This window comes from Salinicoccus kekensis (assembly GCF_900220995.1).
In the GTDB taxonomy this organism is placed as follows: domain Bacteria; phylum Bacillota; class Bacilli; order Staphylococcales; family Salinicoccaceae; genus Lacicoccus; species Lacicoccus kekensis.
Genome location: NZ_OBQF01000005.1, coordinates 115,344 through 173,014 on the forward strand (window position 1 = coordinate 115,344; position 57,671 = coordinate 173,014).

49 protein-coding genes and 2 riboswitches (2 of these 51 cut by a window edge) are annotated in these 57,671 nt (G+C 44.6%); of the genes, 16 read left to right on the top strand and 33 right to left on the bottom strand.

Annotation, left to right across the window (positions count from 1 at the left end; genetic code table 11):
- Both istA and istB read left to right on the top strand, forming a co-directional pair.
- Positions 1 to 55, top strand: the 3' portion of a protein-coding gene (istA, locus tag CRN96_RS10160) for an IS21 family transposase (protein ID WP_097041781.1). The gene continues 1,181 nt to the left of window position 1, outside the view; only the last 55 of its 1,236 coding nucleotides appear in the window; its start codon lies off the left edge, out of view; its stop codon occupies positions 53 to 55.
- On the top strand, positions 48 to 779 hold the full coding sequence (istB, locus tag CRN96_RS10165) for an IS21-like element helper ATPase IstB (protein WP_097041783.1): 732 nt from the start codon (positions 48 to 50) through the stop codon (positions 777 to 779). The genes istA and istB overlap by 8 nt, the downstream gene beginning before the upstream one ends.
- Before the next feature lie 55 nt (positions 780 to 834).
- Here istB and CRN96_RS10170 read toward each other — a convergent pair whose 3' ends face one another.
- From CRN96_RS10170 to CRN96_RS10180, 3 genes are all read right to left on the bottom strand, one after another.
- Complete coding sequence (locus CRN96_RS10170; RefSeq protein WP_143544312.1) at positions 835 to 1,092, bottom strand: helix-turn-helix transcriptional regulator; 258 nt, start codon at positions 1,090 to 1,092, stop codon at positions 835 to 837.
- A gap of 107 nt (positions 1,093 to 1,199) precedes the next feature.
- Positions 1,200 to 1,412: a hypothetical protein gene (locus tag CRN96_RS10175; protein WP_097041787.1), complete on the bottom strand. Its 213-nt coding sequence runs from the start codon at positions 1,410 to 1,412 to the stop codon at positions 1,200 to 1,202.
- Positions 1,412 to 1,954, bottom strand: coding sequence for an ADP-ribosyltransferase (locus CRN96_RS10180; protein WP_097041789.1), 543 nt, complete (start codon positions 1,952 to 1,954; stop codon positions 1,412 to 1,414). The genes CRN96_RS10175 and CRN96_RS10180 overlap by 1 nt, the downstream gene beginning before the upstream one ends.
- Before the next feature lie 126 nt (positions 1,955 to 2,080).
- On the opposite strand from CRN96_RS10180, the gene CRN96_RS10185 reads away from it, so the two are divergent.
- Positions 2,081 to 2,848: an SDR family NAD(P)-dependent oxidoreductase gene (locus CRN96_RS10185; RefSeq protein ID WP_097041791.1), complete on the top strand. Its 768-nt coding sequence runs from the start codon at positions 2,081 to 2,083 to the stop codon at positions 2,846 to 2,848.
- A gap of 85 nt (positions 2,849 to 2,933) precedes the next feature.
- Here the strand turns inward: CRN96_RS10185 and CRN96_RS10190 are convergent, their stop codons facing one another.
- The 7 genes from CRN96_RS10190 to CRN96_RS10220 form a co-directional block, all read right to left on the bottom strand.
- A complete protein-coding gene (locus CRN96_RS10190; protein ID WP_097041793.1) occupies positions 2,934 to 4,403 on the bottom strand; it encodes a CoA-acylating methylmalonate-semialdehyde dehydrogenase in 1,470 nt (489 codons plus the stop codon).
- Positions 4,404 to 4,426: 23 nt separating this feature from the next.
- A complete protein-coding gene (locus CRN96_RS10195; protein ID WP_097041795.1) occupies positions 4,427 to 5,635 on the bottom strand; it encodes a saccharopine dehydrogenase family protein in 1,209 nt (402 codons plus the stop codon).
- Positions 5,636 to 5,674: 39 nt separating this feature from the next.
- Positions 5,675 to 6,358 (bottom strand): GntR family transcriptional regulator, encoded by a 684-nt coding sequence (locus CRN96_RS10200; protein ID WP_097041797.1) that lies wholly within the window; start codon positions 6,356 to 6,358, stop codon positions 5,675 to 5,677.
- A 61-nt stretch (positions 6,359 to 6,419) separates the two neighbouring features.
- Positions 6,420 to 7,160, bottom strand: a complete 741-nt coding sequence (locus tag CRN96_RS10205; protein WP_097042031.1) for an amino acid ABC transporter ATP-binding protein — start codon at positions 7,158 to 7,160, stop codon at positions 6,420 to 6,422.
- Positions 7,153 to 7,806 (bottom strand): amino acid ABC transporter permease, encoded by a 654-nt coding sequence (locus CRN96_RS10210; protein ID WP_097041799.1) that lies wholly within the window; start codon positions 7,804 to 7,806, stop codon positions 7,153 to 7,155. Before CRN96_RS10210 ends, CRN96_RS10205 begins: the two co-directional genes overlap by 8 nt.
- 51 nt (positions 7,807 to 7,857) lie before the next feature.
- Positions 7,858 to 8,682: an ABC transporter substrate-binding protein gene (locus tag CRN96_RS10215; protein ID WP_097041801.1), complete on the bottom strand. Its 825-nt coding sequence runs from the start codon at positions 8,680 to 8,682 to the stop codon at positions 7,858 to 7,860.
- 1,019 nt (positions 8,683 to 9,701) lie between these two features.
- Positions 9,702 to 9,959 (bottom strand): hypothetical protein, encoded by a 258-nt coding sequence (locus CRN96_RS10220; protein WP_097041804.1) that lies wholly within the window; start codon positions 9,957 to 9,959, stop codon positions 9,702 to 9,704.
- A 203-nt stretch (positions 9,960 to 10,162) separates the two neighbouring features.
- Between CRN96_RS10220 and CRN96_RS10225 the strand changes: the two genes are divergently transcribed.
- Positions 10,163 to 11,941, top strand: a complete 1,779-nt coding sequence (locus CRN96_RS10225; RefSeq protein WP_097041806.1) for a solute:sodium symporter family transporter — start codon at positions 10,163 to 10,165, stop codon at positions 11,939 to 11,941.
- A 47-nt stretch (positions 11,942 to 11,988) separates the two neighbouring features.
- Here the strand turns inward: CRN96_RS10225 and CRN96_RS10230 are convergent, their stop codons facing one another.
- From CRN96_RS10230 to CRN96_RS10245, 4 genes are read right to left on the bottom strand one after another with little or no spacing between them, the layout of a single operon-like run.
- Positions 11,989 to 13,071 carry an acyl-CoA dehydrogenase family protein gene (locus CRN96_RS10230; protein ID WP_097041808.1) on the bottom strand — a complete coding sequence of 361 codons (1,083 nt, stop codon included), beginning with the start codon at positions 13,069 to 13,071 and terminating at the stop codon, positions 11,989 to 11,991.
- On the bottom strand, positions 13,064 to 13,822 hold the full coding sequence (locus CRN96_RS10235; protein WP_097041810.1) for an ABC transporter ATP-binding protein: 759 nt from the start codon (positions 13,820 to 13,822) through the stop codon (positions 13,064 to 13,066). The genes CRN96_RS10230 and CRN96_RS10235 overlap by 8 nt, the downstream gene beginning before the upstream one ends.
- Positions 13,815 to 14,594 carry an ABC transporter permease gene (locus CRN96_RS10240; RefSeq protein WP_097042033.1) on the bottom strand — a complete coding sequence of 260 codons (780 nt, stop codon included), beginning with the start codon at positions 14,592 to 14,594 and terminating at the stop codon, positions 13,815 to 13,817. Before CRN96_RS10240 ends, CRN96_RS10235 begins: the two co-directional genes overlap by 8 nt.
- Positions 14,595 to 14,597: 3 nt before the next feature.
- Positions 14,598 to 15,593, bottom strand: a complete 996-nt coding sequence (locus CRN96_RS10245) for an ABC transporter substrate-binding protein (RefSeq protein WP_097041812.1) — start codon at positions 15,591 to 15,593, stop codon at positions 14,598 to 14,600.
- 86 nt (positions 15,594 to 15,679) lie between these two features.
- A riboswitch (TPP riboswitch) is annotated at positions 15,680 to 15,777 on the bottom strand.
- Positions 15,778 to 15,943: 166 nt separating this feature from the next.
- Between CRN96_RS10245 and CRN96_RS10250 the strand changes: the two genes are divergently transcribed.
- Genes CRN96_RS10250 through CRN96_RS10260 form a run of 3 tightly spaced genes read left to right on the top strand, consistent with a single transcriptional unit; the run spans position 15,944 to position 18,183 of the window.
- The gene (locus CRN96_RS10250) at positions 15,944 to 16,153 is read left to right on the top strand and encodes a hypothetical protein (protein WP_097041814.1); all 210 of its coding nucleotides are present in this window, start codon (positions 15,944 to 15,946) and stop codon (positions 16,151 to 16,153) included.
- 12 nt (positions 16,154 to 16,165) lie between these two features.
- Positions 16,166 to 17,605, top strand: a complete 1,440-nt coding sequence (locus CRN96_RS10255; protein WP_097041815.1) for a sodium:solute symporter family protein — start codon at positions 16,166 to 16,168, stop codon at positions 17,603 to 17,605.
- Positions 17,606 to 17,619: 14 nt separating this feature from the next.
- On the top strand, positions 17,620 to 18,183 hold the full coding sequence (locus CRN96_RS10260) for a hypothetical protein (protein ID WP_245844641.1): 564 nt from the start codon (positions 17,620 to 17,622) through the stop codon (positions 18,181 to 18,183).
- 68 nt (positions 18,184 to 18,251) lie between these two features.
- Here CRN96_RS10260 and CRN96_RS10265 read toward each other — a convergent pair whose 3' ends face one another.
- From CRN96_RS10265 to CRN96_RS10305, 9 genes are all read right to left on the bottom strand, one after another.
- The gene (locus CRN96_RS10265) at positions 18,252 to 19,454 is read right to left on the bottom strand and encodes a Zn-dependent hydrolase (protein WP_097041819.1); all 1,203 of its coding nucleotides are present in this window, start codon (positions 19,452 to 19,454) and stop codon (positions 18,252 to 18,254) included.
- A 6-nt stretch (positions 19,455 to 19,460) separates the two neighbouring features.
- A complete protein-coding gene (locus CRN96_RS10270) occupies positions 19,461 to 20,756 on the bottom strand; it encodes an MmgE/PrpD family protein (protein WP_179647183.1) in 1,296 nt (431 codons plus the stop codon).
- A gap of 45 nt (positions 20,757 to 20,801) precedes the next feature.
- A complete protein-coding gene (locus CRN96_RS10275; protein ID WP_179647184.1) occupies positions 20,802 to 22,154 on the bottom strand; it encodes a dihydroorotase in 1,353 nt (450 codons plus the stop codon).
- Between the two features lie 21 nt (positions 22,155 to 22,175).
- A complete protein-coding gene (locus CRN96_RS10280) occupies positions 22,176 to 23,495 on the bottom strand; it encodes a TRAP transporter large permease (RefSeq protein WP_097041825.1) in 1,320 nt (439 codons plus the stop codon).
- 15 nt (positions 23,496 to 23,510) lie between these two features.
- On the bottom strand, positions 23,511 to 24,041 hold the full coding sequence (locus CRN96_RS10285; protein WP_097041827.1) for a TRAP transporter small permease: 531 nt from the start codon (positions 24,039 to 24,041) through the stop codon (positions 23,511 to 23,513).
- Positions 24,042 to 24,057: 16 nt separating this feature from the next.
- Complete coding sequence (dctP, locus tag CRN96_RS10290) at positions 24,058 to 25,149, bottom strand: TRAP transporter substrate-binding protein DctP (protein WP_097041829.1); 1,092 nt, start codon at positions 25,147 to 25,149, stop codon at positions 24,058 to 24,060.
- Positions 25,150 to 25,184: 35 nt separating this feature from the next.
- The gene (locus tag CRN96_RS10295) at positions 25,185 to 25,919 is read right to left on the bottom strand and encodes an IclR family transcriptional regulator (RefSeq protein ID WP_097041831.1); all 735 of its coding nucleotides are present in this window, start codon (positions 25,917 to 25,919) and stop codon (positions 25,185 to 25,187) included.
- A 174-nt stretch (positions 25,920 to 26,093) separates the two neighbouring features.
- Positions 26,094 to 26,900, bottom strand: coding sequence for a creatininase family protein (locus tag CRN96_RS10300; RefSeq protein ID WP_179647185.1), 807 nt, complete (start codon positions 26,898 to 26,900; stop codon positions 26,094 to 26,096).
- On the bottom strand, positions 26,900 to 28,285 hold the full coding sequence (locus CRN96_RS10305; RefSeq protein WP_179647186.1) for an APC family permease: 1,386 nt from the start codon (positions 28,283 to 28,285) through the stop codon (positions 26,900 to 26,902). Before CRN96_RS10305 ends, CRN96_RS10300 begins: the two co-directional genes overlap by 1 nt.
- Before the next feature lie 302 nt (positions 28,286 to 28,587).
- On the opposite strand from CRN96_RS10305, the gene CRN96_RS10310 reads away from it, so the two are divergent.
- Complete coding sequence (locus tag CRN96_RS10310; RefSeq protein ID WP_097041836.1) at positions 28,588 to 29,514, top strand: glycine betaine ABC transporter substrate-binding protein; 927 nt, start codon at positions 28,588 to 28,590, stop codon at positions 29,512 to 29,514.
- A gap of 73 nt (positions 29,515 to 29,587) precedes the next feature.
- Here the strand turns inward: CRN96_RS10310 and CRN96_RS10315 are convergent, their stop codons facing one another.
- The 4 genes from CRN96_RS10315 to speB all read right to left on the bottom strand — a co-directional run bounded on the left by CRN96_RS10315 (position 29,588) and on the right by speB (position 35,236).
- Entirely contained in the window at positions 29,588 to 31,045 is a 1,458-nt protein-coding gene (locus CRN96_RS10315) for an aldehyde dehydrogenase family protein (RefSeq protein ID WP_097041838.1), read from the bottom strand.
- Between the two features lie 58 nt (positions 31,046 to 31,103).
- Positions 31,104 to 32,246 (bottom strand): saccharopine dehydrogenase family protein, encoded by a 1,143-nt coding sequence (locus CRN96_RS10320; RefSeq protein WP_097041840.1) that lies wholly within the window; start codon positions 32,244 to 32,246, stop codon positions 31,104 to 31,106.
- A gap of 378 nt (positions 32,247 to 32,624) precedes the next feature.
- Positions 32,625 to 34,058 carry an NAD-dependent epimerase/dehydratase family protein gene (locus CRN96_RS10325; protein ID WP_097041842.1) on the bottom strand — a complete coding sequence of 478 codons (1,434 nt, stop codon included), beginning with the start codon at positions 34,056 to 34,058 and terminating at the stop codon, positions 32,625 to 32,627.
- Positions 34,059 to 34,198: 140 nt separating this feature from the next.
- Complete coding sequence (gene speB, locus CRN96_RS10330) at positions 34,199 to 35,236, bottom strand: agmatinase (protein WP_097041844.1); 1,038 nt, start codon at positions 35,234 to 35,236, stop codon at positions 34,199 to 34,201.
- Between the two features lie 379 nt (positions 35,237 to 35,615).
- On the opposite strand from speB, the gene CRN96_RS10335 reads away from it, so the two are divergent.
- Positions 35,616 to 37,016, top strand: a complete 1,401-nt coding sequence (locus CRN96_RS10335; protein ID WP_097041846.1) for a YjiH family protein — start codon at positions 35,616 to 35,618, stop codon at positions 37,014 to 37,016.
- Between the two features lie 60 nt (positions 37,017 to 37,076).
- Here the strand turns inward: CRN96_RS10335 and CRN96_RS10340 are convergent, their stop codons facing one another.
- Complete coding sequence (locus CRN96_RS10340; RefSeq protein WP_179647187.1) at positions 37,077 to 38,450, bottom strand: sigma-54 interaction domain-containing protein; 1,374 nt, start codon at positions 38,448 to 38,450, stop codon at positions 37,077 to 37,079.
- A gap of 182 nt (positions 38,451 to 38,632) precedes the next feature.
- A riboswitch (SAM riboswitch) is annotated at positions 38,633 to 38,734 on the top strand.
- 111 nt (positions 38,735 to 38,845) lie between these two features.
- On the opposite strand from CRN96_RS10340, the gene CRN96_RS10345 reads away from it, so the two are divergent.
- From CRN96_RS10345 to CRN96_RS10365, 5 genes are all read left to right on the top strand, one after another.
- Entirely contained in the window at positions 38,846 to 39,967 is a 1,122-nt protein-coding gene (locus CRN96_RS10345) for a mandelate racemase/muconate lactonizing enzyme family protein (RefSeq protein WP_097041850.1), read from the top strand.
- 31 nt (positions 39,968 to 39,998) lie between these two features.
- Complete coding sequence (locus CRN96_RS10350; protein ID WP_179647188.1) at positions 39,999 to 41,009, top strand: tripartite tricarboxylate transporter substrate binding protein; 1,011 nt, start codon at positions 39,999 to 40,001, stop codon at positions 41,007 to 41,009.
- A 78-nt stretch (positions 41,010 to 41,087) separates the two neighbouring features.
- Positions 41,088 to 41,561 (top strand): tripartite tricarboxylate transporter TctB family protein, encoded by a 474-nt coding sequence (locus tag CRN96_RS10355; protein ID WP_179647189.1) that lies wholly within the window; start codon positions 41,088 to 41,090, stop codon positions 41,559 to 41,561.
- A gap of 48 nt (positions 41,562 to 41,609) precedes the next feature.
- Positions 41,610 to 43,118 (top strand): tripartite tricarboxylate transporter permease, encoded by a 1,509-nt coding sequence (locus tag CRN96_RS10360; protein WP_097041855.1) that lies wholly within the window; start codon positions 41,610 to 41,612, stop codon positions 43,116 to 43,118.
- 33 nt (positions 43,119 to 43,151) lie between these two features.
- Positions 43,152 to 44,327 (top strand): M20 metallopeptidase family protein, encoded by a 1,176-nt coding sequence (locus CRN96_RS10365; protein WP_097041856.1) that lies wholly within the window; start codon positions 43,152 to 43,154, stop codon positions 44,325 to 44,327.
- Between the two features lie 95 nt (positions 44,328 to 44,422).
- Here the strand turns inward: CRN96_RS10365 and CRN96_RS10370 are convergent, their stop codons facing one another.
- From CRN96_RS10370 to CRN96_RS10385, 4 genes are all read right to left on the bottom strand, one after another.
- Complete coding sequence (locus CRN96_RS10370; RefSeq protein WP_245844643.1) at positions 44,423 to 45,628, bottom strand: PDDEXK-like family protein; 1,206 nt, start codon at positions 45,626 to 45,628, stop codon at positions 44,423 to 44,425.
- Between the two features lie 215 nt (positions 45,629 to 45,843).
- Positions 45,844 to 50,469 carry a DEAD/DEAH box helicase gene (locus tag CRN96_RS10375; RefSeq protein ID WP_179647190.1) on the bottom strand — a complete coding sequence of 1,542 codons (4,626 nt, stop codon included), beginning with the start codon at positions 50,467 to 50,469 and terminating at the stop codon, positions 45,844 to 45,846.
- Positions 50,462 to 53,215 (bottom strand): hypothetical protein, encoded by a 2,754-nt coding sequence (locus CRN96_RS10380; protein ID WP_097041862.1) that lies wholly within the window; start codon positions 53,213 to 53,215, stop codon positions 50,462 to 50,464. Before CRN96_RS10380 ends, CRN96_RS10375 begins: the two co-directional genes overlap by 8 nt.
- Before the next feature lie 71 nt (positions 53,216 to 53,286).
- Positions 53,287 to 56,181, bottom strand: a complete 2,895-nt coding sequence (locus tag CRN96_RS10385) for a DEAD/DEAH box helicase (RefSeq protein ID WP_097041864.1) — start codon at positions 56,179 to 56,181, stop codon at positions 53,287 to 53,289.
- A 183-nt stretch (positions 56,182 to 56,364) separates the two neighbouring features.
- Between CRN96_RS10385 and CRN96_RS10390 the strand changes: the two genes are divergently transcribed.
- Positions 56,365 to 56,544 carry a hypothetical protein gene (locus CRN96_RS10390; RefSeq protein ID WP_097041866.1) on the top strand — a complete coding sequence of 60 codons (180 nt, stop codon included), beginning with the start codon at positions 56,365 to 56,367 and terminating at the stop codon, positions 56,542 to 56,544.
- A gap of 64 nt (positions 56,545 to 56,608) precedes the next feature.
- Here the strand turns inward: CRN96_RS10390 and CRN96_RS10395 are convergent, their stop codons facing one another.
- The gene (locus CRN96_RS10395) at positions 56,609 to 57,505 is read right to left on the bottom strand and encodes a formylglycine-generating enzyme family protein (protein WP_097041868.1); all 897 of its coding nucleotides are present in this window, start codon (positions 57,503 to 57,505) and stop codon (positions 56,609 to 56,611) included.
- Positions 57,506 to 57,610: 105 nt separating this feature from the next.
- Here CRN96_RS10395 and CRN96_RS10400 point away from each other — a divergent pair, with 105 nt between their 5' ends.
- Positions 57,611 to 57,671: the 5' portion of a sulfatase family protein gene (locus tag CRN96_RS10400; protein WP_097041870.1), read on the top strand. Its footprint extends 1,556 nt past the window's final position; only the first 61 of its 1,617 coding nucleotides appear in the window; the start codon lies at positions 57,611 to 57,613; its stop codon lies off the right edge, out of view.

Genomic DNA, 57,671 nt, shown 5'->3' on the forward strand with positions numbered 1-57,671 from the left:
TATCCATGAATCCCTGCAGTTATACGATGCGGTGGGAGATGATGTCCATGAGTGATTATCAAACACTCCTGTCCAATTTTGAAGCACTCGGTTTAAATAATATGCGTGAATATTATCCGGTGTTGTTGGATAAGGTCCATACGGAAGACATGTCACTGACGAGTGCGTTTCTGGAAATCACAGACAAGGAAATGAAGTTTCAAAAAGAAAAGAAGATGGCGCGTGCGATTCACCGCGCACGCTTTCCTAAAGTGAAGACATTCGATACGTTCGATTTTGATTTTCAGCCCGGCCTCAACCGCACGGCCGTCCTTGAATTGAAACATCTGGGATTCATGGAATCTAAAGAGAACATTGTCTTCATCGGCAGCCCCGGTGTCGGTAAAACTCACCTGGCAATCGCTCTGGAGGTCGAAGCCTGCCGGCAGGAGAAACGCACACTGTTCATCAACTGCCATGAGTTGTTGATCCGACTTCGGACCGCTTATGAGAAAGGGACCGTTGAGCGTGTGCTCAGACGGTATGCCAGATACGAGCTGTTGATTATTGATGAAATCGGCTACCTCCCCATTCAGAAGCATGAAGCCGACTTGATCTTCCAGTTATTGAATATGCGCTATGAAACCCATTCAACGATATTCACCACCAATATCGCACTCTCTGGATGGGGTGAACTATTCAAAAGTCCGGAAACGGCCGCAGCGATACTGGACCGCATGGTCCACCATGTAAAGATTTATAAAATCAAAGGCAAGTCATATCGGATGAAACACACTTAGGCTTTCCTCCACAAATTGTATTGCCAAAAACCTACAATTTTAGATTGCCGAAAACCTACAATTTTAAGTTGCCCTTGACACTTATCTCAATGTCTCCATTTTCTATTCTGGATAATTGGACTTGAGATAGAGATATTTTTCTAATTTCAGCCAGTTTAATTACCTGTTTTGGAGTCAAGCCTAATTCAATGCGTTGGCTCAGCAGCTTCAATCCCAGTTGCACGGGTAGTGAGTCTATATGCTGCTTAACCTCCGGTACCTCCATGAGTGTGTCCATCAGATCAGTGAATGTTCTGTCAGTCAGTTTGATCACTCCCTTCAGTCTAATACGATATTGGATTGCCTTGACTACACTTTTCATTAAAAAACTACTTTGAAAGCTTTCGCAGGTCACCATTTTATTTGAATTTCCACGTTTAATCAGTCAGTTTTATTAATGAAATCTTGAAGATGCTTTTCCATTTCTTCAGATGTCACTTTTACTTCATCATCTTTACTTTCATATTTTTCAGGATACTTTCGTGCATCTTCTTCAAACCATTCTGCATCAGTTTTCCATCTTTTTTTCATATTGCTTCTTCTGCGTTTACCAGGTTTTTTTAACGGCTCTTTTTGTACAATCAGTCTGACCATCACTTCATCACCTTTATTAAAATATATTTTATATTCTTGTCAGTATCATGGAAATGCCCGCTTATCCAGTATTTACATCCTCTATTCAGTAAGAATTCCTTCTCTCCTGCGAATACTGACAACGGTGCTATATATGCTCCGTCCACCATTGCCGGTAATTTAGCAATAATAATATGTTTTAACGATGACTGTACCAATTCTTCAGTAACTTCATGAGCAATAGAAGTACTCTTAAAATCTGCGAAAGCTTCTATTTTAGAGCGGTTTTTGATAAAGTTATACTCCCGCTCACTGACAATCCGATATACTGTTAAACTCTCGCTATATTTAAACTTTTTTAAACCATTTTCTATATCAGTTATTAATTTCTGTGTGTAAGAAGACGCTTCATCATATCGACCTTCCCTCAACACTCTGTTTATAGATTCATACTCCTCTATACCCGTATATTTTCTAATAGATATTATCTCCCGCCTATTGAGTCGCGGTATCCAGTTGGTCGTTGCATATGATAATAATCTTTTTTCTAATTCCCAGCCCATCCAGTTCTCCTCTGGTCTTTAGTATTATTATACCATCTCTTCAGTGAAAGCGTTTACCAACATGCATTCACTGATTTAATATATAATTGAGTTACAGACATTTTACTATCAAAGGAGACTGGATATATGAAAGGCTTAGAAGGAAAAGTGGCAGTTGTCACAGGTGGTGCTTCAGGTATCGGCTATTCGATCGTCGAACAGTTATTGGAGCATGACGTCAAAGTGGCCATCGGGGATTTGAATGAAGAGAAACTGAAAGAGATTGAGCAGCAGTTCCCGGAAAAGGTTGTCGGTGTCAAAGCGAACGTCACGTCGGAAGATGACATGAAAAATCTTGTTGATACAGCCGTTGAAAAGTTCGGCCAGCTGGACTACGGCTTCAACGTCGCAGGTTTGAGCAAACCCGGCCTGATCATGGATCAGAGTTTCGAGGACTGGAAGACGACTGTGGATATCGTCCTGCACGGTGTATTCCTGGCGACAAAGCATGAAGCGAACGCCATGAAAGAACACGGCGGTGCCATCGTCAACATCTCTTCCTTGAATGCACACGTGCCGATGTTCTACGGTGCAGCATACGCTTCTGCCAAGGCGGGCGTCGAGATGTTCACTAAAAACGCTGCACTCGAATTTGCAGAGCATAAGATCAGGGTGAATGCTATACTGCCCGGCTTGGTTGAAACACCGATCACCACTGGATTCTTCGAAAATGAAGACCTTAATAACGAATTCATGGGACGCATCCCTGAAAGAAGAGCCGCTGCTCCGGCAGAGATTGCATCACCATCACTCTTCCTTGTCTCAGACGATGCTTCCTATATCAATGGAACAAGCCTCGTCGTCGATGGCGGCTGGGAAATTACTGGCTATCCGAATTTAAGTAAATTCATGTAAGAGCAGAAAAAAACTGCAAATCCCATATTGAAGGGATTGCAGTTTTTTTAATTTCAATAACTTCTAACACCCGGCCCACTATTACTTAGGAGAAGTCTGGCTCAGAATATCTCGCCGTCACAACTTTCCTTCTTGTATAGAATTCGACACCGTCCTTGCCATTGGCATGCAGGGAGCCATAGAATGAACTCTTCCAGCCCGAAAACGGGAAGATCGCCATCGGCGCCGGAACGCCAAGATTTATCCCGATCATGCCCGCATCAATGTGCTCCCTGAAATAACGCACACTTGATGCGCTGTCCGTGAACAGACAGGCACCGTTCGCAAATTCAGACTTGTTCGCGATTTGAATACCTTCTTTCAGATCCTTCACTTTGATTACGGAAAGGACGGGTGCAAAAATCTCATCTTGCCACAGTTTCATCTCCGGCGTCACTTCTTCGAAGATCGTCGGACCGACGAAGTAACCTTCATCACATGCCCTTTCACGGCCATCCAAGAGCAGTTTCGCACCTTCTTTTTCACCTTCTTCAATATATTTAATTGTGCGTGCTTTATTCTCCTCGCGGATGACCGGTCCGAGGAAAACGCCGTCATCCAGACCATTACCCATCTTGATATCTTCAGCTTCTGCTTTCAGTTTCCTGATGAAGTCATCATAGATGCCGTCCTGCACCGTTATGACGGCCGCCGCCATACAACGCTCTCCGGCAGAACCGAAAGCTGCACCAATGATATCTTTCACTGCATGGTCCAAGTTGGCATCATTGAGGACCACAGTATGGTTTTTTGCACCTGTCAGCGCCTGCACCCGTTTCAGGTTATTCGTACCTTTTCTATAGACATATTCACCCACCGGCTTGGAACCAACGAAGGAGACTGCCTTGATATGCTCATTTTCCAAAATTCCGTTCACCACATCATGCGCACCATTGACAACATTGAAAACACCTTTTGGCAGACCGGCCGCTTCCAGGTAATCCACCAGTTTCTCAACAAGCAATGGGGTTTTTTCAGAAGGTTTCATCACAAATGTATTCCCCATGGCAATGGCCATCGGGAACATCCAGCACGGCACCATCATCGGGAAGTTAAATGGTGTGATGCCACCAATGACACCGATCGGATAGCGATAGCTTGTGCCTTCGATGTCGGTGGCAATTGAGGACAGGGAATCTCCCATCATGAGTGACGGCGCACCGGCTGCGAATTCGACATTTTCAATGCCCCGTTGGACTTCGCCCAGTGCTTCATTCAAACTTTTACCATTTTCTTTCGTGATGATTTCTGCGAGTTCTTGTTTGTTCTCCATAAGCAGTTGTTGATATTTAAACAGAATACGTGCCCGTTTCGGCACTGCAGTGTTACTCCAATCGGTGAATGCATCATGCGCCACCTGAGCTGCATGATCGAGCTCTGATTGTGTTGATTGAGGAACATTGACCATAATTTCTTTCGTTGCTGGATTAATCACTTCGATTGTTTCTGTGCTCTTACTCTCTATCCATTCACCATTAATATAATTCTTTAAGTTTCTAACTTTCTTTTCTGTCATAAAAGTCTCTCCATTTTAAAATATTATTTAACAGCTAATTCCTTGGTATCTATGACGTTCTTCTTACAGCTCACTTCTACATGAATGCCTCTTTTCGCCAGTTCTTCAAAATAAACCTGAGTAGGTATTGCCTGTTCGGAAGCAAAGAACCCACTTTCTTTTATTTGGTTGTTACCCAGTATTCTGGTCGTCACTGCAGCTGGGAAGCCTACAGAAAAAACACCTTGTGAAAGATGAGGCCATTCCGCGTAGGGAGAAAGTATAGTTTCAATTATATACTCTATATTTTCACCGTTTTTTTCACCCTTGACTTCAACACGTAATATTTTATGATCATCATGTTTTTGATCATCATTATTTATCAAGTTGTTCTTTTTTTCTATTATACTTTCCAGTACTTTTCTGGGACTTATCTTTTGACCTTGTACATCAATCTCTTCTTTGTCACCAAAGCCCATCTCTACAAGAAAGCGTAATTTTTCTTCGAAAAATTTCGGTAGGGCCAATTTGAAAGTGACATCCTGGATGCCTTTATCCTTAAAAGATAGAGGGATGGTAGCAACTTCGGAATGAATCGTATTCAATACGGTTTGTTCACCGATCGGTGGCGGAAAACTGAAAGTTTCCCCACCTGAAAAAGGCGCTTTTTCCACATATTCACCATTTCTGAATTCGTATGGATTCATTATATATTCATCGAGCAGAGTCCCTATGGCATAAGGTGGAACAAAATCATTCTCCTTTTGATTAAAATTTACAATGGCATCACGTATATGCACAGACTCAATTCGATCCAACCTTTCATATGCGTATTTTGCCATCACATTGACAATTCCCGGCGCACTGCCTGAACCGACGATGCCCGTGATGCCTGCCTGCTTAAAATCATCATGCATCTTCAGTTGTTCTTTTGCCCAATGAAACAGTCCGCCGAAATCTGTATAATTCGTTTTCGAATCTACACAGGCCTTCATGACTTTTAAATTGAAAACATGTGAACAGCCATTTAAACAAACATCAGAATCTTTCAGTAAACCAACGAGGCTTTCATGATCATTTAAATCTATGTAGCTGATATTTATTTTATTGGAATTCAAAAATTGTTTGCGCTTTTCCAAAGCATCCATATTCAAATCAGCTAATAAAATTTCTTTCACGTCTCTATTTTCAACTAAATCTTGAATTGCTCCCATTGCTACTTTTCCTGCTCCACCAAGCACTGTCACTTTCATAGGTGTTCCCCCTTGATATTTTATGTTTCAATAATTTGTTCATCGATATGGTTTAAATAGCTCTTCAAATGAATATTTTTTCTCTTCCTCTTCATATTTCAAATGTTCTCTAACATTTTTATAATGCGAGTTGATCGATTCTGCTGCTTTTTCTTGGTCTCTCGTACGCAAAGCTTTAATGATACTCCGATGCTCTTCCGGAGAAAGGGGAGATTCTTTTCTGGCACTGTCATGGAATGCTAAATAGATATTGGTTATATTGATCAATTCTTCGTTATATTTCTTCATATATTCATTATTGGACAGATCCATCAGCTGCTGATGAAATAAGGTGGTTTTTTCCAGGCCTTTCTCATATTCTCCTTCCCTGAAGAATTGTTCTTCTTCAATAGTGATTCTTTCCAATTCATCCAACTGTTCCTCGGAAACAGTTTTACAGGCTATTTTCGCTGCTTCTCTTTCCAAGATTGTTCTAAGCTGAAAAACATTTTCAATTTCCTGAGGAGTCGGCTGATGGATGAATGCACCTTTATTCGGTATATTTTCTATTATTTTTTCCTGCTCCATCTTTTTCAAGACTGTTCTTATGGGCGTCCTGCTCACGTTGAATGCGTTGGACAATTCTTTTTCATTCAATTGCATGTTCAAAGGTATCTTTCTATTGAAGATTGCTTGTTTCAGCTCTCTGTAAACATAATCTTCTATCGCCAGTTTCTCGGTCATGTCTTACGATCATCTCCACACTATTTAATCTTCTGAATAATCTAAAGTGATTAACAGTAAATCATTTAAAGTTTGACAGAAACTTACCAATTCTCTCCTGCTTGTTGTTGGAGAAAAATTCTTCAGGTGATCCTTCGAATAGAATATTGCCCTCGTCTATAAACACTATTCTATCAGCGACGTCTTTAGCAAAATTCATTTCATGTGTCACAATGACCATAGTCAGTCCTTCATTGGCCAGATCTTTGATGACATCCAAAACTTCTCCTACAAGTTCGGGGTCTAAAGCAGAAGTAGGCTCATCAAACAAAATGACTTTAGGATTCATAGCCAGTGCACGTGCTATAGCCACCCTTTGTTGCTGTCCACCTGATAAACTCTCCGGGTATTTATTTCTTTTCTCCAGCAATCCCACTCGCTTAAGTAATCTTTCAGCATTTACGACGGCTTCCTCTTTTTTCATCTTTCGTACTTGAACAGGTCCTTCTATAACATTTTCCAATACAGTTTTATGAGGAAATAGGTTGAAGTTTTGAAAAACCATACCGATTTCTTCCCGCTCATAGCTTAATTGTTTTGGGTTCTTACGCTTCTTCTGCGCGTCATCCTTGTAGATTATGGACCTGTTTTCCAAAAGGATATCCCCATCCTCAATCTCTTCAAGGACATTCAACGTGCGGAGCAATGTACTTTTACCACTCCCGCTGGGTCCGAGGATTGCAACAACTTCACTGTTTTTAATTGATAAATCAACATTTTTTAATACATGGTGTTCACCAAAGTATTTATTGACACTATGCATTTTGAGCACTTGAATAGTCCCCTTTCTTTTCGAAGTATTTCACCAGTAAAGTAAGAGGATAGTGCAGTATCCAATATATTACGGCGACCATCAAGAAAATTTCCATATTCCTGAATGTTGCACCGGCAAGCAATTCACCGCGGTGCATCAGTTCACCCACCGTAATCACTGCTGCCAATGAGGTATTCTTCAGCAAAATAATGGCACTGTTTCCGATGTTGGGCAGACAGATCTTAAATGCTTGCGGAAAGATGATTCGAATGAACAGCTTTGAATTACTCATTCCAATAGATTTTGCTGCCTCTGTCTGTCCTTTCGGAACTGCCTGTATACCACTCCGGTAAATCTCTGATACGTAAGCCGCTTCATTTAAAGCAAGTCCTATCAATGCAGCTTGAAATGCGGTGAACATGAGGCCGATATCAGGCAGTGCAAAATATATGATCATCAACTGAACCAGCAGCGGAGTTCCCCGGAACGCACTTATGTAAATTGAAGTGATTATTTTGAAAAACTTTATTTTGGACATATTCCCTAAAACCAGGAAAAGACCGAGAATCAGACCAAGAATCAAAGAAAGAACAGTAAGTTGTATTGTAATCCATGCCCCCTCCAGTAAAGGAGGGAGAAAGTTTAATAAATCCATATGCACATCTCCGTTCTCTAGTATTCATTACAATAATGATGTTATGAGCACCTACTCAAAACTCCAACTTACATTCCATTTTGAATAAATCTCTTCCAAAGAGCCATCTGCCTTCAAGTCTGCGATTACTCCATTCACTTCTTCCAAAAGTTCCTCGTCGTCTTTTGATACGCCAAGGCCGACTCCATCTATGATCTGTGATTCATAATCCTCTATGATTCTTACAGCAAAATTCGGATTGTTTTCTTCCAGATAAATCAATACCGGCTCGTCTGCCACTACAGCATCCAGTCTTCCGTTGCTGAGATCTTGCAACATGTCCCCTATAGATTCATAAACTGAGTTGTTTTCTGTATTGCCATTCTCTTCAATCAAGTCATAATAAATAGTACCTTGTTGAGTACCTACTGTTTTTCCTTCAAGATCTTCAAATGTAGAAATATCATTATTATCTTCATGTACAATCAAACCTTCTCCAAAACCAAAAACCTCGTCTGAGAAATTTATGACCTCTTTTCTTTCCTCAGTTATAACCATGCCTGCTGAAATAAGATCCACCTTACCACCCTGTAAAGAAGGAATGAGTGATGAAAAAGATGTCGATTCAATTTGAATCTCTTTATCTAGTTCTTCTCCAATGATGTCGACTATATCAATCATAATTCCTTCCATTTCATCAGTTTCATTATTCATGAATGTATACGGAGGACCCGTTGGCGTCGAAGCCACCACCAACGTTTCTTTTTCCTCATTGTCATTTCCCGCGTTATCCTCACCATCATTTTCCGATCCTGTAGCATCCCCGTTTCCACATCCGACTAAAATTACAACAAACAGTAAAAGTATACTGTTGAGAATAAAATTTTTACCTTTCATATCCTGCTCTCCCCTTTTAATTAAATATGTATAGACTCTAGCTCTGATGGTCACTACTATTTTATCGAAGCCTAAAATTCTACATGACTTCTTAACCTCCCCTTAAATAAGAAAGCGCTTCCTTATGTGGTTAAAAAACTATTTAAATTATACTCGGAAGTACAATTTAAAACAACGCGGAAATACAAAATTGTTTTTATTACATGTTTTTTCAAACTATACAGTAATATTCTTCAAAAATCAAACTGTTTTCTAAATAATTATATTCTTCAGTCTTTTTAGAGTGAATTAAATTTCCTGTCAGGGAGGGAGGAAGGGGGGTAGGTTTAATATTGGGCGGACAAATGAGTTTTTAGTACGTCCAGGAAATTGAACAAGGAGAGAATATTGTAACTGCTAAACTAGCTCCAACAGTTCTCTATAAATCAGATTCAATAGATAGCTGATTAAAATGCACTTTTAAATAGACTAGATGAGGATATATTTAAAAGGAGAGAACAAAGTGTGGAAAGATAGAAGATCTATCAAGAGATACATCTGTTTGAAAGATATAGGATTCTCTAATAATACAACCGGAAAGAAATTACAGATTTCCAGAAATAAAGTGATGGATTATGTGAACATGACACCAGATGAATTCTCAGATTTCATCACATCTCTACAGAACTAGATCAAGAAATTGGGTCTGTACCAACATGAAACATTGGCATGGCTGAAAGACTACCTGGATGCCACCAGTACACAGACCTAACTGGAGACAGAATTAATTTAACATTCAAACCGTCACTGAAAACACAGTCCAAAACTATGTCAACCATTTACGGGCACACTATCATAGACCTAAAGTGGCCGCAGCACGCGTTTACAGTACTGTGAATGAAATGCCGCCGGGCAGGCAGATGCAAGTACTGATTTTGGATAAATGACAATGTATCTTTCATCCGGCGGCATGACCGAGGCAATCGTCTATGATTAGGACCAATTAATGGCCGTCAGTGAGGATGAGTCTAGTTTAGCAGTTACAGGAGATCATCGGCGAATGCCATTTCACTGATTTCATTCCCCTGCCGGGCGCTGGAGACTTCAAACTCCTTTTCTCCACGTTCCAGCTGTGCAAGTTCTGAATCCTCGGGTCCCGACAGATTTTCAAGAGGATTCGTGCCATCGGCGGCACTTTCAGAGTCGGAACCTGTCACATAAAAGAATATACCTAAGGAAATGGAAGCAAGGAAAACAATGGAGAAGAAGCCAAGGATAAGCTTCAATGATGTACTCAAAAATATGCCCCCTGTAAAACAGATAATACCTTTATCTAGAAATAATATCATTTACTGGTTATTGGTGAAAAGAGCCTTTTTAATCTTAGAAAGGAAACTTTGAGATAAAACTCATTTTATATGTAAATTTCATCCTCTTGAGTTTAAATTGTAAATTTACGTGAATAGAGAAGTAAATTGGGAGATAAACAGGGGGTATCAAAATGGGAGAGTTTTTGTTCACCGTCCTATCCGCTGCGTTCTTCATGTTTTTGGTCGCCTGGTATTCATATCTGAAGACAAGGAACACCATCGGTGATTCGACCGGCTACTTCCTCGCGGGGCGGGGCCTCACGGGCGGTTTCATCGCGGGGTCGCTCATCCTCACCAACCTGTCCGCAGAGCAATTGATCGGCCTGAACGGCCAGGCCTACAGCAGCAACATGACCAATATGGCCTGGGAAGTCACGGCGGGATTCTCCGTCATTGTTTTGGCTTTGATACTGCTGCCGCGCTACCTCGGCGGGTCGTTCACCACCCTTCCTGAATTCATCAACGACCGCTTTGACCGGGGCACACGCATCCTGGTCGTCCTTTTATTCATGCTCGGCTACGGGCTCGTCACCATACCGTCGGTCCTCTACTCCGGTGCGATTGCCGTGCTCCAGCTGTTCAATGTGCCGGAGGCGCTCGGCATCACTTTCGAGCAGTCCATGTGGCTCACGGTGTGGATCATCGGCATCATCGGATCCTGTTATGCGATCTTTGGCGGGCTACGGGCCGTCGCAATCTCGGATACTCTTAATGGCATCGGCCTCTTCATCATCGGGCTCATTGTGCCCGTGCTCGGCTTCATTGCCCTCGGTGACGGCAATATGCTGGACGGGATGCGGACGATCACGCTTGAGAGTCCGGAGAAGTTGAACGCCATCGGCGGAAGCGATGACGGCGTGCCGTTCGGGACGATCTTCACGGGGATGATTTTTGCGAACCTATTCTACTGGGGGACAAACCAGTATGCCATCCAGCGTACACTCGGCGCACAGAGCCTCGCCGAAGGCCAGAAAGGCGCTTTACTTACAGGTTTTTTGAAGATACTCGTACCATTCATGATGATGATCCCGGGAATCATCGCATTCCATTTGTACGGCCCCGGTCTTGAGACGATGGACTTGGCATATCCTGCGCTGATATCCGATCTGCTCCCGACGTTCCTGAGCGGATTTTTCCTGGCAGTGCTGCTCGGCGCCGTGTTTTCGAGCTTCAACTCACTGCTCAACAGTGCCGCAACGATGTTTGCTTATGACATCTACAAGGTGCTGATCAATAAAAGGGCGACGGACCGCCAGATGATCCGCATCAGTCAATGGTTCGGCGTGGCGTTGTCACTCGTCACTTTCTTCATTGCGCCACTCCTGCTCAATGCACCGGACGGGCTTTGGACGGTCATCCGTGAATTCACCGGATTCTTCAACATACCGATCATAGCGATTGTGCTCGTCGGTATATTTTCAAAATACATTCCGCCGATCGGTCCGAAAGTCGCAATCATCGTCCATGTCATCAGCTACTACATGCTGATGTGGGGACTGCCGATGTTCTTCAACATCGAAGTTCCGATCAACTTCATCCATATACAGGGTATTCTGTTTGCGGTCGCAGTCCTCATCATGCTGGCGGCGGGACTGCTGAAACCTTTGTCAGAGCCCTTCAGGTTCAGACCGAATGCATCCGTCAGCATGGTCCCATGGAAATATGCCATTCCAGTCACGGTCATACTGTCCAGTGCGATGGTGTTTGCATTCATCCTATTCTCCACAATCGGCCTTGCGAGCCCTGAAAACATCGTATCCGGCTGGTTCCTGCCCGTCGTTGCTGGACTGATCATCGTCACGATCCTCCTTTACATGATGGCGCTGAAATCATGGAACAAGAAATACCAGGACTTCATCGTCGGCAGGCATGAGGAATTCGTAGAAGAAGCAGAAGGTACAAGGCAGTAAAACAAAAAGTTCCGGCAGCATGCTGCCGGAACTTTTTCATGAAATTCTTATTGAGGCCCTTCAATTTCACCTTCCGAGTCCACAAGCAGTGCGTGCTGGGAGGCGGTGAGCAGGTCGCGGTAGATGCGGTTCAGCGGATGACTCCTCATGACGATATCCATCCCGAGGTGGCGGTAAAGGTTCTGGACACCCTCAATGGCTGCACCGGCGGTAATCTTACTCTGCATCGAAATATCCGTCATATCCATTTCATTGACTGTCCTTGAAACATGGGACTCCCACGATTTCTCAACGGAATGATAAAAATCTTTTCGTGCTTCGAGGAATGCCGCTTCGTTCTTCTCCAATATTTCAACCGCATGGTCATGACGCCTGGAGTCTGCTTTGTTCCAGTCGTCTTTTTTGGATTCGATATGTTCACGGGCTGCTTCAAAGAAATGTCTCGCAACCCCGATCGCGGTCGAGGCGATGTTCGCCGCCGCAAAAGCCTTGAACGGATAATGGTAGACCGGGTCATCGAAGTGGAAGTGCGGACGGGTCACGTCAAAACGGCGGCTGGCGGGGACGAAAGCTTCCTCCACATGAATCGTATGGCTGCCCGTCGCCCGCATCCCGAAAGCATCCCAATCCCTTTCAATCGTCACCTGGTCCGGTGTGAAGGCGAAAGCATATGCTTTCCCGTCCTCCTCGCCACCGGATTTTATTCTGCATGTCGCAGTGAAGAGGCTCGCGTGCTCTGCACCGCTTGAAAAAGGCCATGTGCCGCTCACGACATATCCATCATTCGTCTTCCCGGCGGTACCTGACGGCCGGTCGCTGCCGGCGATGTAGAAATCGCGTGCAGCGAAATGTGTTCTCATCTCATCAGGGTCCATCGTCACGGCGAAGAATCCCGCGCCCGAACCGATCTGCACGAGCCAGCCGAAGCTGCCGTCCGCACGGGCCGCTTCTTCAAATATCTTCAATGCTTCAGGGAGTGGCTGCATATTGCCGCCGAGCTCCGCAGGTATGAATAATTTGAACAGGCCTTGATCGTAAATATATTCAAGCACCTCACCGGTGAGCCTGCCCTCCCGTTCCATGCGGGGTGCTTCTTTCCGGATCATTTCAATCATATTTTCATCAATCATTGCGGAACCCCGCCTTCAATAAACCGTATATTTCTCTTTTCAGCCGGGCGAATTCATCGTCGAGGGTGATGTCGTGCTGTCTCGGCCGTTTGAAGGGCACTGTGATCTCCCTGATGATCCTTGCCGGTTTATCGGACAGGATCAGTATGCGGTCGGATAAATATAATGCTTCCTCAATGCTGTGGGTGATGAACAGCACGGAGCGGCGGTCGGCCTCCCACATCCCGAGCAGCCAGTCCTGCATATCGAGGCGGGTCAGCTCATCCAGCGCACCGAACGGTTCATCGAGCAGCATCAGATCCTGTGGGCTGAGGAGCGCACGGATGAAAGCCACCCGCTGGCGCATGCCGCCGGATAAAGTGTCCGGCCGCGCCGATTCATAGCCGGCAAGCCCTGCTCGTTCCAGCAGCTTCCGTGCAGCACCCCGGTCCACACTGCCGTTGATTTCCTGGACGAGGACGACATTGTCCTCCACCGTCCGCCATGGCAGGAGCGAATCCTGCTGGGGCAGGTAACTGATGTTGCCCCGCGTACCATTGGCCCGCTTCCCGTCGATGTATATATCGCCGCTTTCCGGTTCAATCAGCCCGCCGATGATATTGAAGATGGTGCTCTTCCCGCTGCCGGAGGGGCCGATCAGCGTGACGAATTCACCGTCCGCCACATTGAGCGACAAGCCGTCCAATACATTTTCGGATGATTCTCCTTCAAACGTATGCGAGAGGTTCACAACCTGCAGTTTATCAGCCATTCCTTCCACTCCCTTTCTCATCCGCATTCCACGGAATCAGCCATTTCTCAAGCAGCAGTATGAAACCGAATAAAGCCAGGCTGATCAGCATAATGACGAATATCGACACAAACACCTGGTCCGTCCGGAATGCCGACGAGGCGACGGTCATGAAGACGCCGAGCCCCTCCTGTGCACCGAGCCATTCGGCGATGACCGCGCCCATCACACTGTATGTGGCGGAGATTTTAAGCCCTGAAAAGAAATAAGGCAGTGCACTCGGCCATTCCAGCTTGAAGAAGATCTGCCGGCGGTTTGCACCGATCATCCGCATATAATTGAGCAGCGTCGGATCCGTCTGCCGGAACCCGTCGATCAATGAGACCGCAATCGGGAAGAAGCAGACGAGTGTGATGATGATGATTTTCGGCATCGCACCGAAACCGAACCAAAGTACGAGCAACGGTGCGAGTGCGATGATCGGCACGTTCTGCGACAGCACCATGAGCGGATAGACCGCCTGCCTCGCCCGCGGCATGAGATGCAGGAGGACCGCAAGGATGAGCCCCACCGATACACCGATCGCAAATCCGCCGAGCGCGATGGTGATGGTCGATACGCTGTGGCTGAAGAGCCGCGGATAAATTTCGATGCCTTCCTGTATGATCTGGAGAGGTGCCGGCAGCATCCATGCTTCGATATCAAAAATGCTGACGGCCGCCTGCCAGATGACCAGTATAATAAAGATCGCAAGGACCGGTGCGGCCACATTCCACGAAAACAGCCGGCGCATCATCTATTCCCCCGCTTCATCGGGCAGGAATTCATTCGTGAATGCCTGATCGACGTCCAGTTCCGATTCGATCAGATCACTTTCATACATCCAGTCCATATAGTTCTGCCAGACATCACGTTCCTGATGCCCCCAGTAAGGCGCTTCACTCTGGTAGACATCGGCGAGCCACTCCTGGCTTGCCATGACGAGCTCCTCATCAAGATCCGGTTCCGCTTCAAGCAGATGCTCGGCCGCCCGTTCCGGATCCTCCATCGCGAGTCTGTACCCCTCAGCCGTGGCATGGGTGAACGCCTCGACTGTCTCCGGATCATCTTCAATCAGACCTTCATTCGTAATCAGCACCGGGGTATAGAAATTCAGCGCATCCGAGTATTCCGTGAAGTCGATCAGGTTGAGCGGCATATCACGGAGCTCAGCTTCGATGCCCGTCCAGCCGTAGTAGATCCATGCAAAATCCACATCCCGCTGCACGGTCGTGAAGAAGTCCACATCCCCCACGTTCAGAATTTCGACCTCACTGAAGTCTGCACCGTCCGCCTGCATGATTGACGCGATGGTCTCCTCCTCGATCGGGGAACCGTATCCGCCGTACGGGTGGCCCTCAAGGTCGGAAGGCGTCTCAAGACCGTACTCTTCGGGGGACGCAAGGTACGATGTGTTGTCCTGGATGATGGCAGCAAGCGAGACGATCGACACATCCTGCAGGCGCGCCTGCGTCACATTCTCCTGGGCACTGATGCCGAAGTCCGCGTTGCCCGTCGCAACCGTCTGCTCAGCCCCCGCCTCGCCCGGCAGGACGATCTCCACATCAAGGCCGTGGTCTTCATAGTAACCTTCAGCTTGTGCTGCATAGATCCCTGTATGGTTTGTATTCGGTGTCCAGTCGAGCACGAACGTGACTTCCGTCAATTCCGCCTCGTCCGTGGCTCCACCGCCGTCCCCGCCGCATGCCGCAAGCAGCAGAAGCAGGGAGATTGAAAGTATAAATTTAAACATATGATGAATGCTCCTTTCAAAAAAGGCATAAAAAAACGCCTTCCCGATCCGGAGGCGTCTAGAACAGCGGGGACGGACTATAAGCGGTCCATCCATCACACATTCCCTACGCTGGTATTATCCAGATCAGGTCAAAGGGTCAGGATTCCTCCTTCTCAGCCGTGCGGCTCCCCTATGTATCATTTTTCATTTGTGCAATCAGTATATCATGATTGCAGGGCAAGTCAATGTGCGTGCGCCCCATGGGGACAGGCATCCGGATTGGTCATTGAAAGTGCTTTCCCGGTTATATATAATGAAAACATACAATTGATTGAATACACCAAATATTCAAAAAGGGGATGTTACACATGGCGCGAAGATCAAAGTTCAAAGATCCGGGTCTCTTCATGACCCTGATCATCATCATTTATTCCACCGTGGTGTTCGCATGGTGGCCGACCGACATCTATATGGCCGGCATATCGCTGGTTGCATGGCTGATGTTCTTCGGTCTGTTCCTATGGTTCATCATCACCGCAGCCTATGTTGTATGGATTGAGAAAATAGAGAGGGATTAGGGGGTATGGGACATGCAAGTTACTGAGGGAATCATTTTATTAATCTACCTTGTCTTCATGACAATCATCGGCATTTACTTCTACAGGCGCGCCCGACAGAGTGAGAGCGACTATTTCACAGCCGGCCAGAGCATCAATACATTCGTCGGTGCCTTCGCAATATTTGCAGCCATCGCGAGTTCGAGTTCGTTGATGGGCGCGGTCGGTTCCGGTGTCACGCTCGGGCTGCCGTATTATTTCACGTACGCATTCGGGGTGCTTGCGGCACTGCCGCTCGCGATGTTCCTGATCTCCGGCCAGGTCAGGCGTTCAGGCGCAAAAAGCATGCCGGACTTCTTCCATCAGCGGTTCGGCACATCGGTCCAGATATTATCCGCAATCATCGTCGTGCTCGCCATGACGTTCTACATGGTGCCGCAGCTGACTGCAGCGGGCATCATCGGTTCATACGTCCTCGGCATCGAATATGCGACGGCGACCATCATACTCGGGCTCGGGTTCACCATATACGCAGCACTCGGCGGCATGTGGGCGATTACATACACCGACCTGTTCCAGGGTATGATCATGCTGTTCGGTGCGGTGACGCTCGCCGCCATCATCTGGGTGGACTTCGGCAGCATCGGCAATATGCTCGACAGTGCGCTCGCAACGGACCCGGCCTTCGGAGACGTGACCCAGCCGTGGATGTCCTATTTCGGACTGTTCATCGCCTTCATCTGGTTCGGCATCATTTCACCGTCCGTCGTCATGCGTAACTTCGCATCACGCGATGCTCGGACCGCACGCCGCTCCTCGATGTGGGGGACGTTCATCTACATCATACTGTTCCTGAGCGGTTTCTTCATCACCATCGCCGGTGTCACGCTCGGCATCGTGGGGACGCTCGAGAACACGGATATGATCTTCGTCTCCGTCGTGGAGGAATATCTGCCGCCGATACTCGGGGGCATCATGCTTGCAGGTCTGCTTGCCGCCATCATGTCTTCAGCCGATGCGATGCTGCTTGCGATTTCTGCAGGGATCGCACATGACGTCTATAAGCAGCACATCAACCCGAATGCGACCGAACGTTCCGTGACACTGCTCGGACTGATCACGATGTTCGTTGCCGTCATCATCGGCATCGCCATCGCCATCAACCCGCCGGGCATCATTGCGGTCATGGTCGGATGGGTCGGCGGATTCCTGTTGTCGTCATTCGGATTTCCGTTCGTCCTCGGCATATGGTGGAAGCGCGCGAATAAGATCGGGGCATTCACCGGCATGCTCGGCGGTGCGGTTTTATTCCTCATACTCGTCGCAAGCCAGGCGCTGCCGACGAACGCGGAGCCGATCATCGCGGCACCGGTGTCGCTCATACTGGTCATCGTCGTCAGCCTCATGACATCACCGCCGCCGAAGGAGCAGCAGGACAGGGTGGACATGTACCATTCACACCTGGATAACTGATGGAGAAGGATGACATGATGATAAGACGCATCGGCAGTGGAAATATATCCGAAAAAGCATTATACCGGGCGATATATAAAAGCCTTGGTCTGCGTGCCCGTATGAATAAAACCATCACACCCGGGCATCTTCAATCATACACAGTGAGCAAAACGCTGATACATCATCCGTTCTGGATGGTGAAGAGCATGGTGCTTGCAGACCGGCCGCCCTTCCCGCCGAGGAAGATCCCGCGCATGATTTTCGTGGACGCGGTGTCGGGATACAGGGGCATCTTCTCACATGTACCGCCCGTGACCGAAGAAGCCCCGGGTGAGAAAGTCGAACCGCATATCATGGAGGAAGACCTCCAGAAATATGTGGACGATGTGAGGAAGAGGCAGATCGACAAGCAGTATATGCTGAAAAAACCGAGGCATGAAACGGTCGAGACCACATTGGCACATCTGCCAATTTTTGAGGTGAAGGTGGAGAGTGCTGAAGTGGACGAAACCTTCTACATCAATGCCAACACGGGGGAAGACGAGCAGTTCCTGAGTGAGAGATGGAAGAGCGGGAAAGATTTGATTAACAAATGATAAGATACTTTAAAAATAATAATGCTGCAGATTCATTGAAGAGTCTGCAGCATTATTATTTTAGTTCTTTAATCACTTATAGCTCTTTCATCACTTTGAACATCAAAATTCTTCAATGTTTCCAGCATAATATTCGCAGCATTTTCAATATATTCCCACTCTGAATTCTCGAGCGGATTATGGCTGATGCCTTTTTCACTCGGTACAAAAATCATTCCGGTATCCATGAATGGTGCCAGTGTATTCGTGTCATGATTTGCCCCGCTCATCAACTTCATTGTCGGGAGACCGAGTGTCTTTCCTGCTGTTTCAGCTGCATTGATGAATTTTCTCGACATAGGATGCGTCGGTTTGACGACACCCTGGATGATTTCCACATCATAATTTTTCTTTACCCATGCCGTCACCTGCTCCGGGAACATATCCAATGTTCCCCTGTCACCGGAGCGGACTTCGAAAGTGAAGGTAACTCTGCCCGGAATGACCGTAGCAAGGTTCGGTTCAACTTCAAGTTGTCCTACGGTAGCTACGGTGCCGTCTGTAAATTTATTGGCTTCCTGGTTGATATGTTGAATGATTTCGCTTGCCATAACAAGTGCATCTCTGCGGTCCGCCATCGGCATAGTTCCGGAATGCCCCGCTTCACCAATCACTGTGATATGATGCCGAACGATGCCGGCAATGCTTGTCACGATACCGGTTTTGTTACCGTTGTTTTCGAGGACAGTCCCCTGCTCGATATGCAGTTCGAGAAATCCGTCATAATCCGATAATGTGCCGGCGGCTTCCTTCAACTGCTCTTTAGTCATACCAAGTTTGTCCAACACCTCTTCATCCAGCCCATCTACATCCACCAGTCCTGCAATAAGTCTGCTGCCGAAAGTGCCACCCAGGGGATTGACCTCTTCCCCGACAAAGCAAACGAGTTCGTATGCAGTGTTCCGCGGTTGATACGTCTTCAATTTCAACAGACATTCGAGACCTGTAATGACACCGAGTGCACCATCAAACAAACCACCTTGCGCGACTGTATCCAAGTGTGATCCAAAAGCATGGATTGGAGCGTCATCAGGACCAATTCGGGCAAACAGATTTCCAACAGCATCCCGCCTGACAGAAATATCATGATCCTTCAATTCCTGTTCCAGCCAATTTATGGCATCTTTTTCTTCCTGTGAAAATGCAAGCCGATTAAATCCTTTAATGCCACTGTTGAAACTGCTGCCAATGAATTCGAGATTTTTTCTTATGTTGTTGATATCCACTGCCATAAGATATCATCTCCTCCTTAATAAATGGTTCTTTATGAGCCATGAAGTAAATGATTTTGTGCGGTCTATATTCAACAGACCATTAAGCCATCCCTCCGAAAAAAATGAATAGTGCCTTTGAAGCATATTTTCATACTTCATTTTAAACTCACTCTCAGTGAACGGATTACTGTATTCTCCTTTTGCATTCGGGATAAATGCAGAATAGGTAACGCCACCCATATCCGTAATTGTGCATTTTGCAGCTCTTTCCTGTGGCAGTAGAGCTGTCATCGCCTTATCCTCGATGACTTCTATTTTGTCGATGAAAGCGCCCATTTTACGGAGGTTCTCCGAGTAATCATCATACAGATCTAATCCGAGGATGATGGCAGCAACAGCGTAGGGAATTGAAAATTTCGATTCCAGCCTCGTCCTGATCAACTTGGAATCGCACCGTGCAGCAAGGTCATAAGTGCTGACTTGAACCGTTTTTATTTTTTCCGGGGAAAGCTTATATTGCTCCATAATTTCTTTGGCCGCTTCAATTGATGCATGCGTAAACCTGCATGTCGGGTGAACTTTAAAATAATTCTTTGAAATCATGGACACTCCGTCTGGATCTGCGGACAACTTTGATAGATCCACACCTTCTCCCATGATCCCGCTCCATAAATCTTCTGCTACGGTCTCGTTCGATTTGAAACCGTAGGAAACCAAATCCACTGCATCGTATGCCAGGAGATTGCCATATCCTGTATACAAGTTCCTGACACTCTGACCTTTTTCCGCTGCAAGCCAAGACGTTGCGATCGGCAACGACAAGGAGAGTAGTATGATATCTGTAATGTCTTCTGCCGACTTCTCCTCAAGAATCGCCCTCGTGACCGCACCACCTGCATTCCCCCATGTGCCATGAGGATGCATGTCATCTTTCATCTGAAAAGCCTGGGATAACCTCGCAGATATTTCATAGCCTTTGGCGTAGGCGCCGATGACCTCCTCCCACGTGTATTCATTTTCCAGTGCACATATGTACACAACCGGGAATATATGCGCACTTGGATGCCCTTTAGCAAATGTGTTACCTTCATCAAGTTCATTGGCAACGGCCGCTGTTCCCAAGGCGATGAGGGCATCCTTTTTAGGGAGATTATAATCTGTCCCTAAAACCCTGAGGCCTTCTTTAGATGCCCTATCAGTCATCATAGCCTGTAATTCCGGCTCGGTTTTCAGTCCATAAAGAATGGAGATGAGTGTATCTACGATGACATGCTCTGTGCTCTGTTTTACTTCTTCTGAAAAATTTTCATTTTCAATCACTTTACGAACCAAATTTTCAATCTCATCTCTCACAGCTTGAATACCTCATTTCTTTTCCGGTCCTTCTATGAAATGTCCATATCCCGGATCGACCACCATATCCCTTCCGTCATAGACAGTTTCTCCACGAATGATCGTTTCCTTGATTCTCCCTTTGAACTGACGATCTTTAAAAGGCAGCAGATCGATATTAGTCTCGAAGTTCTCCTGTACGAACGTCCATTCTTCATCCGGATCGATGATGATGAAATCAGCATCATGCCCTTTGGCGATCTTCCCTTTATTTTTTATGGAAAATCTTTCTGCCGCATTCGTTGCCATCAACTTGGCAAACGTGTTGAGCGGCATATTCCTTTTACTGACGATCGCATCAAACATGAGGGGCACAATTACTTCGACACCTGGAAGCCCGGAAGGCGATTTGAAAATATTTTCGTAACCTTTTTCTTTATCTTTAATATCCCAGACGATATGGTCGGAAGAAATCATATCGATATTCCCTTGCTTCAAATGCTCCCACATGCCCTCAACATCCTCCTTCGGACGGAGCGGCGGGTTCATTTTGGCGGGTGGCCCCTGCTCTTTCAGATCTTCTTCATCCAACAGGAGATATGTGTAGCATGTTTCAACAGACACGTCGGTCCCCATCTCTTTAAAGAGCTTGACCAGTTCAATGGTTCTCGGATGGCTGGCATGCACAATATGAATTTTCGCCCCCGTCCACTTGGCAAATTCCATTAGCATCAATGCCGCTGCAGACTCAGTATAAGGAGGTCTCGTCTCTGCATGAGCTAGATTATGAGTTTTATTCTCCTCTTCAAGTTGCTTGGACAAACCTTTTACAATTTCATCATCCTCAGAATGGAACGCTGCCACGATACCTGTTTCAGCCAATATTTCCATCGCTTTGATGATTTCATCATTGGGTACTTTCGGGAAGCGGTATGCATCTGTTTCGAAAGTGGACATTTTAAAAGAAGTGACACCTTCGTCCATCAATTTCTGAATCTCTCCGGTACCATTGCGTTTGGCAATCGTCCCCCATAACGCAATATCGACATATGCGTTCTTCTCAAGATCTATAATTTTCTCTTTCAGTATGCCGGTGTTGTTCACCGGGTTGGGCAGATCATACGGCATATCCACAAATGTTGTAACACCACCGCGGGCTGCCAATTTGCTTGTCTGGGCAAATCCTTCTTCCGGATTACTGAAACTATGCACGTGGACATCTATCGCACCAGGCAGAATTACTTTGCCGGTGAAATCAATCAAATCACCTTCCAAGGGGTCAACAGATATTTCTACAGTCTTTCCATCCTTGATACCGATATAACCCTTTTCCAGCACTTCATCTTCAAGGACGATTGTACCTTTAAATACTTTGTCAAACTGCACCTTTAATCTCTCCTTTAATATTTAAAATAATAAGTTCGGCAGCCATAATGAAAGGAATGGGAATGCAATCAAAAGCACCAGAATGATGATGTCAATAATTACAAAAGGCCCCACTCCCCTGAAAATATCGGTCACTGAGACATCCTTCGGTGTGACGCCTTTCAAAGCGAAGACATTCAATCCAACAGGTGGTGTTACAGCGCCGATTTCCACCAGTTTCATCGTAATGACACCAAACCATATCAGATCATAACCGAGGCCCGATACAATCGGCGCGACGATCGGTAAAATCATTGCGTATATTCCGATAGGTACCATAATCATTCCAAGAAGGAAAAAGATGAGACATATGATGATGATAATGATAATAGGCGGTACTTCGAGATTCACAAGATAATTCGTCGTGATTGTCGGTACCTGACTTAACGCCAGTACTTTTGCATAAAATAAAGCCCCAATGTTGATAAGAAATACCATGGACGTAGTATTTGCCGAGTCCTTAAGTGCATTGGAAAGGGAACTCAGCCTCCTGAAATGACCTTGGGCAAAACCGATGATTAAGATCATGATGCAGCCTATAGCCGCAGATTCTGTCGGTGTGAAAATCCCTGTGTAAATACCACCGAGCATCGTGACTGCTACAAGCATAATTGGCCATGATTCTCCTATGGCTTTTGCTCTTTCAACCGGTGCCATTTTCGGAAGTTCCTTCTGCCGCTTGACCATCGCCGGGTCTCTCTTTGCCCGCAGGTAAATATAGATCGAGAATATTACAGCACTCAGAATACCTGGGATAATACCTGCAAAAAATAATCCTGCAACAGAAGTATTGGTGAACAAGGCATAAATTATGAACATCATACTCGGTGGGATCATTGCTGAAAATGTTCCGGCCGAGGCGATGATACCTGTCGCAAATTTCTTGTCATACCCCAATGCGCGCATTTCAGGCAGTGCCATCTTGCCGAAGATTGAGGTTGCTGCGATGGAGGCACCGGAGATGGCTCCAAATCCAGCAGCACCAAGGTTTGTAGCTATCCCTACGGAGCCTGGCATCCCCGAAGACAAGGCGTCTGCACTCCTGAAAGCTTTACGAGCCATCCCTGACTGGACGGCGAGTCCGCCGAGCAGTATGAAGAGCGGGATCGCCACCCAACTTGGTGCCGCGATTGAACTGTGTGCCGAACCAATCAGCAAAGCCATCGCCCTTTGTCCATCAAGTATTAAAAATGTGCTAATCAAACCACTGATGATAAAGGATGGCCCGATAGGCACCCCAATCCCTATGAAAATCAACAGCAGTGCTATACATATGATTCCAATTGATATAATATCCAGCATGGTTTTCCCTCCCCTTTAAAGATTCGCCGTCAAATCTCCAGTCTTTTCCTCATCATTTTCGATATTCAATATAGTTTTTAACAGATTCAATGCAATTTGTATCTCAAAGAATATCAGTCCTACAAGCAGTGCCAACTTTGATGGCCACATTGGAATATAGACGACATCCGTGAAAGCCTCACCCGTTTCAACTGAAGTAAAGAAATTACCCACCGCTGCATACGTGAATATACCAATGGCAATCAGTTTTATAATATGAATTGCAATCATTAATGTCTTTCTGTTTCTGACTTTCAGTTTGTTCTCCAGGAGCTCTACAGCTGCATGCTGATTTGCTTCCTCCGTTGTAGAGAGTCCCAGATATACTACCGAAATTAAAATCAGAACTGACAAATTGCTCAGACCGTCGATTGCATAACCGAACTCCCTCGAGATGACGTTGACTAAAAGCAACACCATGATGATGAGCAACATCAACCCGCACAAGTCAGATAATCTTCTGTTGATGAACTTCAGAATTTTATCCATCTTCATAACAGTTTCCATCTCTCATTCCCCCTGTTCAATCGTATTCCTCATATCCTAATGCATCGTTCATGATGTCTTTCATACCTTCAACGTATTCATCCGGATTTTCAATATCATGTATATTTTCTGCTTCATCCGCCCAGATCTCCCTTAAATCTTCAAATAACTCGGGATCGTTGAAAGTTTCTATGTCTGCTTCGTCAGCAATTTTTACAGTGGCTCCTGCATCACGTTGTTCTTGTATAGTACTTTCAAGCTCTTCTTTATAGACCTCACCAAAAGCTTTTTGTGCACGTTCTGAAGCCCTTAAAATATCTTCCTGAATGTCAGCCGGCAGACTGTCCCACATATCTTTGTTAATCGTGTGGATGAATGGGGCGGACCACCACAGTTCAGTCCCCACAATGATGTTATCCGATGTTTCGTAGAAGCCCATCATATGGAAACCATCATAGTTCGTCATCACACCGTCAATTACGCCGGTCTCAAGTGACATGTAGACATCTTCCCACGGCACACTCACAGGGTTGGAGCCCATGTTCCTCACCGCTTCGAGATACCAGCGGCTCGAAGCCCTCCAGTCCTCGCCCTGTACATCATCGAGTGATTCCAATTCATTAGTGGAGCCAAAGACGATTGGCAGTCCCGTCGTTATTAAAAGTGGATGTTGATTGTTATCCTCCAAATCCTGGCTGAACTGAGGAAGCTCTGTCATTGCTGTATCAAAAATCTCATACATTCCTTCGAAGTCATCTGGTGCAACCGGGAATAACTTGAATAATTCATAACTGAACATCCTTTCTGAGTAGTTGTCCGGATAAATCAGGCCGAGATCCGCAACGCCCTCCCTGACTCCATCCAGTGCTTCAGCTGAAGTGAGGAGTCCGCCGCCGAATACCGGGTTGATTTTGACTTTTCCATCCGTCTCCTCTTCAATCGCCGGGAACCAGTAATCTTGCAGAAATTTTGTCCGCATACCTGTCGGCGGATCATGATCGGAATAATTCAACGTAATGCTATATTCATCAGTGCTGTTGCCGCTTTCATCCACTTCATCTGTTGTACTGTTACAGGCTGACAAGATGAAAGCAAGACTCGAAACCAGTGCAATCATTTTTAGTTTCATAAAGACCACCCCTTTGAAATCGTTATCAATATTATTTATAAATATGCCTCAATTTTTATAACTGCATCTTTGAATGCTTTTACAATTTCTTCTTCGTCCCGGTACTTCATCCTGAATTCAGGTCCTGCTATCGTCAGTGATGCTATCACTTCGCCGCTGGAGTTTTTTATCGGAAAACCGTATGCTTTCACACCTTCATCCAGCTCTCCCATTGAGACCGAATAGCCTTTTTTTCTGACTTCATGTAAATCTTTGATCAGCTCCTCTTTATCTGTAATCGTCCAGCGTGTAATTTTTTTTACCATATCATTATCAAATATTCTGTCGAGGATTTTTCCATCCTGATAAGCAAGCAGAGCTTTCGCCGAAGCGCCACCGAAAAGCGGGAGTATCTTACCTTCTGCCGACGATACTTTGATTGCTGCATCGTCAATCACTGAAGTCGTCAGACATACTGCATTCAAACCTGAAATCACGTTCAATATCGTCGTTTCCCTGAATTCCGTCGTCAGTTCATCCATGAAAGGTTTTGAAATACTCGTAATATCGATATCCGCCCGTACAATGTTCGCCAGTTCGAGGAATTTATAACCAAGCTTGTAATTGCCGAAATGGTCCTCATTGAGGTAGCCGTTCTGCTTTAAGACACGTACATGTCGATATACGCTGCTGACAGGAATACCGAGTTCAGTGGAAATTTCCTCCACTTTCATCGTACGCCGCTCCATTGAAAATAATGTTAAGACTGATAAAACTTTATTTGCTGTCATATAAAACACTCCTAATTATCAATATATGATAATAGTAAATCATTTTATGATAATAGTGAATACATAATAATGACAAGGACTCACTTTGTCAACTCTTTTTCTGAAAATTCTATAATATAGACACAAAAAAGCACACGATTGAAAAATCAACCGTGCGCTTCCACTTACTTTGCCTTATAAAGGTATTTCCCTTTTCCTGATCTCGACTTCCAACCCTTCGAGATATTCAACGAACTCGGAGATGTTATCCACCATCCGCTTCTGGTATTCCCGGCCTTTATCCTTATCGGCAGGTGTCGCATCCCCCATCACGCCCACACCGTGCGTCGCCTCTTTATAATGGGCGACGTCGCTTGCAGTGAGGATTTTATCCGTCAGCACATTCGGGTCATGCTGTAAAAACCTGTTATGATCCGACGGGATGTTTTTGACAGCAGCCTCCGGGCTGCACAACTCAGCATGCCTGTCGTACATGACGGATGTCTCGAGCTCTTCTGCGTGCCCGATGCCGCCGGGTTCGACTTCACTCAGTTCCCTTCCCGCAACTGCATTGATATAGAACGGATCGGCAATCCCGACGAAGGCGCCGGTGTTATTCCTGACCCTCGTCAGGGCGATCCGGAGCGGCGGCAGGTTCGCCTCCCTGTGCCCGTTGATGATCAAAATCTTTTCGAATCCATGATAAATCAAAGAATTCAATACGTCCTCCACCACCTGCGTCAATGTCTCGGGCCTCAAGGTGACTGTGCCGGGGTAAGCCATATGGTGCGGTGCCCAGCCGTACCATAATGGGGAAGCGATGAGCACACCCGTCTTCTCGGCCACATCCATCGCGATGTCCTGCGCCAGCAGTGAATCGGTGCCAAGAGGCAGATGTTTCCCGTGCTGCTCCACACTGCCGACGGGCAGAAGGATCGTCTTCTTCTCCTTTAGATAAGCTTCCACGTCTTCCCATTTATTTTCATGCAGATAATATTTCATCATTTTTTCTCCTTTGTCCATAGATTCTCCATATCCTCCGGACTTAAAAACGTCCAGCGCTTCCTTGCATAGGCGAAATACCATACAGTGAGGAGCACGATCCATCCCATACCGATCGCAATCGCAATCGGATTGACGTAGGTGATGATCACCAGACAGCCGAGGGAAGCGACGATTGCCAGGACAGGCACGTTTTTGATGTTGAACGGGTACCTGAAACGCGGGCTCCAGTCCGCCCTCGTTTTTCTCACAACAATCAGTGCGATATTCATCAGGATCATCATGAGCCAGTTTGAAAATACCGCGGCACTGATCAATATGCCGAGCACTTCCGCGTAACCGAATATGCTCATGAAGGTCGCGGCCAAGGCCAGGATGCCTGTCGCAAGCACTGCGTTATAGGGAATCCCCGCTCTCGATAATTTCGCAAATACAGGCGGAAAAGCATGTTCCCTCGCCGCTGCATACAGCATCCTCGAAGCGCCGAGCAGACAGCCGATGGTCGATGTCGCCGTCGCGGTCAGGGCCGCGATCGCAATCAGTACAGGCCCGTAGGACGGCAGCACATTCTCCACTGCCAAAGCAAGCGGGGCAGCCGAGGTTGCAAGATCCTCAATCGGCGTACTCGATACGACACCGTACCCGACGAGTACATAAAGGATGACTACGGTGACGAGTGCCGAAATCTGCGCATAAGGAAGATTGACCCGCGGGTTTTTCGCCTCCTCACCGAGCGTCAGCACCGCTTCGACCTGCATCTGGCCGAAAGCGATCAGCGCCACGGCGGCAAACAGGCCGGCAACGCCGTTCGTGAACAGATCCGTATATGTAAACGGCCCTGCAGGATTGCTCCCTATCGTGAAGAGCGCAATCGCAAAAAGCGAAATGATCTGTATGATCGATAATATAGTATTGACCTTACCGGTGAAATTGATGCCGTAAAGCAGCATCAAAGTGATCAGTACGGAGATGACCGGCCCTGAAATAAAAGGCGGCACACCCGGTACGAGCACGGTCAGGTAACCCGCGAACCCGAGGTTCACTGCACCTGCGGCAAAAGAAAATGAAAGGAAGTATAATCCTGAACACCACAGTGCAATCAGCTTTGATAAATCTTTTGAAATCGGAAAGAAAGCATACTTTGCATAGACATAGGAAGCCCCCTGGTACGGCCAGCTTGAAGCCATCTCGGCATAACTCATCGAGGACATGATCGCCAAAGCACCTGCAATCAGGAAGGCGATGAATAAAGCAGGCCCCGTCTCAGCAATCGCCGGACCGATGACGGTGAATATCCCGCCGCCCACCAAAGCCCCGACACCGATGGACCATAAATCGATGAAACTTAAACTTCTTGAAATTGAACGTTCAGCAGCCCTTTCCATACCCCTCATCCTTTCAGCAGCAATATATCCACTTATAATATACGAATGTTTTGAATAGTTCAAATTATTTTGGGGATAATTATAGGGGATAAAAATATGGCTCCCGGCTGAAAACAGCACGGTTACACAACCCCCATATAACCAATGGAAAATCAGAGTGATTTAAGAACTTTATTTCCAGTAAAATTCTCTTTGTTACCAGCACTTACAGCATAATATTGGGAATTAAATCACATAATTGTTATAATATATATCCGAAGCTTTCATAAGCTTTATCATCATTAAAAAGGAGTCTATGCAATTTGTTCAATTTCAATTTCATGAGATTCATGCTGGTTGGAATTTTATTTTCATCACTTTTTGCAGCAGGCTGCAGCGTCAACATGACAGAAGCTGATGATATCAGCGAGAATGCCGGAAGCGGAGATTACAGTCAGGAAATGGACTACACGATCACCGGAGTTGAACTCGGCGCCGGGCAGACTGAAGCGATAAATGATGCCATAGAAGCATATGACAATCTGGATGAATGGGAACAGAAAACCTCATCCGCCGCTGCGATGCTCGCCGAACTTGATGAAGCCTTTGAAGATGAGGCACCGATTGCCGTAGCCGCATGGTCACCCCACTTCAAGTTCGCACAATATGACCTTAAATACTTAGAAGACACTGAAGGCATCTTCGGGGAAGAAGAGACTGTGAGGACAATAGCCAGAACGGATCTCGAAAAAGACCTGCCTCACGCATACGCCATCCTGGACCGGATCCAGTTTGAACCCGAAATGATTGAGGAAGCAGTGGCACAAAATGCAGGCACGGATACCGACTATACTGAAATCGCCCGTGAGTGGGTAAATGAAAACGCAGATACGGTTGAAGAATGGACAGCCGGCACGGCACCTGCAGAAGGTGAGCCCGTTAAGCTCGTCACCACACACTGGGATGATTCAATGTTCACAGCCAATGTCGCTGCCGTAGTATTAAGCGAGCATGGTTTTGATGTCACGTTGAGCGCAGTGGATACGCTGGCCTTGTTTGAAACCATTGCGGCAGGTGACGCAGATGCATCACTCTCACCATGGCTCCCTGTAACAGACGGCACTTACTATAATGAATATGCAGATCAAATTGATGATCTCGGACCGCACACGGAAGGTGCCAAAATAGGCATCGCCGTCCCTGAATATATGGATATCGATTCAATCGAAGATCTGAATCCAAAAGAATGACATAATTAAAACACCCTTGAAAGCTTGATTTCAGGGGTGTTTATTTAGCAAGAGTAATTATTTATTTGTCGTTCTATTCACCAAAGTCCCACACAATTGTCTGAAGTTGTGTCATATCTAACATCGTATATCTACCGCCGATTCTTCCCCAACCAGTACTTGTTCCTGTGGCTGCACCGAAAGGCACATGTGGTTCCCAGTAGTTCGAATGTTCATTAATCAATGTATTTCCAGTACGAATGCTGTTTATAAATTTAAATGCTCGAGCCGAGTTGTTTGTATACACGGCAGATTGAAGCCCTAAATAAGAATCATTAGCCACTTCAATTGCTTCCTCATCGTTTTTTACAGTAATTATAGGTACAATAGGACCAAATGTTTCATGCTTGTTCACTAATGTATCAAGTCCCACATTATCCAGAACTGTTGGTTCAAAGTATAGGTTTGTCGGTCTGCTGGTATCTCTCTTACCCCCTGCGAGCACTTTGGCACCCTTTTCAACAGCGTCCTTTACATGTTCTTCCATCTTATTCGCTGTCGATTCGTTATTCATCGGTCCCACTGTAGTATCTTCACTCAAAGGATCGCCCAATCTCCATTTTTTTGTCTCTTCCATTACATGGCTTACAAATTCTTCATGTACTTTTTCATGTACAATAACTCTTTCAGTAGAACAACATACTTGCCCGGCACAATAAAACCCTGCTTCAACTGCACCTTTGGCAGCCTTTTTCAAGTCTGCATCTTCACATACTATGGTAGGGCCGTTACCACTCGCTTCAAGAATGGAAGGTTTCAGTCCGGCGCTCCGTACAATTTTATCCGCTGTAACATGTGAACCAATAAAACCAATCGCGTCCACATTAGGGTGTTCGACTAGCTGTTGGCCCACCTCTCCCGCACCATATACAAGATTGAATACCCCTTTAGGCAAATCAGTTTTGTCAAAAACTTCTGCAAGTGCCTCTAATATACCTGGCGTGTATTCAGAAGGTTTAAATACCACCGTATTACCAGCGGCAATGGCAGGACCCATGAATTCCGATAACATCAAAGTCGGAAAGTTCCATGGGATGATACAGGCATATACACCGTGTGGTTTTCGGAACGTCAATATTCTTTTATTCTTATCCATGGATGGTATGATGGCTGTTTCCTGCCTCTTAATATCTTCTGCCGCAATTCTGAAATTTTCTGCTGTCTCCTCAAGACCCGGAAGCGCTTCAGAATGTAGAGGTTTACCTTGTTCTTTTGTGAGTTTCTCTGCTAAGATTTCTTTATCTTCCAGAATGGCATCTGCAATTTGATGGCATATATCTGCACGTTCCCATGCGGTCATATCAGCCCACATTACTTGCGCATTCTTCGCCGCTGTAACTGCATCATCGATATCTTCCTTGCTTGCATCAATTGCTTCATAAAGTGCTTCTCCATCTACAGGAGACTTGATCACTCTTGTATTCGTCCCCGTGATGTCTTTGAAATCCCCATCGATATAATTTCTTAGTACTTTTGTATTTTTTGCACTCATGACGTTATCCCCTTTATTTTTATATGTTTTTTAATAAATTTAATGATCAAGTGAAAGGTTATCTGGTCTCACTGTAAGTAATTTCAAGTTCAACATTCTTCTCTTTTAGATGCTCGATGTATTTATAAGGATCAACACATTGTTCTGCAGGCTTGACACCTTTCCCGGATATCTCTCCATTTAAAATCATCTGTGCCACAATTGAAGCAGGAATGGCTGTCGCATATTGAGTGGGGCTCGCCTCCCAGTCAGACTGATATTCTGTCAGGAGCTCCAATTTTACAGATGCTTTATTTCCATTTTTACGGCCTTTCACTTCCACAAGCAGAGCATCCGTCCCCCACACGGGGGTTTCCTTCTGAGCCAATGCAGCCTGTACTAAAGAGACGGTCTGTCTCCTTGGAATCACTTCTTCACCTCTGATGGTAAGAGGATTTTCATCCAGCAATCCTAAAGCCTTCAAAGATTCCAACTTGTCAATTGTTGATGCATCCCAAGTATCTTTATAAGTGATTCTTTTTACATCAGGGAAGCTTTTAGGTAAAGTAGCCAATTCCGAGTGAATAATCGAGTACGTCTTCTGCATACCAACTTTCCCATGAAATTGAGTATCTTCCTCATCCCCAAGCGGGGGAATACTGACTACCTCCCCATCTTTGACAGCGACAGCATCCTGTAAAAATTCGCCGATATAAGTATCTATTGCAAATGAAAAAGTGATACCGGTCGTGGAAGATCCATAACGTATATGAATTTCCTCAGCTTGATCCAATTCTTCGACACCATACCTGCTGAAAACATTTGAAGTGCCCGGGTCAGAACCCATACCAGTTATCGATAAAATATCAGCATCTTTCATTTCCTGATCGAGCTTCAACTGTTCATTGGTCCTGGTATATAACCCGCCCAGGTCTAAAACACTCACTCCTGCTTCGGCAGCAGCTTTCATTACATTTATATTGAATACATAGTTCGTTGCGTTGACGCACACTTTTCCTTTTTTAAGTAATTCGACCGTAGTACTTTTGTCCGTGATATCAAGCTCTTTGATATCTATTTTATTTGGGTTAATTTCTTTTAATTCTTTAAGTTTATCTCCATCCAAATCTGCAGCGATAACTTCCACGCCGCTTTCCACTAAATCTCTGACGATAGTGAGACCAATCGTCCCGGTCGCCCCCAATACGACAACTATTGACATAAATCTTCCTCCCAGTTGAAAAATATTCTTAAACGCTGCGTATTAAAAAGAATTCGTAAATAGTCTGAGTGAGTGTCCAGTATTATTAATAACAATCAAAGACGAGATTATATTTCTATTTAGTAGACTATTATCGAAACTTCCTGCTCTTCTCACTATGTTCTGAGTAGCCTGATTACTATTTATGATTTATTATCTCTCCTCGCTTCCTCGCCCATTAATATGATAACGCTTACATTCAGAATAATCAAATTATCTTATAGGAAATAGTAATTTAATCTTATTTACTATTTATTATATTCATATTTCTCATTACTATAGTCTGTTCTCTCATCAAAAAACACACCTTCACATGAAGGTGTGTTTTAGCCTTTCCTATTACGCCCTCCCGGCATGCGGGTTTGAAACGTATTTCGCATATCTTGAGCCGAGCATATTGGCAAGGAGCCCTGTCTCGAATCCGAAGGCTTTCATGACCATCAGGTGGACCCTCGCCTGGGTGAGCGTGTAGACGAACCATGGCAGCGTCGGTTCGTACTCATGGAGGGCGATGAGCACTTCGTCCTTATCCAGCACCCGGCGGAATTCCAGCCGTGCGCGCCCGCCTTCCCGCTTCTGTGAAAACTGCCCGCCTTTGATGTAGAAGAGCAGCCTGTCCTCGTACGACCGTTCTTCCGATTTCTCGAAGATCAGTATCGGATCTTTGAAGAAAGGCAGCGTGATTGAAGTTTCCTTATCATCGACGCTCGTATTGATCAGCCTGCCGCCGATCCTCGACAGCCAGTTGATGTAGTAATCGGCCGTGTCCTCGACCGACCACTGCTCCGGGATCTTGATGCGCTGGACTGATTTCACGTCATTTTTCTGGATGTCCTTCTTCTGCAGCAACCCGCCTGCTGACGGACTGCTCTGATCCAGTTCCCCGTCGAGTGCAATCCTCACGCTTTCCTTGAAGGTGGTCGGGGCGTTGGAGATGCCCTCGACATAATTCTCCTCCCTCATGACCATGCTGTGGGTCAGACTCTCAAGCAGCGGATAGACCATCTCCTTCGGTTTCTGCGCGATGAGGCGCACCCACAATTTCGACAGGAAAATCGGGATAATCGGCAGGTCCACCATCGGCAGCTTCTTATCCATGACCTCCGCAGTCTCTTCGAACAGCTCCCGGTAGGTCTTCTCCTCCGGTCCGCCGATATCGATGGATTCATTCTGCTCAGGTTTCCGTTTGACTACTTCCATCAACCCGGACAGGACATCCTTCAAAGCCACCGGATGCGTCCGGTTGTACGCCCATGCAGGCAGGAGGAGCGCCGGCAGGCGCTTCACCAGATTATGGAGGATCGGGTACGACGAACCCTTCGGGCCGACGATCAGCCCCGCACGCAGTGTGGAGACCGGGATGCCGTATGAACCGAGGATCTTCTCGCACTCGAGACGGCTTTCCAGGTGGTCCGACAGTTCATCATCGTCAGGGATGATGCCGCTCAAGTAGATGATGCGCTTCACATCCTGCTTCTTCGCAGCCCAGGCAAAATTATCCGCAAGGATCGCATCCTTATCGCCGAATGTCCCCTGGTCGAGCTTGGACGAAGGCTGCATGGAATGGACGAGGTATATCGCAATGTCCACACCTTCCATCACCTGCTCAATATCCAGCTGCGAATAAAGGTCCGCCTCCTTCCATGTGACATTCTCCTCGTCCTCCTTATTCGATGTGTTCCTTGATATCGCAATGATTTCATATTCTTCCTTCAGGCTTTCCATCAGGTTTCCGCCGATATATCCCGATGCGCCGGTCAACAGTATTTTCATTTCAGCACCCCTTATCATTAGTTAGGTACTTATACCCCGTGGGCCCGGATGTATGTATGCATAAGGAATGTATCAATGCTGCCGGCCGGTAAAATAAAAACAGCGCGGGGCCTAAGCCTCCACGCCGTCATCTATCCATTTTATTTTCTATCCTGTGCCGGCATCACTTCAAGGCTCAATGGCTCGCGGGTGTAACGCTTGCCTTTCTTTTCACCCTTCAGTTCCTTCTCCTTCAGGACATAGCTCAAGAGATCCAGCATGATCCTTGCAGCCGTCTGGCCCGTCATCCCTGTCGGGTCATACTGCGGTGCGACTTCGACCAGGTCGAACCCGATCACTTCACCGTGGCCTGCAATTGCCTTCAAAAGATCGTTCACTTCATCATAGAGCAGTCCGCCCGGTGAAGGTGTACCCGTGCCCGGTGCTATGGAAGGGTCGACACCGTCGATATCGATCGTGATGTAATACTTCTCCCCTGCCGGAATGAGGTCGAGCAGACCCTGGATGCCCTTCTCGCGCATCTTCTTCGGCGACAGTATTGTGGAACCGTACTCTTTCGCTGCATCGACGTCTTCCTTCTTGCTGCTGCTGATGCCGCGTATGCCGAACTGGTAGATGTTCTCCACATGATCAAGCTCCGATAATCTCCGGATGCAGTTGCCGTGACCGTAGCGCATGCCTGATCTGTGATCCGCCCAGTCAAGGTGTGCATCCAGCTGGATGACGTGGAACGGGCCGAGATCCTCCAGACCTTTGCCGACAGGTGCCGTAATTGAATGGTCGCCGCCCATGATCACCGGCATGGCGCCCTGTGCCACGATCTTACGCACCATTTCTTCAGTGTTGTCATGGCTCTGCATGATGTCCCCATGGACGATGTCCACATCACCGCAGTCCAGGACTTTCCAATCAGGTCCGAGGTAAGTGATATCATTTTCGATATCATACGCACCTTCCAGGCCGAAGCTGTATAAGGTCGAACCTTCACGTATCGCCCTCGGGCCCATCCTTGCACCCGACTTCCACTGTGTCCCCATGTCGTTCGGTACACCGATCACCGCGACATCCGCCTCCATCTCAGAAAGCTTCTCCACGTCATCACAAATCGGGTACTTTCCAAAAGTGCTGATGCCTGTGAACGGCAGATTCAAAAATTGTTTTTCATCTGGTCTTACCATGATATATTCCCCCTGTTTTATATGAACATTAAATTTCTGACTTTTCTTAAATCTATCAGTGACTAAAATCTATCACGGTTTCCCCGTAAATACAATACAAAAACGCAAAATAATTTCATTAAAATATAAAAAATAATGAATTAAATGCATCATTGCATTTAAATGCAACATTACATTATAAGCCTTTAAATACTATTAAATTAGGTTTTAATGAATGATAAAATTGATTTTTAATGCATTACTGCATTTTAAAAGTTTTAGTTTTATAAAATTTTATGTCGGAAAACCCTTGTTAAATAATATACTCCTGTGCATAATGGTTTCCAGGGAGATGGATTTCTGAAAATACGAAATCTTTAATTAACAAGGGGGACTGGACATGAATGATTCATTCAACAGGACGGAAGGTACAATCAGCAGAAAGCGCTATCTTGTAGGGGTAAGCAGATTCATATTTTTCACGAGCATCGCAGTATTGATATTCTTCATACCTTTTGAAATCAACGGCAACAGGGAGATACTTTTCGGTTTCATCTATAATACACTCATCGATCTGTTCGGCATCGTCGGCATATGGATGATCAGCATACTTACAGCAGGGAACGCCCTGCTCAGCCTCGTCGGTAAATTCGTATCGAAGGAAGGCACGAAGCTGCACAGTTATTACGCAAAAGATTCAAAAATATATATTCCAATATACTTTCTGGGGGCAGCATACTCCATACTATATACACTGCAGGTTTCCATACCGGCATTCAACGGCCCGGAGGCGATCGTCGGATCAGGCACGGGTGAATTGATGTCCGGCATCGCACTTGCGGTCATGTGGGTCATCCCGCTCGGCGCAATCTTCATCCCGTTCTTCGTCAACTACGGGTCGATCGATTTCGTCGGCACACTGCTTCAGCCGATCATGCGCCCGATCTTCAAAGTACCGGGCAAGAGTGCAGTCGACGCCATCACTTCATTCTTGACGTCATCTTCGGTCGCAGTGCTTTTCACCACAAAGCTTTACAATATGAAGTACTACACTAAAAAGGAAGCGGCGGTCATCACGACAAGCTTCAGTGCCGTCAGCATCGGTTTTGCGGCCGTCGTCATCGATACGGCGGGCCTGATGGAACACTTCGGGAAAGTATACTTTTCTTCGTTCCTGGTGGCGTTCATCATCGCATTCATCATGATCCGCATCCCGCCGCTGTCCATCAAGAAAGATGTCTATATCGATGACACCAGGCAGACACCGGAAGACAGGGTCGCAGAGACGTATAATAAAAACACGCTCGGCATCGCGGTCAATTCTGCGATAGAACAGGCTGCGGAATCGAATGAATTTTTCACAGAGATCAAGAAAAGCCTGAAGGAAGGTCTGTCGGTGCTGCCGAAAGTGCTTTCGATGCTGTTCGCCATCGGGGTATCGGTGCTCATACTTGCCGAATACACACCGACTTTCGAAGTCATCGGCGCCGTCATTGCACCGTTCATCCAGCTTTTGCGGGTGCCGGATGCAGCATTGATCGCACCATCCCTTGCACTCGGACTTGCTGAAATGTTCCTGCCGGTGCTCTACATTGCCGATATGGTGGGTACACTAGATGTACAGGCGAGATACTTCGTCACTGCGGTTTCAATGGTGCAGATCATCTTCTTCGCTGAGACGGGTGCTGTCATGCTTTCGACGGGACTTCCGCTCAAGCTTTGGGAACTGATCGTCATCTTCACATTGAGAACGCTGATTGCAATGCCGCTTGTCGCGATATTCATGCACTTATTATTCTGATCAAATCAAAAAGTGGCTGCACTTCCATTTTGGAAGCGCAGCCACTTTTTTATACGAACTTTATTTGAATTTGATGCCGTACTTATGAAACTTCCGCCGGATCGTCGTCGGATCGACTTTGAGCTTCTTCGCCATGTCCGCAACATCACCGCCCGCCTCCATCGCATTCATGAGCACCTGCTTCTCAAAATTCGCCACGATGTCGGCAAGCGACTGCGTGCCGTCCATCTCCATGAAGGCCAGGCTGTCGACCTGGGAATTTTTGATCTCGAACGGGATGTCCACATAATCGATGACGGACTCCGGGCTGGTCACCACAAGCCGTTCAACGATGTTTTCAAGCTCCCTTACGTTGCCCGGCCAGTGGTAGCCGATCAGCGCGTCCATCGCCCTCGGATCGATTCGTTTATCGAGGCCGTATTTTTCATTGACCTTCTTCAAGTTCTGCATGATGAGCGGGTAGATGTCATCACGTCTCTTCCTGAGCGGCGGGATGTCGATCGGAATGATGTTCAGGCGGTAGTAGAGCTCCTCCCGGAACTGCTTCCCCTTCACCAGAGCCTCGAGGTCTTTATTCGTCGCGGCGATCACCCGCACATCGATCGGTATCTCTTCATCGCCGCCGGTCCTGGTGAACTTCTCTGCCTGGATGGCTGCAAGCAGCTTGCTCTGAAGGGAGAGCGACAGCTCGTCTACATCATCAAGGAACAAGGTGCCGCCGTCCGCAAGCTCGAACAGCGCTTTCCTTACGCCTCCGGGAGTGCCGTCTTCACGGCCGAACAGCTCCGCTTCAAGCAGTGTTTCCGTAATTGCGCCGCAGTCGAGCTTCATGAACGGTTTATCCTTCACCGGGCTGTAGCTGTGGATCAGGCGGGCGATGACGCCCTTGCCGGCACCGGGTTCCCCCTGGATCAGCACCGACGATTTGACCGAGGCGACGCGCATGACCAGCTGGAGGATCTTCTCCATCGTCGCATCCCGTGCGATGACGGCGCTGTCTATCTCCCGGTACTTCATCTGTTCGAGCTCCATATGGTAATTCTTGCTGAGGTGCTTCGCCTCTTCCAGTTCATCCCGCAGGTTGTTGAGCGAGGTGATGTCCCGGGAGTTCACAACGACCCCCTTGATCCGCCCTTCCCCGTCGAAGAAAGGTGTGGCACTCGCCATGACCAGTTTGCCGTTGATGTTCTGGAACATGTTCACACGCTTTTTCTTTGCGATCGCAGCGAGGGTGATCGATTCCGGGTAGACCCCCGTATCCACGAAATGCTGCACGTTCTTCCCGATGATGTCCTCACGCCTGATGCCTTCAATCTCCTCGCACGCCTTGTTGTAGAAAAGCGTCACGCCTTCGGCATCGGTGATGTGGATTCCGTCGTAGGACGAATCGATCAGGGACTCGAACTCCTCCCTCGTAAAAAGCTTCTCCGTCATGTTCTCCACCCCCTTCATAAAATGTCGTTTCAATCATTTTAAATATACCATAAGCCTTTGGGCGGCGGTATTTCGAAGGGACATCCAAATATCATAAATAAATGTCAGAATTCAATTGACAAGTCTGATTATTTAGTTTAACATTACTTGACTAAATCAATAATTGAATAGAATATTCATGACACTTATCCAGAGAGATGGAGGGACTGGCCCTTTGAAACCTCGGCAGCAGACTGATCATTACTGTGCCAATTCCAGGAAGCCGAAGGCTTTGAAGATAAGAAGAGCATCAACCAGTCGGATCCGGCCTCTTCTACACATATAGAAGGGGTCTTTTTATTTCCGGATGGATCAATGGATTTCATTCACATACATAAAGGAAGGAATGGTCGAACATGAAAATATCAGATGTGATCGTCAAAAGATACTGGGATAACCAGCGCCCGGATATGAAGCACGCCGACGGCTATGAAGTCATCACGGTCGAGGTGCAGACGGATGCCGGCATAAGCGGTACAGGATTTCTTTCACTGCCCGTCTTCTCCCATGGGCATATCGGAGATGTCATCGCCACCCTGATTGGGCGCAACCTGCGGAATGTCGTACTCGGAGAAAACCCCTTACATACAGAAGATGTCTGGCAGCGCATGTACAGCACCACTTGGAAACTCGGCGGAAAAGGCATATTCCGTAAATGCATCGGCGCCATCGACATCGCCCTCTGGGACATCAAAGGTAAAGCAGCGAACGTTCCGGTCTCCGGGCTTTTCGGCGGACACAAACAGCATGTGAAGACATACGCGAACGTCGCCCACCAGCTCCCGCCGGATGAACTCGCGGCGAAGGCTGTGGAATACACTGAGCAGGGGCATAAGGCACTCAAGATCCGCTGCGGCACCAGCGCCGTTCCGATTGAAGAGGCGGATGAGCGGGTGCGCCTCGTCAGGGAAGCCATCGGACCGGACATCAAACTGATGGTCGACGTCAACGGCTCATGGGATGCAGAGACCGCCATACAGCAGTTGAAGAAATGGGAAAAATACGACTTGTACTGGCTCGAAGAGCCGGTACCTTACGAGGACACCGCAGGATATGCGCGCGTCAAGCAGTTCGCAGGCAGCACCTACATCGCGGGCGGCGAGCAGCATGAAGGCCTGGATGAATTCAGGCACCTGATCGAACGGAATGCCCTCGATATCGCACAACCCGACGCTGCAACGACCGGCGGCATCACGGACTGGATGAAGATATATAATTTCGCGACGATGCACAATATACCCGTCGCACCGTGGAACCTCCAACAGGTCCACATCCATATGGCCGTCGGCCTGCCGAACGTGCAGTGGATCGAATACTTCACGCCGGACCGCGGCTTCTTCCAGAACAGGCTGTTCGACGGCCCTGCCCTGAAGGAAGTCAGAAAAGCGGACGGCATATACTTTGAAGCGCCGGATGTCACCGGGCTTGGCATGAAACTGAACCAGGCGGTGGCGGAAGAGACTTTACTGGATGAATAAAATGCCCCGTCGGGGAGAAGGAAGAGAAAAAATGAAAAGAAACCATATATTATTTGCAGCAATCTTATTTTTATCCGTCGTGTTCCTGCAGGCCTGCGGCAACGGAGGCGGCGAAGACGCATCAAATGAGGGGAACGGTGACGCCGGCGGCGAAGCGGCGAACTACCCGGAGCGTACGATCGAACTTGTCGTCGGATACGGCGAAGGCGGCGGTACGGACAACTTTGCACGCCTTGTGGGCCAGAAGATGAGTGAAAAACTCGGCGAAAACATCAACGTCGTGAACCAACCTGGCTCCCGCGGCGCGATTGCGGAGGAATATGTACAGAATCAGCCGGCGGACGGCTATACGATCTGGGTCGCGACACCGGATATACTCGTCAACATCGCAACGGATTCAACGCCGTATCCTCTGGAGGACTACACGCCGCTCGGCCGCGGCCAGCTGGATACATACACCATCCAGACAAGCTCTGACAGTGAATTCGATGATATCGATGCAGTGATTGAAGCGGCCCAGGAAAACCCGGGCACCATCACCATCGGCGGCACCGCTGCTGACGGCTTCGATGAATTGAGCGCAGACAGGGTCATGGAAGACCTTGATATTGAACTGAGATACGTGCCATATGACGAAGCCGGCATGATGCACAGTGATGTGCTCGGCGGGCATACCGATTTGATGCTTGAGGAGATCGGTCCTGCGAAAGCGACGATCGAGTCCGGGGACTTGGATGTTCTTGCGATCTTCATCGACAATGAAGAAGTTGAAGGCTTTGAAGATGTACCGACGAATCCTGAGAGGGGCTGGGAGTTCACCGACGGCAACGCAAGGAGCTTCTACGTGAAGTCGGATACACCTGAAGAGATCATCAATGTACTGGAAGAAGCGTACGCAGAAGTCATTCTTGAAGATGAGGAGTACCTGCAGTATGAAGAGGACAACTACCTCCATATCAGGGAAGACGGCTACCTGCCGCGTGAAGAATATGAGCAGCTCAACGAAGAGCTGCTGCAGGAATATGAAGAGACTTTGAATTAAAGCGATATAGCACCATCTGAAGAGGGCGCAGCCATACGGCTGCCCTCTTTTCAAAATTTATGCATGGAGGTGGACCCGGTGCGGAATATAGGAATTTCCATTGTCATCATTTTGTTATCCGTCTTTTTATTTTATGACACTTTCAGCATCGAGGCTGCAGCAAGTGAAGAGATCGGCCCGACGATGTGGCCGCGCATCCTGCTGGTATCACTCTTCATATTCGGCTTCATCCTGCTGATCCAGTCCCTGTACCGTCTGAAGAAGGAATCAGCGGAAAAGTCCGGGGACCGGTTCGATGCCGTGAAGTTCTGGGGCTTCCTGATTCTCATCATACTGTACATCCCCGCACTCACATATATCGGCTTCATCATCGCAACACCGCTATGGATCTTCATGCTCGCATTCATCGCAGGCATGCGGAAGGTATGGCTGCTGATACTCACGCCTTTGGTCGGCACGGCGGTGGTGACCTTCCTGTTCCCTGTATTGCTCAGGATCTCCATGCCACGGGGCGTCGGGTTCATGCGGGAAATTTCATACTTTTTCTATTAATCATTTTTAACTGCAACTAATTATTTTGAATAAAAGGAGGGGAAAATTATGTTTGAAGACCTGCTGGGTGGTTTTGCGAATGTATTCACACCGATCCATATCATCATGCTTTTTGCGGGGGTCTTCATTGGCATCCTCGGCGGAGCCATACCCGGGATCAGCGGCACCATGCTGGTCGTCATACTGCTCCCGGTGGCATACGGCCTCGACCCGATCCCGGCGCTCCTGCTCCTGACCGCGGTCTATACGACGTCCGTATTCTCGGGCTCCATCAGCGCCATACTCTTCAATACGCCGGGGACGCCGGAAGCTGTCGCGACCGTATTCGACGGGTACGAAATGACAAAGAAAGGGAAAGCTGGCGAAGCACTTGGTGTCGCCATCTTCAGTTCCGCAACGGGCGGGCTGATCGGGTGTGTGTTCCTGATCATACTCACGCCTGTACTCGCTTCCCTCGCTTTGAACTTTTCCTCCCCTGAATACTTTTCACTGATATTCCTGGCGCTCGTCATCGTGAGCGTCCTCGGCGGCGGGAGCTTCGTCAAAGGGATGATCGGTGTGCTCATCGGCCTGTTGATCGCGACCGTCGGACTCGACAGCAGCTCGGGCGTCGCCCGCTTCACCTTCGACGTCACCGGACTCCGCTCAGGGATAGATTTCGTCGCCGTCATCATCGGCCTCTTTGCACTCGCGGAAGTGCTCCGTAAAGTGCAGGAAGACTACTTCACGAAAGATAAGACCGCCAACCCGAAGACGAAATTCCCGGGACTCGGCCTTTTGAACAGGCTGAAGCGCACCATCGGCCAGTCATCCCTGCTCGGCTTCTTCATCGGCGTCCTGCCGGGTGTCGGCGCGACAAGTGCCTCACTCGTCAGCTACAGCATGAGTTCAAGCTTTTCAAAAGACTCGAAGTCATTCGGTACAGGTATACCCGAAGGCGTCGCCGCACCGGAATCCGCCAACAACTCTGCAGCCATGGGCGCAATCGTCCCGCTGCTCGCACTCGGCATACCGGGAAGCGCAACGACCGCCGTCATCCTGGGTGCATTCATCATGAACGGCATCCAGCCGGGTCCTTTATTGATCGAACAGCAGGGCATGCTCGTCTATACGATTATCGGGGGGCTGCTGCTCGCGAACTTATCGGTCATCGTCTTCAGCAAGCCGTTCATCAGCATCTTTTCGTATATACTGAAGGCACCCTACTACATCATCGGTCCGATGATCGTCATCTTCTGTTTCATCGGTACATATGCAGTGCGCAACTCGATGCTCGACCTTGTCGTCATGGTGATCGCCGGCATCGTCGGCTACAATCTGACGAAGGCGAAATTCCCGCTTGCCCCGATGATACTCGGACTCGTCCTCGGCACCATGATCGAGGACCATTTCAGAAGGGCACTCATCATCTCGGGCGGCGACTTCAGCATATTCTTCACCCGCCCGATCAGTGCCGTGCTGCTCGCCCTTGCATTCCTGAGCCTGCTCATCCCGGTGTTCAAATGGTACAGGAGAAGGATCATGGAGAAGAAGGATAAAGTGCTCCCGGGTCAATAACGGAACTTAAATTTCATCAAAGGAAGGTTTTATATGTTGGATCAGGAAATAAAAACAGTCGGACCCGAAGTCATCGAATGGCGCCGCACCATGCACAGGCACCCGGAGCTCTCCTACCAGGAACACTGGACGAGCAGCTATATCGAAGAACAATTAAAAGAGATGGACGGCATCGAAATCAGCCGTCCGACAAAAACCAGCGTGCTCGGCATCATCAGGGGAGCGCACCCCGGAAGGAAAGTGGGCTTACGCGCCGATATCGATGCACTGCCGATCCAGGAAGACCGTGACGACCTCGACTTCACTTCCGAAATCGACGGCAGGATGCACGCCTGCGCCCATGATGCCCATGCGGCGATGCTCTTAGGTGCCGCCAAAGTGCTCTCAAAAAATAAAGACCACATCCACGGTGAAATCTACTTGATCTTCCAGCATGCTGAAGAAGTGCCGCCGGGTGGTGCGAGGGAAATGGTCGCGACCGGGCAGTTCGACGACCTGGATGTCGTCTTCGCCCAGCACATTATGACCACCCTCCCCGTCGGTGAGATCCATATCAAGTCGGGACCCGTGACCGCAAACTCAGATATTTTCAACCTCACCATCACTGGCAAGGGCGGCCACTCCTCCCAGCCGGAGAACTCGATCGATCCCGTACTCATCGGATCCCGCATCGTTTCACAGGTACAGGACATCGTCTCACGCCTGGCAAGCCCGCTCGACAACCTCGTCGTGTCAGTGACGAACTTCCATGCCGGCACCGGCGCGGAAAACGTCATTCCGCAGACCGCGAAAATCAGCGGCAGCGTCCGCTCCGCGAGTGCGGAAATACGCGAACTCGCAAAAGAGAAGATCGAAGCCATCATTAGAGCCAACTGTGAAATCTACGGTGCGACATATGACCTTGATTACACATACGGCGTCACCGCAGTCATCAATGATGAAGCAGAAACCACAAAAGTGAGGGAGACACTGACCGAAACCTTCGGGGCTGAGAGGGTTAAGGAAATGATCATGATGATGGGCGGCGAAGACTTCGGCGCGTTCACCGAAAACCTCCCCGGCGTCTATATCATGATCGGTACATATAACGAAGAAAAAGACTGCATCTACCCGCACCACCATCCTAAGTTTAAGATTGATGAAGATGTTTTGATTGATGGGATCAGGATACATGTCAATGCAGCGTTGAAGCTTGGAAGAGACAAGTAACATTTTAAATAAAGTTCCAAACTAAAAAGTGCCCGGCTACTAAAATATGTAGTCGGGCACTTTTATGTATTCAGTGGTGGATACTTCTCTGATTTCTAATCCATTGGTGGCTTTGAAGATTCTAGACCGTAACCTTCCAATATAACTTTCTCCAATGTTTTTAAGTCTTTTCCAAAGAACCTTTCCACCCTACTTTCAATATCATTATGCAGCTTTTCAGGATCCACTTCATGAGCCTCATTATAATCGAGGATGTTCTTAACGAAAATCGTTGTGTAAGCTGTCGTCAGCTTTCCGTTCCGTCCCCTGAATGCTGTATTATTTGAGGCGATATCATAGAGCTTTTCCCTTACAGCACTTTCTCCAGGTCCTATGATAAGTTTGATTCTCAGCCCCCTCGCTGTGTTTTGGAACTCGAAAAGCAGTATCCTTCTGCTAGATGTCCAGCCCCTGCCTTCTGCTTCCACCGTCTCGGCAAGTTGATTAGTCGTGAAACGGATTAAATTTTTATTGCTACTATCCAATACCAAATCTTCATGGCTTTCAATCATGCCTTGGAGTTTAGTGGATATTTCAGAATACATATCCGGCTTATATTCAAAAATAAGGTCTAAAGCCTTCTTATGCTTGAAATATATATCTTGGCATATTTTCTCCAATTCCTTGTCTCCCACGACGTACCTCCTGAGTATATCCATATATTGTTCTATAAACAGTTTCACACTGGTCTCCATAGAATGTCTTCTTCGTTCCAGACTGGAGTTGATCATGTTCACCATCTGATTGTAATCCATGCTTAACCACAAATCCGGATTGCTTGCTTCATCTCCAAAAGGCGTGAGATAAACGAACACTTTATGGTAATCCGGAAAACCATTCTTGATGATTTCATGATATTTATTCAACTGATGCCTCGATTCCTTGCTCCAGACTTTGTTCTCTATGACCAGTACAAATTTATTCGACTCTGAGACGGCAAGCAAGTCGATGTTCTGCCATTCTCTTCTGACGATTAAATCATGATAGTCCCAAAGCAGCAGGTCTAGAGGATCAATGGTGAGCTGCCCTTCATATTTCTGAGTGATTTCCTGAAGGAAACGTTTCAGGAATGCATCACCCCACCCATGTTGCTCATTAGGTGAAAACAACCACCCTATCACGTTACTGTGCCGTATCTCCATGTTCACAATGCCCAATGTTTCAAAGACATTGAAGCCTGAAAGGCGCCCCTCTAATTTGTCCAATTCATCTGTGTTCATTAAGAAATTTTGAAGTGCATCCCTTTCTTCTTTACCAATCATCATGTTCACCTCTTATTATTTCGAGTAATAAACACTCATCTTAATCATCTAGACTAAGAGCAGGGTTATTCCCTAAGTATGCGATCTAAAGGAATATAGTATAGTGAGGTTCTTTACTGCTGAAAATAATTTGAAATTCAAATATTTTATAAATTCTTTTCAACTATATTATTGTCCCCAAGATTTAATAGGAAAATATTTGTTATAACACTCATTTATATTAATGTAGTATTTCCCATAATACTTTTTAACGCACTTAAAGCCCCTATTCTAGTAAGGTGTTCATGAAAGTGTTGATTCTCATAATTTCTTAAGCAACTATAACAAGAAGTATCTTCAGTACATTTACACTTAGACAATTTATCATATGCTCTTGTGAAAATTTCTTGAACTTCTGCATCAGTTCTCTCATACAATCTTTTAACATGCCCTGCTCCTCCTGGCACTTTGTCGTATAACACAAACCGTACGGTTCTTTTGTTTTTTTCTCCTAAGTACTCTACTGTTCCTGAGATATCTCTTCTTTCTATACCTAAATTTGCTGACATCGTATCTAACAAAGCGTATAAAACACCTAAGGCATCATAGAAATCAAGATCTATATTGAGCTTCAATAAGATTACATCTGTTTTAAATATGTGACCTAATGATTTTCTTGAAAAAGACCCTTCACAATCTCTGCCCCATTTATTTTTATGTGACTTCTTTTTTGCTTGTCTATCATCTAAAAGTCCATAGCCACATTCGTTACAAATAATAAACTCACTAGTATTGATCACGGCCAACTCATCATCTTTAGTTGATCTCATTTGAATGTTGTAAGCTGATAGCTTATCATACGATTCTTTTTCTTTACCTTCTAAATAATATACGGAGCTACGCTTTGTTCGATGAGGTGTTTTAGTTGTAGCTTTTTCTATTCGGTCTTCACTTGTAAAACCAAATTCAGGAATAATTAATCTTTTTTGTTGTTTTTCATTTAACTCTTCCTTACATAAAGAACACTTGGATAACTTCTCTTTAAGTTGATCCTTAACTATATTTAAATGTTTGCACTCCTCGTTAGAACACTTTATATAAACATAAGATGGCAAACCAATATTTTTTTTAGGGGGTAAGTTTATATACCTGCTTTTATAAATATATCCATCAGCTATGACTTCTGAATCTGGTGCATATTCATTAATTGCTTGAGAAAGGTCCCTTGAGAGACGCAGTGTGTTATTACTATCTTTAGTAAAACTTGTTTCCAATTCTACTGTATCTACTGGGAATCCATATTTAGGTATAATATTACTCCTACTCATGTATTGAATTATTCCAGTTGATTTTAGAGAAATCATTGCTTTATCAACATTCATGAGTTCCCCTGTTTTCCTTTTCATTACCAATTCATCATATAATTCACTCAGTTCTTTTAATTCAATCTTGTATTTTTCATATGATTCCAGAATAGGTGAATTTTCTTCATCAACTAATTGTTCTACATATTCTGTTGAATATTTTTTCAATGCATCTGGTAAAATTTCTTTAATTCTCTTTGCTAGTATATCTTTTTGGTCCCCAATAAAATCAATGAATAAACTTATCCCCTCTTCATTGAAAAATGAATCTATCTTGTTCTCAGTAAAAAATTCTGGATACTTTTTAAAGTATGCTGCGATGACTAAAGAATTGGCATGCCTCATTGCAATTTTGTAATTATCTCGATCAAATACAGGAGGAGATATACGTCCTTTAATGAGGCTTTCAGGGTTATTAAAATAGTTCATATCATGGCTGGTTAAGTTACTATAAGTTAAGCTAAATGCAGCTGCCTGAGAACTCCTCCCTGCACGCCCTGCTCTTTGGATATAGTTGGCTGGAGATGGTGGAATATTTCTCATGAAAACAGTTTCTAAGTCCCCCACATCTACACCCATTTCAAAGGTTGTAGAGCAACTAAGAATATTAATTTCTTTTGTTATAAACTTATTCTGGTAATCTCGTGCCTGATCTGGAGATAATTGTGCAGTATGTTCTTTAATCACCATAGGGACAGTTTCATTTGTTGTATATATTTTATAATAATGACTATTAGACTGAATTTGGGAAGGATTTGTTTTATTTAATACATTAAACCGATGACAGTTTATACAGTAATCAGTAAGAGAACTGTATTGTATCTTATGGCAACTATTACACTGGTAACAATCTTCATTGCGCATGTCCTTTATTTTAATATCTCGATTTGATAATTGATATTTCTCTCCGTCTTTATTGATTATTAATGGCCAATCTTCTAGCTTCAATTCTTTAATGAATTCAAAGAACCCCTCTAAAAATTCCTGTATTCTATCTTCTGTTTCAATTTTTGTTAAATCTCTGATCATTTTAGTGCTTTTATTATTTTTATGTTGAGATATAAAACCTTTAATTTTACCAGCACTATAGTTAGAGACAAATTGTCTTTTTTTCACTCTAAATATATCTTCTAAATCTTGAGATTGAAATTCTTGAGGTACTTCTATTGCGTAATTTACTATGAAGGGCCGAAGTAGGTAATTGAAAAAGTCGTTCTTATCTTTATTTGTAAACCCCTCAATAAAAAGATCTTCGTTCATCTCCAAAAGTTCAGAGAAATTGATTTTCATATCAATAATACCTAGCTGTACTAAACTGTTTCTATCTCTAGAGACATATTCATAAAGCAGAGTTTTAATTGCTTCTTTCTGTGGTCTAAAATTCTGATCTTCACTTTTCATTTTACTTTCTATTAAACCACTTAGTATTCGAGCAATTAGATGAAATTTAAATTCTGTTTGGCCGGGGTTTTCAGTTGTTGCTATATCTAATGCTTTCATTAGAAGTCTCTTTTTAAATATATTTTGATAAGTGTAACTAAAATATGAAGCATAACGTGCAGCTTGTTGTCTACTGTCTGAAAAAGTTAAATATTGCTTTGGTCTTTTAATTACTTCTGTTCTTTTTTTTATAGGTTTAAAGAACCCCCCTTTAGAATGATTACTCTCAACTTTCTTAGTCTCTGATGAGGGTAAAGATTCAAACAAACTCGAACCTATGACACTTGTTGAACTCATTTGAGGAAAATAAAAATCCATAGTAATACCAGATCGTGTATCACTGGAAGTACATGAAAGACATTTGAAAAGGATATTTTTTTCACTTTCTTTAGTCACTATATACTTATGATAGGTTCTGTCTGTTTCAAATCTATTATTAGTAATCTGGTTAATTGGAATTACTTTTCCTGAGAAGGTATCAATATTGAATATCTTATAATCCTTATTATCTTTATAACCGTCTATACTATTCGTCAAGAGATATTCCGATTCATATTCTTCTGACTGTATGAAAATTCCATTATGAATACTCCCTTTTAAATAGATTTCTCCACAATATTTGCATATGGAAATCTGATAGTATCTTGCTCCTTCTTTATTAGTTTTACTAGGGGATAGTTTTAATTCTGGTTTCTTCCCAAAAGAAATATAGCAACCTTCTATGGTTTTTATAAACATATGGTATCTTGCATCAAATGGTTTGATCCCTTCTTTTATAGCCTTACTTGCTACATCTACAAAGTTTTGCAAATCATCATCTGTAATATTCAAGGTATTGGTAATATCTTTTACAGACATTTTTTCAGCCAGTATATTTTTAATTTTGAAATAGAAAGCATCATTGGTCACCAAATTGAATATCAATTCTTCAACTGTTTCTTCTCTATGTGGGATATCCAGATAATCTAACTCCTCCTTTAATATCCTTATGTGTTCTTCTTGAGAAGCATTCTTTAATCCTTCATTAATTCGTTTATAAATTTCTCTTGGAAAATCAACTATTTTTGGAGAACCTTTTATTTTCTCCCTTTTTGAAAAGATGACTGACTCTCTATCGAAACTATTGCTTCCAGTCAAGTTGTTAGCGTAATTGACAATATCATCTACAGATTTTTGGTCCCCTAAAGTAGCACTTGTTAAAATATAATTTAAATCTTTTGTATTTATCGCTTCTTTCAGTCTGGATAATAGCATAGATATTTCAATTCCCAAGGCTCCATAATAAGTATGGGCTTCATCCAATACAATATATTTCCATTCTTTTGAATGAGGACCAGAGAAAAACATCTCATCTCCCGGTCTCAATAACAGGTATTCGAGCATTGCGTAGTTACTTATTAAAATATTAGGAGGTGACTCTTTCATCTTTTCCCTTGAAATAATTTCATTTTCTAAAGGATCAGATTTATATTGTGCATTATAATGGTTGATAGCTGACTCTTCTTTATATTTTGTTTCTCCGGTATAAGCGCCAAAAGTAATGTCAGGATAGTTCGCCAACAGTTCCCTAAAACGTTTCATTTGATCATTTGCTAAAGCGTTCATAGGATAGACTATCAATGCTCTTACGCCTGGACCCAACGTCCCTTGAGCATTCTCGTTCATTAGTTCATTGAGGATGGGATAGAGAAAGGATTCTGTTTTACCTGACCCTGTACCGGTAGTTACTACTGCACTTTTATTGTTCGTGCCAATCACTTCAAAGGCTTTCTCCTGGTGACTGTATAAAGGTCGATTTAAATGCACTGCCTTATGTTTAGAATTGTTGAGTAATTGATAGTCAGCGTTTAATACGCCTTCATGAATCAGGGCGTTTAAACTTCTTCCTTTGGTAAATGAATCTGTCACTTCCAGATACGGACCTTTTCCTATTTCTTCTTGTTCCAATGCCTCAGCAAAGAGCTTATTATAAAAAGGATGCTTAATGTATCTTCCCGTTTTCATAAACTCTTTGTAATCATTTACAATTCTTTGCGACTCTTTTAATGGCTTAAACATGACACTCATCCTTTCTTAAAATTATTTCATCTATTATTAAATAACGGCTGTAATCTCTAAGATTGTAGTATGTATTTAAGAATCCTGTTTCCTTATCTAATATCAATGCTTCTTGATTAGTATCCTGCCCTCTAAACGTAATATATTCCTCATCTGAGTAGAGCATTTTCATTCTCACAGGATTAATATAATCATAGTATTTCACCTTGATATTACCGCTCACATGGTCTACAGCCATATGGTACATTTTCGCAATATAAATTTCACTTTGAGAAACCCATGTAAATCTAACGTATAAGTTTTTAATTTCATATCGATCTTCATCACATATAACTGAGTCTATCTTTAAATTTTTTTGTTTCGATTCAATAATGAGAAAATCCCCATGATACTCACTTCTACTTTCAACTATATCAAGTGAATTTGAAAAATACTTTTTCTCTCGAATAATTGATAAAGTGTATTTATGATAGTCAGTTAGTACTCCCGGAAACATCACCTCATCTGATAAGGGGAGAGTCATTAATTTATCAGGTTCATTATATCTTTCATATCGTATTTTCAAGTTCTTCGGTCCTACATAATTGCATTTGACAATCAAATCTTTCCCATCAGGTATGGTGAGAAGACTCTTAATCTTAGGTTGATTAGTAACTTTAAAAATACTAAACCTCTCACCTTTTACGTTTATATATAATGTCTTAGACGGAGAGCTTAGTTTATTAAAATTCTCCAAATTAAATTCTTTGTATCCCTCTCTTTTCTCTATAACACCAAGTTTCAAAGGCGTAATAGGTCCTCCAGCCTCAACTTGCCATATAGGGTGGTTTGCCAAACCTTTCGTTCTAATAGAAGTTTCTTTAAAATCTTCAAACCATATCTCTTCATCTTCATCCCCGTCTTTAGATAGTATGGAGGGTAGTTGAAATATTAATTTCGACTTCTGATTAAGCGGAAAAACAAAAGTCCCCTCTGTATTAGTTGGATGTGTTAAAGGGTGGAACTCTCCCTCAATTAGCGGAGATTGCAACTCGAGCAATGTAGCATGCTTCTCTTTTGTGTATAAATATTTATCAAATTTATAATCTAATTTTCCTACAGGCATAAATCTACCATGATAGATCCATATTGATGATCCTTTTTTCCTTAAACCAATCTCGTATATATTTGTAGTCTTAAATTCTATTCGAAGCATTCTGATTATTTTTCTTACATCTATTTTGACTACTACGTCATCTCCTGCCTCTTCAATCACTTCAGCATTATATAGTTTGTCTAGATCAAATTTTTCAGAATTATTTATTTCTAAGATAAAGTCCGATATATACTCATCTTTGTGCAATTTCAAATAAAAGTTAGAAAAGCTTTTTATCAATTGTATTTCCTGCTTATCATTCATTAATTTCACATGACTAAAGAGGTCATCCTTAAGAAAACCTGTATCGAAATTAATTCCTTTCGCATTTATTAGATAGTCATTTACCACTACTTCCGTGTCTTCTTCGAGTAAAGAAGTATATAAATTACAGTCATCACGAAATTCTCTTTCTTCATTACCATCTTTGATTGTTTCTACCTCATAAGGGGTGACTATTGTGAAAGAATTATTCAGTTTAATCTGATTTATGCTAACTAATCTTTCTTTATCATTAAATAAGTAAAAATCTCTGACAAAAAAATCTTTAGAATCATATATTATTTTATCGTTTTCATAGACTTCATATCTCAAATCTGTGCTTAAATTATTGATTAACAACTTTTTATTTTCAGTCGCATAGCCTATTTCCGTATGTATGACTTCTAGAGGATGTGAATTAATCAGTTTTTCTTTATTATATATATTCACTTTATAAGATCTATTCTCATATTCGTATATATGATAAGAGGGAATATTAATTATTAGTCCACTATCGTTTAATTCTAGATATTTATGAGCATGTACATTTTTGTGAGTTTCTAGTGTTTTCCCTTGTTCTCTTAATAAAATTTTTCTTTTAATATCTGTATATTTATTTTTGAAAATAGCTGTATACTTATTCTTCTTAAAAACCGGAACTATATTAAAATTAAGTGCATGAATATAGGTTAACCATTCTCTTAATATAGTCGTCACGAACTCGGGAGAATTATAATATGCATGTATAAAATAGTTGGGTACTTTTTGAATAATGCCCGTCATCTTTTCACTGTTTATATCGTTATCCTCTTCATTTAAAATATAGTCTCTAAAAGCATGATAGAGCTTTAGAAAAAATGTAGTTACATGCCTGTGATTAATATTCTCCTTCAACTCTTTGAAGTAGACTTCCACAAGAAATTCAAAAATCTTATCCGCGTTACAATTCAATATGAAGTTTTGCATTAAAATGCTATCTCTATATCTTTTAGATTTTTTCGTTTCTATGATGTGAGAATATCTTTTTAGGTGCCTAAAGACTCTCTTTTGAAGATTTTGTATATTTATGGTTGTATAATCGATTCCTAATTCATTCAAAAACATTATAAAAAGATCATCTTCGTCATTATATTGTCTTCTTGAATATTCAATTATACTTAATGTAATAAGGAATGTTTTTGCTTCCAAATCATATCCAAAGTAACTTTTCTTTGATAGAATTTCTTTACTTTTAACCATCAAAGCATCATAGTCATTATCATTAATTTCTAACCAACCATACAGAAACATACTGTCTGAATTTGTTTTTAAATTGTCTCTTGCTTCTCTCAATTTAACTTCAATAGACATAATATAGCCTCCCAAATACTTATAATCGGAAAGTCTTTTAGACTGGTTAGTGATTTTTAAGTTTTCATTTTTTAATTTGACTCAGTTTTAATGGCACTTTCAAAATATCTAAATACCCCATACTCCACAGGATCTTCCAATATAAAATTCATCCTTGCTACTTTATGATTACCATCGCCTATTCCATTCTCTAAATTCTCAGCTGATTCTAAATCGATATCGACTTCTCCTAAATAGTAATGCTCCGCTTCTGCCTCATCTTTTTTCACAAATAGATACAGCGTCACCTCATCATTTTTATAATCCTCTATAATCTCTTTATTGATCTTCGAGTTTAAGTCTGTTCCTTTTCTCGTAAACCACTGAAACACATGTGAGTCCAAAAACCGATCATCATATTTCACTGAGTCATCGATGTCTTCGCTCTTATTGTAGTTGATGAATATCGGCACTGTATTATGCTTATTTTTATAACCATACATTACGCTTGACTCGTCTTTATCCCAGTTCAACACTCTGCAGACGTCTTTCCTGCTGTACTTCTCGTTCAAGGTGAGTGGTTGTCGCTGATTGTAGTCTTCTGATTGCAGTACCGCCAGTGCTAACACATCTTCTACATCAGCCTTGAAATTCTCATCTTTCAAGGCATCATTAAATTCTTTACTCAAGGTAATTTTATTATCCTCTACTTTAATTAACGGATATTTATATTTGTTAACTGACTGACTCGTATAAAACTCCAATGTTAACATTCTTAAAATAGAGCGCATTGTACGGTCCGTCATATAGTAGCCTTTTTCACGTATTCCCAATTGAAAATCGATTTTATCAACATGATCATTTACAAGTAAGTCTTGCAACAAAAGTACTTCCTGCACCCTTTTACCGTCTACAACCTCTTTCGATAAAAATGTCAGTATCTTATCCTGTCCGTTTGTCAGTGGCTTTACAGGTTCTTTTAACTTCTTTAAAAATGCAGGATAGTGATTAAATTTATTTAATACCAACATCGGACTCATGGCGTCCTGATCATTATGTAGGTCAACAAGTGATGGAATGTGCCCTAACTTATCTTTCGTATAAGCGTACATCTTTCTCAAGTTTGCTAAATCGCTCGCCCGGTTTTTAGAAATCGACTTAAATATACGTTCCTGTGCGATTCTTTCAAAGTTAATCGTAGATTCCCCGGAAATCATATTGCGATTCATTAAATTCCGTCGTAAGTTATCTTTGTTAAATGACTTATCCCCCGTTAAAGCAACAGGAATTAAATAGTTATTTTTATAGTTACCAATAAAATCAATCACAGTAAGAAATTCTTTACTTTCATGTTTCCGCAAGCCCCGACCAAGTTGTTGAACAAAGATAATACTTGATTCTGTCTGTCTTAGCATCACCACTTGATTGACTGATGGAATATCAATGCCTTCGTTAAAAATATCTACTGTAATCAAATAATCCAGCTCGTTTTTCTCAAGCTGTTTCACTGCCTGGTCCCGATCTTCTTGTGAATCAAGTCCTGTCAGTGATTTTGTTTTAAATCCTCTTTCATTTAGTAATCGAGAGAGTTCTGCTGCTTCTTTTCTGTTTGAGACGAACATTAATCCTCTAACCTCTTCACCAGCATGGGAATAATAGTAGAGCTTATCAATTATATGATCAATCCGATCCTCATGAATTAAATCTGTTAACACACTATCATCTGTAATCGTTTCTCCATCACTCTCAAAATCAGTGACACCAAAGTAATGGAACGGTGCGAGTATTTCCGCTTCCAATGCTTTTTGTAGTCTGATTTCATAAGCAATATTGTAGTCAAACAAACTGAATATCTCTGTGTTATCCGTTCTCTCAGGTGTCGCTGTCATACCAAGCAAAAACTTTGGAGTGAAGTAATTAATGATTTTGTGATACGTATCTGCCCCGCTTCTATGCGCTTCATCTATCACAATATAATCGAAATCATCTCTGTTAAATTGATACAGATGATCTTCTCTTGATAATGTCTGCACTGTCGCAAAAAGATATTTCGCATGCTTATCTCTCGCAGTCCCACTGTAAATTCCAAAGTTCTCAACATCCGAATTTATTAGATCCCGATAGTCCTGTAATGACTTCTGTAATATCTGTTCACGGTGTGCGATAAATAACACCCGTTCAGGATCGAACTGTTTTACATCAAAAGCAGATAAGTACGTCTTTCCTGTACCTGTTGCTGAAACAATAAGCCCTTTATCTTCTCCTCTTAACCTCAAACCCTTTAACGACTCCAATGCTTCTCTCTGCATTATATTTGGCGTAATTTCTTTTGGATCGTTGTTTGTATAGCGGTACGGTTGTTTATTCTCGATTAAATGCAGTACTTTATCGTCATGCTTCAGCTCTTTATATAAATCCTGATAATCTCTAATCCACTCGTCAGAAAGTGCTGTAGAACTTTCCCAAAGCACTTCAAATTGTTCTTTAAAATTATGTATGACTTCCCCGTTATCTAAAGAAGTGAGCTTTAAGTTATATTCATAATTCTTCTTTAAAGCAGAATCCGTTAAATTCGAGCTGCCGATAAACATAGTGGAATACCGGCTGTTATCAAATATATAGCCCTTCGCATGAAAGCCTGCCTGGTCGGTAATGCGCACATCGATATTTGGTATTTTAAGCAGCTCTTTAAACACTGTCGGTTTGTTGAAGTTCAAATATGTAGACGTGATAATTCTTCCTCTGACACCGCGCTTATTTAACTCGTAAAGCGCCGTCTTTAAAGAAGCAATACCACCTTCAGTGATAAAGGCTACAGAAATCACAAAAGACTCACATGACTCCAATGCATCCAGCATAGGTGAGAGTACATTTTCTTCTTTTGTATTAATGATCAACTCTGGCGGATGATGTGATACTTTACCGGTATAGCGATCAATAAAGCCTCGTTCATATGCGTTCAATAAATTGTTTTGTAAATGCTCCATATAGTTCACACCCGATATACGAATTCTTGTTATAAAACATATTTTCTATATTTTACCATAGCTCTTTTTGCTTTTCAGGATATCATTGTCTTTCTCATCATTTATCTGTTACCCTGAAAGTGTTAATTGTCACTTTCAAAGAACAAACAGCGCAAGCAGTAAAAATCCATGGGAGGTATATGAATGGCCACCAGGGAAACAGGAAATGCAAAGCACAAGATCAACTATCTCGGCATCTGCATCGTTGCAGGCACGGCTTTTGGCATCTCACTCGGCGGCATGTTCGACAGCACGATAATCGGCATGGTGACAGGCTCCGGACTCGGCTCTGCGATCGGTTATCTCTACAACAGTAAAAACTGACTTCCACGTCAAAAAGTGCAGGCCTCCCCGGTCCGCACTTTTTTCGTTTTTGAATTCAAGTAGTCTACTCATCCTTCACCGTCCTGAATCCCATGTTCCCGGTTGAGCTGTCCACCATATTCGATGACCTTGCTGCGACCCTGTACCGGTTACAGTAGGAATGGTGGCAGAGGTATGAGCCACCTCTTAAGGCCTTCGCCTGCCTGGTCTCATCAAACCAGTTGCTGCACCACTCCCATACGTTGCCTGAAGCATTGTAAAGCCCGTAACCGTTCGGCTTGTACGCGTCGATTGGTGCGGTGCCGATGTAGCCGTCAGCCTGTGTATTGTTCATCGGGAATTCACCCTGCCAGATGTTGCACATATGCCGGCCCGGTTCGAGTTCGTCTCCCCAGGGAAACCGCTTCTGTTCCAGTCCGCCCCTTGTAGCATACTCCCACTCCGCTTCGGTCGGCAGCCGTTTGCCGGCCCATTTGGCATAAGCTTTGGCGTCATTCCACGACACATGGACGACCGGGTGGTCCAGGATATCTTCAATGTTAGAGGATGGTCCGTGCGGGTGTTTCCATGATGCACCCTCCACCGCGAGCCACCACGGGGTGTTCGGCAGCTGCCCTTTCACATGTCTATCATCGACTTCCGCAAGCAGCATATGGAACACAAACGACCATCCGAACCGCTCCGCATCGGTCACGTAACCTGTTGCATCGATGAACGCCTTGAACTTCCGGTTGCTCACCTGATACTTGTCTATATAAAAGCCCGCGACTTCGACTTCCCGCACAGGACCCTCGTTGTCCTCCCGGTTCGCATCCGCATCCTCCGAGCCCATGAGAAAGGTGCCTCCGGGGATGAACGCCATGTCTTCTGTGTCCTGGTTTTCTTTATCTTTGATTTCCTGCGTCTCCCTGATTTCACCCGCTCCTCTCGACGGGGCGCAGCAGCTTTTATGTTCTTTCATGCTTTTCCTCCTCAACTTCGTATAAGGGGTTCCGCTTCATAAGATTTCCGGGTTCCTTTATAATTGATGATAACAGAAAATATCAAATATTTAAGGAGTGTAGACATGTCTGAAAAGAAACCGAACATTGTATTGATTTTCGCGGATGATCTCGGGTATGGGGACG

Excerpts from the sequence above, each read along its gene's own strand:
- istB (WP_097041783.1), top strand. The coding sequence starts at position 48 with ATGAGTGATTATCAAACACTCCTGTCCAATTTTGAAGCACTCGGTTTA.
- CRN96_RS10175 (WP_097041787.1), bottom strand. The coding sequence starts at position 1,412 with ATGGTCAGACTGATTGTACAAAAAGAGCCGTTAAAAAAACCTGGTAAA.
- CRN96_RS10180 (WP_097041789.1), bottom strand. The coding sequence starts at position 1,954 with ATGGGCTGGGAATTAGAAAAAAGATTATTATCATATGCAACGACCAAC.
- CRN96_RS10185 (WP_097041791.1), top strand. The coding sequence starts at position 2,081 with ATGAAAGGCTTAGAAGGAAAAGTGGCAGTTGTCACAGGTGGTGCTTCA.
- CRN96_RS10190 (WP_097041793.1), bottom strand. The coding sequence starts at position 4,403 with ATGACAGAAAAGAAAGTTAGAAACTTAAAGAATTATATTAATGGTGAA.
- CRN96_RS10195 (WP_097041795.1), bottom strand. The coding sequence starts at position 5,635 with ATGAAAGTGACAGTGCTTGGTGGAGCAGGAAAAGTAGCAATGGGAGCA.
- CRN96_RS10200 (WP_097041797.1), bottom strand. The coding sequence starts at position 6,358 with ATGACCGAGAAACTGGCGATAGAAGATTATGTTTACAGAGAGCTGAAA.
- CRN96_RS10205 (WP_097042031.1), bottom strand. The coding sequence starts at position 7,160 with ATGCATAGTGTCAATAAATACTTTGGTGAACACCATGTATTAAAAAAT.
- CRN96_RS10210 (WP_097041799.1), bottom strand. The coding sequence starts at position 7,806 with ATGGATTTATTAAACTTTCTCCCTCCTTTACTGGAGGGGGCATGGATT.
- CRN96_RS10215 (WP_097041801.1), bottom strand. The coding sequence starts at position 8,682 with ATGAAAGGTAAAAATTTTATTCTCAACAGTATACTTTTACTGTTTGTT.
- CRN96_RS10225 (WP_097041806.1), top strand. The coding sequence starts at position 10,163 with ATGGGAGAGTTTTTGTTCACCGTCCTATCCGCTGCGTTCTTCATGTTT.
- CRN96_RS10230 (WP_097041808.1), bottom strand. The coding sequence starts at position 13,071 with ATGATTGATGAAAATATGATTGAAATGATCCGGAAAGAAGCACCCCGC.
- CRN96_RS10235 (WP_097041810.1), bottom strand. The coding sequence starts at position 13,822 with ATGGCTGATAAACTGCAGGTTGTGAACCTCTCGCATACGTTTGAAGGA.
- CRN96_RS10240 (WP_097042033.1), bottom strand. The coding sequence starts at position 14,594 with ATGCGCCGGCTGTTTTCGTGGAATGTGGCCGCACCGGTCCTTGCGATC.
- CRN96_RS10245 (WP_097041812.1), bottom strand. The coding sequence starts at position 15,593 with ATGTTTAAATTTATACTTTCAATCTCCCTGCTTCTGCTGCTTGCGGCA.
- CRN96_RS10250 (WP_097041814.1), top strand. The coding sequence starts at position 15,944 with ATGGCGCGAAGATCAAAGTTCAAAGATCCGGGTCTCTTCATGACCCTG.
- CRN96_RS10255 (WP_097041815.1), top strand. The coding sequence starts at position 16,166 with ATGCAAGTTACTGAGGGAATCATTTTATTAATCTACCTTGTCTTCATG.
- CRN96_RS10260 (WP_245844641.1), top strand. The coding sequence starts at position 17,620 with ATGATGATAAGACGCATCGGCAGTGGAAATATATCCGAAAAAGCATTA.
- CRN96_RS10265 (WP_097041819.1), bottom strand. The coding sequence starts at position 19,454 with ATGGCAGTGGATATCAACAACATAAGAAAAAATCTCGAATTCATTGGC.
- CRN96_RS10280 (WP_097041825.1), bottom strand. The coding sequence starts at position 23,495 with ATGCTGGATATTATATCAATTGGAATCATATGTATAGCACTGCTGTTG.
- CRN96_RS10285 (WP_097041827.1), bottom strand. The coding sequence starts at position 24,041 with ATGGAAACTGTTATGAAGATGGATAAAATTCTGAAGTTCATCAACAGA.
- dctP (WP_097041829.1), bottom strand. The coding sequence starts at position 25,149 with ATGAAACTAAAAATGATTGCACTGGTTTCGAGTCTTGCTTTCATCTTG.
- CRN96_RS10295 (WP_097041831.1), bottom strand. The coding sequence starts at position 25,919 with ATGACAGCAAATAAAGTTTTATCAGTCTTAACATTATTTTCAATGGAG.
- CRN96_RS10300 (WP_179647185.1), bottom strand. The coding sequence starts at position 26,900 with ATGAAATATTATCTGCATGAAAATAAATGGGAAGACGTGGAAGCTTAT.
- CRN96_RS10305 (WP_179647186.1), bottom strand. The coding sequence starts at position 28,285 with ATGGAAAGGGCTGCTGAACGTTCAATTTCAAGAAGTTTAAGTTTCATC.
- CRN96_RS10315 (WP_097041838.1), bottom strand. The coding sequence starts at position 31,045 with ATGAGTGCAAAAAATACAAAAGTACTAAGAAATTATATCGATGGGGAT.
- CRN96_RS10320 (WP_097041840.1), bottom strand. The coding sequence starts at position 32,246 with ATGTCAATAGTTGTCGTATTGGGGGCGACCGGGACGATTGGTCTCACT.
- CRN96_RS10325 (WP_097041842.1), bottom strand. The coding sequence starts at position 34,058 with ATGAAAATACTGTTGACCGGCGCATCGGGATATATCGGCGGAAACCTG.
- speB (WP_097041844.1), bottom strand. The coding sequence starts at position 35,236 with ATGGTAAGACCAGATGAAAAACAATTTTTGAATCTGCCGTTCACAGGC.
- CRN96_RS10335 (WP_097041846.1), top strand. The coding sequence starts at position 35,616 with ATGAATGATTCATTCAACAGGACGGAAGGTACAATCAGCAGAAAGCGC.
- CRN96_RS10340 (WP_179647187.1), bottom strand. The coding sequence starts at position 38,450 with ATGACGGAGAAGCTTTTTACGAGGGAGGAGTTCGAGTCCCTGATCGAT.
- CRN96_RS10345 (WP_097041850.1), top strand. The coding sequence starts at position 38,846 with ATGAAAATATCAGATGTGATCGTCAAAAGATACTGGGATAACCAGCGC.
- CRN96_RS10350 (WP_179647188.1), top strand. The coding sequence starts at position 39,999 with ATGAAAAGAAACCATATATTATTTGCAGCAATCTTATTTTTATCCGTC.
- CRN96_RS10360 (WP_097041855.1), top strand. The coding sequence starts at position 41,610 with ATGTTTGAAGACCTGCTGGGTGGTTTTGCGAATGTATTCACACCGATC.
- CRN96_RS10365 (WP_097041856.1), top strand. The coding sequence starts at position 43,152 with ATGTTGGATCAGGAAATAAAAACAGTCGGACCCGAAGTCATCGAATGG.
- CRN96_RS10370 (WP_245844643.1), bottom strand. The coding sequence starts at position 45,628 with ATGATTGGTAAAGAAGAAAGGGATGCACTTCAAAATTTCTTAATGAAC.
- CRN96_RS10375 (WP_179647190.1), bottom strand. The coding sequence starts at position 50,469 with ATGTTTAAGCCATTAAAAGAGTCGCAAAGAATTGTAAATGATTACAAA.
- CRN96_RS10380 (WP_097041862.1), bottom strand. The coding sequence starts at position 53,215 with ATGTCTATTGAAGTTAAATTGAGAGAAGCAAGAGACAATTTAAAAACA.
- CRN96_RS10385 (WP_097041864.1), bottom strand. The coding sequence starts at position 56,181 with ATGGAGCATTTACAAAACAATTTATTGAACGCATATGAACGAGGCTTT.
- CRN96_RS10390 (WP_097041866.1), top strand. The coding sequence starts at position 56,365 with ATGGCCACCAGGGAAACAGGAAATGCAAAGCACAAGATCAACTATCTC.
- CRN96_RS10395 (WP_097041868.1), bottom strand. The coding sequence starts at position 57,505 with ATGAAAGAACATAAAAGCTGCTGCGCCCCGTCGAGAGGAGCGGGTGAA.